The sequence below is a fragment of the Nocardia sp. NPDC059236 genome (genome assembly GCF_042754085.1).
Taxonomy (GTDB): Bacteria; Actinomycetota; Actinomycetes; order Mycobacteriales; family Mycobacteriaceae; genus Nocardia.
Map to the genome: position 1 here is coordinate 1 of NZ_JBHZAF010000022.1, position 54,174 is coordinate 54,174.

61 protein-coding genes and 1 pseudogene (1 of these 62 only partly in view) are annotated in these 54,174 nt (G+C 67.2%); 30 read left to right on the plus strand and 32 right to left on the minus strand.

Annotated elements, in window-relative coordinates; all coding sequences use genetic code 11:
* Positions 1–94 precede the first annotated feature (94 nt).
* The gene (locus ACFXIV_RS38700) at positions 95–1,498 is read right to left on the minus strand and encodes an amino acid permease (RefSeq protein WP_379401473.1); all 1,404 of its coding nucleotides are present in this window, start codon (positions 1,496–1,498) and stop codon (positions 95–97) included.
* A 164-nt stretch (positions 1,499–1,662) separates the two neighbouring features.
* Positions 1,663–2,076 carry a pyridoxamine 5'-phosphate oxidase family protein gene (locus ACFXIV_RS38705; protein WP_354849802.1) on the minus strand — a complete coding sequence of 138 codons (414 nt, stop codon included), beginning with the start codon at positions 2,074–2,076 and terminating at the stop codon, positions 1,663–1,665.
* A 398-nt stretch (positions 2,077–2,474) separates the two neighbouring features.
* Between ACFXIV_RS38705 and ACFXIV_RS38710 the strand changes: the two genes are divergently transcribed.
* Positions 2,475–3,242 carry a hypothetical protein gene (locus ACFXIV_RS38710; RefSeq protein ID WP_379401472.1) on the plus strand — a complete coding sequence of 256 codons (768 nt, stop codon included), beginning with the start codon at positions 2,475–2,477 and terminating at the stop codon, positions 3,240–3,242.
* Positions 3,243–3,244: 2 nt separating this feature from the next.
* Here the strand turns inward: ACFXIV_RS38710 and ACFXIV_RS38715 are convergent, their stop codons facing one another.
* The gene (locus ACFXIV_RS38715) at positions 3,245–4,594 is read right to left on the minus strand and encodes a hypothetical protein (RefSeq protein WP_379401471.1); all 1,350 of its coding nucleotides are present in this window, start codon (positions 4,592–4,594) and stop codon (positions 3,245–3,247) included.
* A gap of 141 nt (positions 4,595–4,735) precedes the next feature.
* Positions 4,736–5,320, minus strand: coding sequence for a helix-turn-helix domain-containing protein (locus ACFXIV_RS38720; RefSeq protein WP_379401470.1), 585 nt, complete (start codon positions 5,318–5,320; stop codon positions 4,736–4,738).
* Positions 5,321–5,444: 124 nt separating this feature from the next.
* Here ACFXIV_RS38720 and ACFXIV_RS38725 point away from each other — a divergent pair, with 124 nt between their 5' ends.
* From ACFXIV_RS38725 to ACFXIV_RS38745, 5 genes are all read left to right on the plus strand, one after another.
* The gene (locus ACFXIV_RS38725; protein WP_379401469.1) at positions 5,445–6,161 is read left to right on the plus strand and encodes a type 1 glutamine amidotransferase domain-containing protein; all 717 of its coding nucleotides are present in this window, start codon (positions 5,445–5,447) and stop codon (positions 6,159–6,161) included.
* Between the two features lie 217 nt (positions 6,162–6,378).
* Positions 6,379–7,296, plus strand: a complete 918-nt coding sequence (locus ACFXIV_RS38730; RefSeq protein ID WP_379401468.1) for an acetoacetate decarboxylase family protein — start codon at positions 6,379–6,381, stop codon at positions 7,294–7,296.
* 58 nt (positions 7,297–7,354) lie between these two features.
* Positions 7,355–8,308: an alpha/beta hydrolase gene (locus ACFXIV_RS38735; protein ID WP_379401467.1), complete on the plus strand. Its 954-nt coding sequence runs from the start codon at positions 7,355–7,357 to the stop codon at positions 8,306–8,308.
* 13 nt (positions 8,309–8,321) lie between these two features.
* The gene (locus ACFXIV_RS38740) at positions 8,322–9,920 is read left to right on the plus strand and encodes a succinic semialdehyde dehydrogenase (RefSeq protein WP_379401466.1); all 1,599 of its coding nucleotides are present in this window, start codon (positions 8,322–8,324) and stop codon (positions 9,918–9,920) included.
* A gap of 257 nt (positions 9,921–10,177) precedes the next feature.
* Positions 10,178–11,170: an NAD(P)H-quinone oxidoreductase gene (locus ACFXIV_RS38745; RefSeq protein WP_379401465.1), complete on the plus strand. Its 993-nt coding sequence runs from the start codon at positions 10,178–10,180 to the stop codon at positions 11,168–11,170.
* Positions 11,171–11,224: 54 nt separating this feature from the next.
* On the opposite strand, the gene ACFXIV_RS38750 is transcribed toward ACFXIV_RS38745, so the two are convergent.
* Both ACFXIV_RS38750 and ACFXIV_RS38755 read right to left on the minus strand, forming a co-directional pair.
* Positions 11,225–11,818, minus strand: coding sequence for a TetR/AcrR family transcriptional regulator (locus tag ACFXIV_RS38750; protein ID WP_379401464.1), 594 nt, complete (start codon positions 11,816–11,818; stop codon positions 11,225–11,227).
* A 305-nt stretch (positions 11,819–12,123) separates the two neighbouring features.
* Positions 12,124–13,041 carry an SDR family NAD(P)-dependent oxidoreductase gene (locus tag ACFXIV_RS38755; RefSeq protein WP_379401463.1) on the minus strand — a complete coding sequence of 306 codons (918 nt, stop codon included), beginning with the start codon at positions 13,039–13,041 and terminating at the stop codon, positions 12,124–12,126.
* A 159-nt stretch (positions 13,042–13,200) separates the two neighbouring features.
* Between ACFXIV_RS38755 and ACFXIV_RS38760 the strand changes: the two genes are divergently transcribed.
* Positions 13,201–13,860, plus strand: coding sequence for a TetR family transcriptional regulator (locus tag ACFXIV_RS38760; protein ID WP_379421415.1), 660 nt, complete (start codon positions 13,201–13,203; stop codon positions 13,858–13,860).
* Between the two features lie 12 nt (positions 13,861–13,872).
* Here the strand turns inward: ACFXIV_RS38760 and ACFXIV_RS38765 are convergent, their stop codons facing one another.
* Positions 13,873–15,060, minus strand: a complete 1,188-nt coding sequence (locus tag ACFXIV_RS38765) for a PucR family transcriptional regulator (protein ID WP_379401461.1) — start codon at positions 15,058–15,060, stop codon at positions 13,873–13,875.
* A gap of 127 nt (positions 15,061–15,187) precedes the next feature.
* Between ACFXIV_RS38765 and ACFXIV_RS38770 the strand changes: the two genes are divergently transcribed.
* Genes ACFXIV_RS38770 through ACFXIV_RS38785 form a run of 4 tightly spaced genes read left to right on the plus strand, consistent with a single transcriptional unit; the run spans position 15,188 to position 19,758 of the window.
* Positions 15,188–16,447: an acyl-CoA dehydrogenase family protein gene (locus tag ACFXIV_RS38770; protein WP_379401460.1), complete on the plus strand. Its 1,260-nt coding sequence runs from the start codon at positions 15,188–15,190 to the stop codon at positions 16,445–16,447.
* Between the two features lie 29 nt (positions 16,448–16,476).
* Entirely contained in the window at positions 16,477–17,226 is a 750-nt protein-coding gene (locus tag ACFXIV_RS38775; RefSeq protein ID WP_379401459.1) for an SDR family oxidoreductase, read from the plus strand.
* Positions 17,223–18,311, plus strand: a complete 1,089-nt coding sequence (locus ACFXIV_RS38780; protein WP_379401457.1) for a phosphotransferase family protein — start codon at positions 17,223–17,225, stop codon at positions 18,309–18,311. Before ACFXIV_RS38775 ends, ACFXIV_RS38780 begins: the two co-directional genes overlap by 4 nt.
* Position 18,312: 1 nt before the next feature.
* Positions 18,313–19,758, plus strand: coding sequence for a hypothetical protein (locus ACFXIV_RS38785; RefSeq protein ID WP_379401456.1), 1,446 nt, complete (start codon positions 18,313–18,315; stop codon positions 19,756–19,758).
* A 271-nt stretch (positions 19,759–20,029) separates the two neighbouring features.
* On the opposite strand, the gene ACFXIV_RS38790 is transcribed toward ACFXIV_RS38785, so the two are convergent.
* A complete protein-coding gene (locus ACFXIV_RS38790; RefSeq protein WP_379401455.1) occupies positions 20,030–20,581 on the minus strand; it encodes a PadR family transcriptional regulator in 552 nt (183 codons plus the stop codon).
* Between the two features lie 123 nt (positions 20,582–20,704).
* Between ACFXIV_RS38790 and ACFXIV_RS38795 the strand changes: the two genes are divergently transcribed.
* Positions 20,705–21,262 carry a hypothetical protein gene (locus tag ACFXIV_RS38795; RefSeq protein ID WP_379401454.1) on the plus strand — a complete coding sequence of 186 codons (558 nt, stop codon included), beginning with the start codon at positions 20,705–20,707 and terminating at the stop codon, positions 21,260–21,262.
* Positions 21,263–21,687: 425 nt separating this feature from the next.
* Here ACFXIV_RS38795 and ligD read toward each other — a convergent pair whose 3' ends face one another.
* Together ligD and ACFXIV_RS38805 are read right to left on the minus strand one after the other, a co-directional pair.
* Positions 21,688–22,632: a non-homologous end-joining DNA ligase gene (gene ligD / locus ACFXIV_RS38800; RefSeq protein WP_379401453.1), complete on the minus strand. Its 945-nt coding sequence runs from the start codon at positions 22,630–22,632 to the stop codon at positions 21,688–21,690.
* Between the two features lie 298 nt (positions 22,633–22,930).
* Entirely contained in the window at positions 22,931–23,734 is an 804-nt protein-coding gene (locus tag ACFXIV_RS38805) for an SDR family NAD(P)-dependent oxidoreductase (RefSeq protein ID WP_379401452.1), read from the minus strand.
* 98 nt (positions 23,735–23,832) lie between these two features.
* On the opposite strand from ACFXIV_RS38805, the gene ACFXIV_RS38810 reads away from it, so the two are divergent.
* Entirely contained in the window at positions 23,833–24,501 is a 669-nt protein-coding gene (locus ACFXIV_RS38810; protein ID WP_379401451.1) for a TetR/AcrR family transcriptional regulator, read from the plus strand.
* Between the two features lie 91 nt (positions 24,502–24,592).
* Complete coding sequence (locus tag ACFXIV_RS38815; RefSeq protein ID WP_379401450.1) at positions 24,593–25,258, plus strand: peroxiredoxin-like family protein; 666 nt, start codon at positions 24,593–24,595, stop codon at positions 25,256–25,258.
* Positions 25,259–25,347: 89 nt separating this feature from the next.
* On the opposite strand, the gene ACFXIV_RS38820 is transcribed toward ACFXIV_RS38815, so the two are convergent.
* Complete coding sequence (locus ACFXIV_RS38820; protein WP_379401449.1) at positions 25,348–26,046, minus strand: response regulator transcription factor; 699 nt, start codon at positions 26,044–26,046, stop codon at positions 25,348–25,350.
* Positions 26,047–26,263: 217 nt separating this feature from the next.
* Here ACFXIV_RS38820 and ACFXIV_RS38825 point away from each other — a divergent pair, with 217 nt between their 5' ends.
* From ACFXIV_RS38825 to ACFXIV_RS38840, 4 genes are all read left to right on the plus strand, one after another.
* Entirely contained in the window at positions 26,264–27,976 is a 1,713-nt protein-coding gene (locus tag ACFXIV_RS38825) for a cytochrome bc complex cytochrome b subunit (RefSeq protein WP_379401448.1), read from the plus strand.
* Positions 27,977–28,043: 67 nt separating this feature from the next.
* A complete protein-coding gene (locus ACFXIV_RS38830) occupies positions 28,044–28,475 on the plus strand; it encodes a hypothetical protein (RefSeq protein ID WP_379401447.1) in 432 nt (143 codons plus the stop codon).
* Between the two features lie 26 nt (positions 28,476–28,501).
* Positions 28,502–28,654 (plus strand): hypothetical protein, encoded by a 153-nt coding sequence (locus ACFXIV_RS38835; protein ID WP_354850676.1) that lies wholly within the window; start codon positions 28,502–28,504, stop codon positions 28,652–28,654.
* 52 nt (positions 28,655–28,706) lie between these two features.
* Positions 28,707–29,624, plus strand: a complete 918-nt coding sequence (locus ACFXIV_RS38840; RefSeq protein ID WP_379401446.1) for a 2-hydroxyacid dehydrogenase — start codon at positions 28,707–28,709, stop codon at positions 29,622–29,624.
* 24 nt (positions 29,625–29,648) lie between these two features.
* On the opposite strand, the gene ACFXIV_RS38845 is transcribed toward ACFXIV_RS38840, so the two are convergent.
* Both ACFXIV_RS38845 and ACFXIV_RS38850 read right to left on the minus strand, forming a co-directional pair.
* The gene (locus tag ACFXIV_RS38845; RefSeq protein WP_379401445.1) at positions 29,649–30,242 is read right to left on the minus strand and encodes a hypothetical protein; all 594 of its coding nucleotides are present in this window, start codon (positions 30,240–30,242) and stop codon (positions 29,649–29,651) included.
* Positions 30,243–30,356: 114 nt separating this feature from the next.
* Positions 30,357–30,722 (minus strand): hypothetical protein, encoded by a 366-nt coding sequence (locus ACFXIV_RS38850; RefSeq protein ID WP_379401444.1) that lies wholly within the window; start codon positions 30,720–30,722, stop codon positions 30,357–30,359.
* 316 nt (positions 30,723–31,038) lie between these two features.
* Between ACFXIV_RS38850 and ACFXIV_RS38855 the strand changes: the two genes are divergently transcribed.
* The gene (locus tag ACFXIV_RS38855; protein ID WP_379401443.1) at positions 31,039–31,572 is read left to right on the plus strand and encodes an alpha/beta hydrolase fold domain-containing protein; all 534 of its coding nucleotides are present in this window, start codon (positions 31,039–31,041) and stop codon (positions 31,570–31,572) included.
* Here ACFXIV_RS38855 and mug read toward each other — a convergent pair.
* On the minus strand, positions 31,499–32,062 hold the full coding sequence (gene mug, locus ACFXIV_RS38860; RefSeq protein ID WP_379384941.1) for a G/U mismatch-specific DNA glycosylase: 564 nt from the start codon (positions 32,060–32,062) through the stop codon (positions 31,499–31,501). The two genes, ACFXIV_RS38855 and mug, sit on opposite strands and share 74 nt — an antisense overlap.
* Positions 32,063–32,374: 312 nt before the next feature.
* Here mug and ACFXIV_RS38865 point away from each other — a divergent pair.
* Positions 32,375–32,866, plus strand: a pseudogene (locus ACFXIV_RS38865) (3-hydroxyacyl-CoA dehydrogenase family protein); the annotation flags it as partial.
* Here ACFXIV_RS38865 and ACFXIV_RS38870 read toward each other — a convergent pair.
* The 4 genes from ACFXIV_RS38870 to ACFXIV_RS38885 form a co-directional block, all read right to left on the minus strand.
* Positions 32,853–33,683: an alpha/beta fold hydrolase gene (locus ACFXIV_RS38870; protein WP_379401442.1), complete on the minus strand. Its 831-nt coding sequence runs from the start codon at positions 33,681–33,683 to the stop codon at positions 32,853–32,855. The pseudogene ACFXIV_RS38865 and the gene ACFXIV_RS38870 sit on opposite strands and share 14 nt — an antisense overlap.
* A gap of 46 nt (positions 33,684–33,729) precedes the next feature.
* Positions 33,730–34,359, minus strand: a complete 630-nt coding sequence (locus ACFXIV_RS38875) for a DUF2867 domain-containing protein (RefSeq protein ID WP_379401441.1) — start codon at positions 34,357–34,359, stop codon at positions 33,730–33,732.
* A gap of 102 nt (positions 34,360–34,461) precedes the next feature.
* Positions 34,462–35,169 (minus strand): ubiquinone/menaquinone biosynthesis methyltransferase, encoded by a 708-nt coding sequence (locus ACFXIV_RS38880; RefSeq protein ID WP_379401440.1) that lies wholly within the window; start codon positions 35,167–35,169, stop codon positions 34,462–34,464.
* Positions 35,166–35,753, minus strand: a complete 588-nt coding sequence (locus ACFXIV_RS38885) for a TetR/AcrR family transcriptional regulator (protein ID WP_379401439.1) — start codon at positions 35,751–35,753, stop codon at positions 35,166–35,168. Before ACFXIV_RS38885 ends, ACFXIV_RS38880 begins: the two co-directional genes overlap by 4 nt.
* Positions 35,754–35,851: 98 nt before the next feature.
* Here ACFXIV_RS38885 and ACFXIV_RS38890 point away from each other — a divergent pair, with 98 nt between their 5' ends.
* Complete coding sequence (locus ACFXIV_RS38890) at positions 35,852–36,202, plus strand: DUF2867 domain-containing protein (protein WP_379401438.1); 351 nt, start codon at positions 35,852–35,854, stop codon at positions 36,200–36,202.
* The gene (locus tag ACFXIV_RS38895) at positions 36,199–36,597 is read left to right on the plus strand and encodes a DUF6463 family protein (protein WP_379401437.1); all 399 of its coding nucleotides are present in this window, start codon (positions 36,199–36,201) and stop codon (positions 36,595–36,597) included. Before ACFXIV_RS38890 ends, ACFXIV_RS38895 begins: the two co-directional genes overlap by 4 nt.
* Positions 36,598–36,644: 47 nt before the next feature.
* On the opposite strand, the gene ACFXIV_RS38900 is transcribed toward ACFXIV_RS38895, so the two are convergent.
* Positions 36,645–37,094 carry a hypothetical protein gene (locus ACFXIV_RS38900; protein ID WP_379401479.1) on the minus strand — a complete coding sequence of 150 codons (450 nt, stop codon included), beginning with the start codon at positions 37,092–37,094 and terminating at the stop codon, positions 36,645–36,647.
* Here ACFXIV_RS38900 and ACFXIV_RS38905 point away from each other — a divergent pair.
* Genes ACFXIV_RS38905 through ACFXIV_RS38915 form a run of 3 tightly spaced genes read left to right on the plus strand, consistent with a single transcriptional unit; the run spans position 37,008 to position 39,324 of the window.
* Complete coding sequence (locus tag ACFXIV_RS38905) at positions 37,008–37,730, plus strand: GntR family transcriptional regulator (protein WP_379401478.1); 723 nt, start codon at positions 37,008–37,010, stop codon at positions 37,728–37,730. The two genes, ACFXIV_RS38900 and ACFXIV_RS38905, sit on opposite strands and share 87 nt — an antisense overlap.
* A gap of 11 nt (positions 37,731–37,741) precedes the next feature.
* Positions 37,742–39,151 carry an amidase gene (locus tag ACFXIV_RS38910; RefSeq protein ID WP_379401436.1) on the plus strand — a complete coding sequence of 470 codons (1,410 nt, stop codon included), beginning with the start codon at positions 37,742–37,744 and terminating at the stop codon, positions 39,149–39,151.
* Between the two features lie 20 nt (positions 39,152–39,171).
* Positions 39,172–39,324: a hypothetical protein gene (locus ACFXIV_RS38915; protein ID WP_379384959.1), complete on the plus strand. Its 153-nt coding sequence runs from the start codon at positions 39,172–39,174 to the stop codon at positions 39,322–39,324.
* An 18-nt stretch (positions 39,325–39,342) separates the two neighbouring features.
* Here the strand turns inward: ACFXIV_RS38915 and ACFXIV_RS38920 are convergent, their stop codons facing one another.
* Entirely contained in the window at positions 39,343–39,957 is a 615-nt protein-coding gene (locus tag ACFXIV_RS38920; protein WP_379384960.1) for a TetR/AcrR family transcriptional regulator, read from the minus strand.
* 61 nt (positions 39,958–40,018) lie between these two features.
* Here ACFXIV_RS38920 and ACFXIV_RS38925 point away from each other — a divergent pair, with 61 nt between their 5' ends.
* The gene (locus tag ACFXIV_RS38925) at positions 40,019–40,531 is read left to right on the plus strand and encodes an SRPBCC family protein (protein ID WP_379401435.1); all 513 of its coding nucleotides are present in this window, start codon (positions 40,019–40,021) and stop codon (positions 40,529–40,531) included.
* Between the two features lie 73 nt (positions 40,532–40,604).
* Positions 40,605–40,916 (plus strand): hypothetical protein, encoded by a 312-nt coding sequence (locus ACFXIV_RS38930; protein ID WP_379421412.1) that lies wholly within the window; start codon positions 40,605–40,607, stop codon positions 40,914–40,916.
* A gap of 157 nt (positions 40,917–41,073) precedes the next feature.
* On the opposite strand, the gene ACFXIV_RS38935 is transcribed toward ACFXIV_RS38930, so the two are convergent.
* The 12 genes from ACFXIV_RS38935 to ACFXIV_RS38990 form a co-directional block, all read right to left on the minus strand.
* A complete protein-coding gene (locus ACFXIV_RS38935) occupies positions 41,074–41,676 on the minus strand; it encodes a TetR/AcrR family transcriptional regulator (protein WP_379401433.1) in 603 nt (200 codons plus the stop codon).
* 98 nt (positions 41,677–41,774) lie between these two features.
* A complete protein-coding gene (locus tag ACFXIV_RS38940; RefSeq protein WP_379401432.1) occupies positions 41,775–43,325 on the minus strand; it encodes a class I adenylate-forming enzyme family protein in 1,551 nt (516 codons plus the stop codon).
* Between the two features lie 59 nt (positions 43,326–43,384).
* Positions 43,385–44,356: an NAD(P)H-dependent flavin oxidoreductase gene (locus tag ACFXIV_RS38945; RefSeq protein ID WP_379401431.1), complete on the minus strand. Its 972-nt coding sequence runs from the start codon at positions 44,354–44,356 to the stop codon at positions 43,385–43,387.
* Between the two features lie 17 nt (positions 44,357–44,373).
* Complete coding sequence (locus tag ACFXIV_RS38950) at positions 44,374–45,531, minus strand: NAD(P)/FAD-dependent oxidoreductase (RefSeq protein WP_379401430.1); 1,158 nt, start codon at positions 45,529–45,531, stop codon at positions 44,374–44,376.
* Positions 45,528–46,349 carry an SDR family NAD(P)-dependent oxidoreductase gene (locus ACFXIV_RS38955; RefSeq protein WP_379401429.1) on the minus strand — a complete coding sequence of 274 codons (822 nt, stop codon included), beginning with the start codon at positions 46,347–46,349 and terminating at the stop codon, positions 45,528–45,530. The genes ACFXIV_RS38950 and ACFXIV_RS38955 overlap by 4 nt, the downstream gene beginning before the upstream one ends.
* A gap of 13 nt (positions 46,350–46,362) precedes the next feature.
* Entirely contained in the window at positions 46,363–46,902 is a 540-nt protein-coding gene (locus ACFXIV_RS38960; protein WP_379401428.1) for a 3-phenylpropionate/cinnamic acid dioxygenase subunit beta, read from the minus strand.
* Positions 46,886–48,211 (minus strand): aromatic ring-hydroxylating dioxygenase subunit alpha, encoded by a 1,326-nt coding sequence (locus ACFXIV_RS38965; RefSeq protein ID WP_379384975.1) that lies wholly within the window; start codon positions 48,209–48,211, stop codon positions 46,886–46,888. Before ACFXIV_RS38965 ends, ACFXIV_RS38960 begins: the two co-directional genes overlap by 17 nt.
* A complete protein-coding gene (locus ACFXIV_RS38970) occupies positions 48,208–48,558 on the minus strand; it encodes a non-heme iron oxygenase ferredoxin subunit (protein ID WP_379401427.1) in 351 nt (116 codons plus the stop codon). Before ACFXIV_RS38970 ends, ACFXIV_RS38965 begins: the two co-directional genes overlap by 4 nt.
* Positions 48,555–49,403 carry a hypothetical protein gene (locus tag ACFXIV_RS38975; RefSeq protein WP_379401426.1) on the minus strand — a complete coding sequence of 283 codons (849 nt, stop codon included), beginning with the start codon at positions 49,401–49,403 and terminating at the stop codon, positions 48,555–48,557. Before ACFXIV_RS38975 ends, ACFXIV_RS38970 begins: the two co-directional genes overlap by 4 nt.
* The gene (locus ACFXIV_RS38980; protein WP_379401425.1) at positions 49,396–49,686 is read right to left on the minus strand and encodes a hypothetical protein; all 291 of its coding nucleotides are present in this window, start codon (positions 49,684–49,686) and stop codon (positions 49,396–49,398) included. Before ACFXIV_RS38980 ends, ACFXIV_RS38975 begins: the two co-directional genes overlap by 8 nt.
* On the minus strand, positions 49,683–50,525 hold the full coding sequence (locus tag ACFXIV_RS38985; RefSeq protein ID WP_379401424.1) for an alpha/beta fold hydrolase: 843 nt from the start codon (positions 50,523–50,525) through the stop codon (positions 49,683–49,685). Before ACFXIV_RS38985 ends, ACFXIV_RS38980 begins: the two co-directional genes overlap by 4 nt.
* A gap of 98 nt (positions 50,526–50,623) precedes the next feature.
* Positions 50,624–51,388: an IclR family transcriptional regulator gene (locus ACFXIV_RS38990; RefSeq protein WP_379401423.1), complete on the minus strand. Its 765-nt coding sequence runs from the start codon at positions 51,386–51,388 to the stop codon at positions 50,624–50,626.
* A gap of 116 nt (positions 51,389–51,504) precedes the next feature.
* On the opposite strand from ACFXIV_RS38990, the gene ACFXIV_RS38995 reads away from it, so the two are divergent.
* The 3 genes in view from ACFXIV_RS38995 to dmpG are tightly spaced (at most 23 nt apart) and all read left to right on the plus strand, a layout consistent with a single transcriptional unit that may run on beyond the window.
* Positions 51,505–52,299, plus strand: coding sequence for a 2-keto-4-pentenoate hydratase (locus ACFXIV_RS38995; protein WP_379401422.1), 795 nt, complete (start codon positions 51,505–51,507; stop codon positions 52,297–52,299).
* 23 nt (positions 52,300–52,322) lie between these two features.
* Positions 52,323–53,276 carry an acetaldehyde dehydrogenase (acetylating) gene (locus tag ACFXIV_RS39000; protein WP_379401477.1) on the plus strand — a complete coding sequence of 318 codons (954 nt, stop codon included), beginning with the start codon at positions 52,323–52,325 and terminating at the stop codon, positions 53,274–53,276.
* On the plus strand, positions 53,273–54,174 hold the 5' portion of the coding sequence (gene dmpG, locus ACFXIV_RS39005) for a 4-hydroxy-2-oxovalerate aldolase (RefSeq protein ID WP_379401421.1). Its footprint extends 121 nt past the window's final position; only the first 902 of its 1,023 coding nucleotides appear in the window; its start codon is at positions 53,273–53,275; its stop codon lies off the right edge, out of view. Before ACFXIV_RS39000 ends, dmpG begins: the two co-directional genes overlap by 4 nt.

A 54,174-nucleotide genomic window follows, 5' to 3' on the forward strand; every position in this document is an offset into this window, starting at 1 on the left:
CCCGCTCGACCGCACACGAAAGCGGTCCCGGCAACCGCCGTTACCGGGACCGCTTTCACCTGCCACTTGACAGAACCCGCCTACATATCAGCTGTTAAACAGCGCTCGCCGAGTGCTTGCGGGAAAGCAGGGGGTAGCCGGCGCAGACCAGGACGCCCCAGACCAGGCCGACCACGAGGGCGCTGCGGCCGTCCTCGGTGAAGAACAGCAGGACGACGACCAGGGCCAGGAAAGCCAGGGCGAGCACCGTGGTGACGGGTGCGCCCGGCAGGCGGTAGTCGCTGCCCGGCAGCACGCCCTGCTTGACGCGGAGGCGGTAGAGCAGGTGGCAGACCAGGATCACGCCCCACACGAAGATGATGCCCATCGTGGACACCGAGGTGATGTAGCCGAAGGCCTTGTCGGGCGAGAAGTAGTTCACCGCCACACCGATCACCATGACCGCCGCCGAGACCGCGATTCCGGCCGCGGGCACCGATCGGCCGCTCAGCGAGCCCAGGGCGGCCGGGGCCTCCGCGCGCTGTGACAGGCTGCGCAGCATGCGGCCGGTGGAGTAGATGCCGGAGTTGCAGGACGACAGCGCCGCGGTCAGCAGCACGAAATTGATGATGCCGGCCGCGCCCGGGATACCGATCTGCTCGAAGACCTCCACGAACGGGCTGCGGCCCGCGTGGAAGGTGCGCCAGCTCGACACCGACATGATGACCACGAGCGCGCCGACGTAGAACAGGCCGATGCGCAGCGGCAGGCTGTTGATCGCCTTGCGCAGCGTGCGCTTGGGGTCACGCGCCTCACCCGCGGTGACGCCCACCAGTTCCACACCGACGTAGGCGAATACCACGATCTGCAGGGCCAGCAGCGCCTGCCCGAAGCCGTTGGGGAACACGCCGCCGTCGTTCCACAGGTTGGTGACGGTCGGGTTGGTGGCGTGGCCGAAGTGGAAGATCAGCACGCCGACGCCGATCACGATCATGGCCACGATGGCGGTCACCTTGATGGCGGAGAACCAGAATTCGCCCTCGCCGAACAGCCGCACCGACACCAGGTTGGCGATGAACATGATGCCCAGCACCACCAGCGCGGTCACCCACTGCGGGATGTCGAACCAGTACTGCACGTACTTGCCGGCCACGGTGATCTCGGCCATGCAGGTGGCCACCCAGACCGCCCAGTAGGTCCAGCCGGTGGCGAAACCCGCGAAGCGGCCCAGGAACTCATTGGCGTATTCGGCGAAGCTGCCGGCGACGGGCCGGTAGGTGAGCAGTTCGCCCAGGGCCCGCATGATCACGAAGATGGCCAGGCCGGCGGCCAGATAACAGAGGATGAGCGCCGGGCCGGCCTTCTGGATCGCGCCGCCCGCGCCGTAGAACAGGCCGGTGCCGATCGCGCCGCCGATGGCGATCATCTGAATGGTGCGCGGCGACAGGCCGCGGGAATACCCCTCGTCGTCCGTGCGTGCGGTACCGATGTCCGGTAGCTGCCTTTCCGAGGCTGTCAAATGCGGTTCCTCTCGCGTGCGTGCGGCCGGAACCCGCCGTTCGTGATCGGGAGCCACCGGCCGCGCCGAGCCTGCCGGCGGTTTGCCGGGCTCGGTCCAACGGCGTGTCACGCTACCGGAGTGGTATGTGCGGGGTCACAGTCACCGTCGCACGTGGCGTGCGGTCAGCTGCCCTCGTCGATCAGCTCGAGGCCGGTGACGACCTCGGCCTCGATGCGGATGACATGGTCCATCGGCAGGTTGATCCAGGGGTCGAGCAGCGTCTCGTAGCGCTGCACCTGCTCGGGATCCATCACCACCCGCGCGACCCCGGTGACGATCACGCTCCAGCCCTGCCGGGTGTGCTCGTCGAACGAGTCGGCCTCGTACGCCACCACCTGGCCGTCACCCCGCAGCAGGCTGGCGCCCAGCTGCGCCCGCACCACCACCACATCCTCTTCGACGATGTGATTGACCGGCCGGATGATCGGAAGTCCACGGCGCGAGTACACAATTCGCCCGAATTGCGCGCCGGCCAGCCGTTTCAGTGACTCGGCAGCCGAGAGCTCGCGTAGCTTTCGTGCCCCAACGCCACCCATTCCTTCAATTGTGGTCGATCGCTTGCGATTACGCCAATTGCCTTGCCGCATCTCATAGTTCACTCCCAGCATCGCCACTGACCCGGCACCGCGCCAGCGAACCGGCGGCACCGTGCCGGCATCGCCCTCGCCGGTGCACATGTCGATGCGGACTCGCTGCTCGCAGAGCGGCAGCACGGACACCAGTTCTTGGTTTGATGGATCGGAGTCTCCGATCACCGGTCGAAAGTCGAGCTGAGGGAGGTATTCGTGACCTCGCCCGTGCGGCAGTCGCCCATCGACCCATCACGCGTTCCGTGAAATCCCGACCAGCGGCGGCTCGGCGAGCATCCGCGGCGCGCGCCCGGGCCGCTATCCGCTGGTTACGCGCCACACCTGTCGGCCGGACGGCATGGCTCGTGGCCGAAACCCTCGTCGAGATCGAGCTCGTCGATCGAGCACTGGCGTTGGCAGCGCAGATCTTCACCTCGGTGCTTCCGGTGATCATCGCCGCGTCGGCGTTCAGCGGCTGGCAACCGACCACCGACACCATTCGCGATCAGTTCGGCTTCGACCCCGCCGTCTTGCACGCCGGGGATGCGGCCACGTCATCGGATCGGTCACTGACCGCGTTCGGTGTGGTCGGGCTGCTGATGATCATCCTCAGTGGCACCTCGTTCGCTCGGGCGCTCGGCCGTGTCTACGGGGCGGTGTGGCGGGTGCCGTCGATGGGGCCGCGGGATGCCTGGCGGTGGTTGACCGCGCTGCTCGCGGTGGCGTTGTCGACCGCGCTCGTCGAGCAGACCCGTGATCTGACCCGGATTCGGGTCGCGGGGCAGCCGCTCGCGCTGCTCGGTGAGGTCGCGGTGTGGACCCTGGTGTGGGCGTTCGCGCCGTTCCTGCTCACCAAGGGCGCGCTGACCGGGCGGGTGCTCTGGACGACCGGCGTCCTGACGGCGATCGGGCTGACCGCGGTGCACGTGGTCGCTCGTATCGTGCTGCCACGGATAACGGCGCAAGCCCAGCAGCACTTCGGGCCGTGGGGGCTCGCTTTCACCTCTGTCAGTTGGCTTTTCGTGATGTCGGTGGTGATCGTGGGTGCGGCAGCGATCGTCAAGGCCGTCGCATCGGACGACACAGCTGTCGGGCATTATCTGCGGCACCGGGCCCCGGCGACCGGCGCGTGAGATCAGCGGTGAGCTCGGTCGCGTCGGACGGGCCGCGGTCCGGCCACCAGTTCCACGGCGAGCAGAGCGGCGATGGTGACGAGCACCGTCCCGATGACGACCAGCCCCGTCGGATATCGCCAGAAGACGAGGACGATCACCGCGACGGCGACGATGCCGCCCAGGAGCGGGCCGCGAAACCGGCCCACGGCGGATTCGATCGCCTGGGGATCTCGGCCGTCTCGCCGTGACCGCACCGCGGCGAGAGCCCGGTTGTAGCCTTCTCGCACCGCGACCGCGGATCTCGAGGGCCCGCTGAGGAACCCGGCGAGTGCGATCACCACGGCGGCCGTGAACACCGCGCGCACGGTGGTCCGCAATGGCACGAGAAAGGCATCGATCACCGTCGCGGCCGCTTGCGGGGTCATCACTTCGGCGGGCACGGCGTGCAGGTACGCCGATCGTGCGATGCCGATGGCTACCGCCAGTGCCGCCATGGCCAGCGCCAGCGCCACCCCCACCCAGGAAAACGCTTGCCGGCGGGCGCCTTTCGGCGCGACCCAGACGGCGCAGGCCGCCAGGAGCACGGTGAGCCACGGCGCCACCCGGTCGACCCGGTCCAGGAACGACACCCACCACTGCGCCTTGACCAGTTCCGGCGAACGGAACAGCACAAAGGACCGATCGATGCCCGGCACCTGCTCGACGAAGGTGAAACCTTCTTCGGTCAGCACGGTCCGCACCCTGTCGATGATCGGACCGAGCGACACGCTCACGGTGCCGTCCTCGCTCATCCCCACTGCCGCATGGGCGCGGCCGGTGAGAACTGCGGCAACGCCCGTGTGCGCCTGCCGGTTCGCCTGAATCCACAGGGTCTCGAACTCATCCGAGCCGAGGACGGACGTCACCGTGTCCCGCACGAAGTCTCGCGCTTGCTTGCCGACCAGCGGGGCGACCCCGACAAACGCGGCGGGCACCCGGGGGTTGCTCTCGGTGATCGCCGCCAGCGCCTGGGCTGTGATGGCCTCGACATCGACACGATCCATGATCGCGTCGGTGATCCGGTCGGCCAGCTCGCTCTGCAGTGCCGGATCGGCCCCCAGCGGCGTGACGATCCGGACGTAGCGGTCGGTGTCGAGCACTTCGCCGTGGGCGAATCGCGCGAGAACCGAGCCGATTGCCAGGACGGCGACGAGGGCCAGCAGCACGACCGTGGCCGTCCAGCGCAGTGCGCCGCGGTGTTCGCGCCCGGCCCGCGCACCGGCCGGATCGCCGGTGCCGGGCGCATCACGATGCGCCGCGAGTTCCCGCAACCGCGTGAGCTCCTCGCGCTCGCTCTCGCCCGGTGGGCGATCGGATTCAGCGGCCTCCATGAGAATTTCCGCCTCGGTCCTGCGCTGGTCGATCCCGCACTCGATGGCATCGGCGATGTCGTGCCCTCCCGCGATGGTAGCGATCGCCGCGGCATCACGTCAGCGCATACGGTCGATCAGATATCCGATCCATCTCCTGGTTCACGGAATTGATACAACTGGCATTCGCCGCATCTGCTGTGCGAATTTCCCGAGTTCGGGAAGTGACATGCGTACCCAGTCGCACGGGGCGATCACAGCGTCGATGGTTTCGTCGGAGCCGTCCCTGAGCAATGGTCCGTACAGTTTCCTGATCAACGTATGCCGACCGGATACATGGGCCACGGCCCGGAGGGAGCTTCGTACGTCCGATACCGCCCATCGCTGCCTATTCCACTCGGGCACAGAGACTTTCACGCAACCGGTCAGCCAGTTCGCTTCGGACAACCGCACTGCTTCGGGACGGCCCCGCTGCAGGATCACGAACGCCTCCGTGCCCGCGCACGCCTCTGCGAACACCTCACGCCAGGAAGCGCGGAGTATCGCGGTATACCACCGGCAGACACCGAGGGCGAACCGCAGATCGAAGGAGTCACCGGTCAGCGCTATGCCGTATCTGCCGGTGATCTGCTGCAGGCGGTACCGCACCGTGTTGCGATGGACCAGCAACCGCCGAACTGCCATGTAAGCGCTGCCAACACCATTGACGGCGCGCAACGTTGCCGCTAATGTTAGCGGTGAATACATTACGTGGCGGCACTCGTCGCCTCGGCGGTGCGTGTCGAGTTGATCGATGCTTTCCCGATCTCGTCCCAACCCGGCCGCCGGTGCCCTAATCCGTCTACAGAACAACGCATCAGGAGGAACGAGCGTGACGAAGGTTCTGTTCGTTATCACGGCCGCTGACCGGTGGACATTGAACGACGGAACGCCACATCCATCGGGGTACTGGGCGGAGGAGGTGGCAGTTCCGCACCGGACCTTCAGCGAGGCCGGATGGGACATCACCGTCGCGACGCCGGGCGGCAAGGCCCCGACGCTCGATCGGCTCAGCATCGGAATCGCCGGTGGGATGCCATGGAAGCGCCGCGAAGTGGAGCGCTACCTCGACAGCATCGCGGATGTCCTGGCCACGCCGGAACCCCTCGATGCCGTCGATGCGGACGACTTCGACCTGGTGTTCTACCCGGGCGGACACGGGCCGATGGAGGATCTCGCCTACGACAAGACCTCGGGTGCGCTGCTGAGCCATCGGCTGACATCCGGTCGCCCGCTCGCACTGCTGTGCCATGCCCCGGCGGCCATCCTGGCCGCGACCGCGCCGGACGGAACATCGCCCTTCGCCGGCCGCCGGATGACCGGGTTGTCCAACCGGGAGGAGTTGCTCAATCGGTTCGCCCGGAAGGCCCCGTGGCTGCTCGAGGACAAGCTCGAGGAGTTGGGCGTCGACTACTCCAAGGCGAGGCTGCCGCTGCGGCCGTATGTCGTGGTCGACGGGAATCTGTACACGGGCCAGAACCCGCAGTCTTCGGCCGATCTGGCACAGCGACTCGTCGCCGACATCGGTGCGACGCAGTCCTCGAGATGAGCTCATGACGGGACGATACCCGTTGCCCCCGAAGTGATTTCGGCCGTGGCATGCCGTTGAGGCGTGGCGCGTCCGAGAGTCGTCCCGTCATGGAACACGGGGCGGCGATCGGCCCCGCCGAGATCGGCCGGAATTCCCATACGCCAGTGTTGACACTGCTAACATTCGCGGTTAACGTCGGTCCGCCCACACACCAGCGAGCGAGAGAAGTACACCGATGTCACCGACTCAACTCAGCACCGTCGAGGTCGATCTGGGTGGCCACCTGGTCACCGTGCCCGGAGGCGGTCTCTACGACCGGTTCCGGATGGACACCGACCTGGACGAAGTGGCGCGCGATCCCCGGGTGAGCAGTGTGGATTTCTTCCGGCAGCTACCCAAGGTCAAGGTCGACTCGCGGATCGGTGAGACCTTCACCCCGAACTTCTACTACCGCATGTCGAGTGCGCGGTTGACCATGCTGGCCCGGTCGCGCACGATCCGTTCCCGCCTGCCGGAGGAGCTGGCGCCGCTGGAGGTCGCGCCCGGGATCGGCCTGGTCTCGGTCGTGTTCTTCCGATACGACGTGTGCGACATCGACTTCTACACCGAAGCCGCCGTCGGGGTCGCCGTCCGGCCGGCCCGGCACGGCCGGCTCGGATTCGTCGATCTGCTCGCCGGACTCGACAACGATCACCTCGATTCCTATGTGCTGTCGCTGCCGGTGAACACCGATATCGCCCAGGTCCGCGGGCACGACGGCTACGGATTTCCCAAGTGGGTCACCGACATCGACGTCGACATCGATGCCACCCGCACCACGGCACGCGTCGCCGACGACAGCGGCAACACCGACCTGTCGCTCTCGGTCGCCACGCCCGCGCAGACCGAATACCGCAGCGGAGAGCGTGTTTCGACGCTCACCTCGTACACATCGATCGCCGATGCCTGGCATTCGACGCTCAGCCAGACCAACGTGCTGTCGGCCGGCAGCGTGAGCATGCCCCGCAATGTCGACCTGACCTTGGGCCGCGGTCGGCTGTCCGAGGACCTGCGATCGCTCGCACCGATCAAGACCGTTCGACTCGATGTGATCACCGAAGGGCAACTCGCCCTGCACATGCCGGTCCCGACCTCGGTCCCGACCCGGCGCTGACTGTCCCGGAACGCGGTACATCCGGAACCCGAGAAGACCAGACCAGAAGGAGAGTGCGATGACGGAAATCAAGCCGGTGCTCGAAGCCGAGGCGGTCGAGTTCGCGAAGGCCACCGACACCCCGCCGTTTCTGTTCCAGCTGCCGCCGGCCGAAGGCCGCAAGGCGGTGGACGAGGTTCAGTCCGGGGAGATCGACATGCCTGCGATCGACGAGGAATGGATCACGGTCGAAGGCGGACCGACCGGGTCGGTGAAGGTCCGCATCGTCAAACCCGCGGGCGCGACCGGCACGCTGCCGGTCGTCTTCTACATCCACGGCGCCGGTTGGGTTTTCGGCAATGCGCACACCCACGATCGGCTGGTCCGCGAACTCGCGGTCGGCACCGGTGCCGCCGTGGTGTTTCCCGAGTACGACCTGTCGCCGGAAGCCAAGTATCCGACCGCGATCGAGCAGAACTACGCCGCCGCGCAGTGGGTGTTCGCCCATGGCGCCGAAAAGGGGCTCAACGCTTCGCGATTCGCGGCCGTCGGAGATTCGGTGGGCGGCAATATGACCGCCGTTCTCACACTGATGGCCAAGGAGCGCGGCGACGTGCGGATCCAGCAGCAGGTGCTGTTCTATCCGGTCACCGATGCGAACTTCGACACGGCGTCCTATCACCAGTTCGCCGAGCACTACTTCCTCGCCCGCGAGGGCATGAAGTGGTTCTGGGACCAGTACACCGAGAACGACGCCCAGCGTGACGAGATCCACGCGTCCCCGCTGCGCGCGTCGATCGAGCAGCTCCGCGGCCTCCCGCCCGCGTTGGTGATCACCGGCGAAGCCGATGTGCTGCGCGACGAGGGTGAGGCCTACGCGGCCAAACTCCGCGAGGCCGGGGTGCCGGTCACCCAGGTGCGGTTCGGCGGCATCATCCACGACTTCGTGATGCTGAACGCGCTGCGCTCGACCCAGGCGGCGAACGCCGCGATCAAGCTGGCGCAGGACACGCTGCGCGCGGCATTGCACTGAATCCGGAGCCGCTATGACCATCGACCACGCCACCAGATCCACCCCGGCCCGCGCCTCGGGCCTGCCCGCTGCCCTGACCCCGGCCCTGCTCGCGCGGCTCGCCGCACGCGTCGAGGCCGGACCGGACGCCGCGCACGTCACCACCACGGCCCCCTACACCGGTGACCCGCTCGCCACCCTGCCGGTCTCGACGCCCGCGGACATCGAGGCGGCGTTCGCCCGCGCTCGCGGCGTCCAGCCGGCCTGGGCCGCCACACCCGTGCACGAGCGGAAAGCGATCCTGCTGCGCTTCCACGACCTGCTGCTCGAGCGGCAGCACGAGGTCCTGGACCTGATGCAGGCCGAGAACGGCAAGACCCGCCGCGATGCCTTCCTCGAGGTCACCGATATCGCGATCGCGTCCCGCTACTACGCACGCAGCGCCGCGAAACTGCTTGCGCCCAAACGCCGCCGGGGCGCGATCCCGGTGCTGACCCACACCACGGAGCTGCGGCATCCCAAAGGTGTCGTCGCGGTCATCTCACCGTGGAACTACCCGCTGAGCATGGGCGCCGGCGACGCCATACCGGCGCTCATGGCCGGCAATGCCGTCGTGCAGAAGCCGGACACCCAGACCGCGCTGACCGCGCTGTGGGCGCTGGATCTGATGCACGAGGCCGGCCTGCCCCGTGGGGTGTGGCAGATGATGGTCGGCCGGGGCAGTTCCATCGGCACACCGCTGATGGACAACGCCGACTACATGATGTTCACCGGGTCCACCGCCAGTGGCCGGCAGATCGCCCGCGACGCCGGGGAACGGCTGATCGGCGCCTCGCTCGAACTGGGCGGTAAGAATCCGATGATCGTCCTCGACGACGCCGATATCGACCGCGCCGCCGAAGGCGCTGTCTCCGCGTGCTTTTCGTCGACGGGACAGCTGTGCGTCTCCATCGAACGCATGTATGTCGCCGAAGCCGTCCACGATGAATTCGTCGCCGCCTTCGTCGACCGGACCAAGCGGCTGAAGATCGGTGCCGCCTACGACTACAGCACCGATGTCGGGTGCCTGACCAACCGGTCCCAGCTCGACACGGTCACCGCCCATGTCGAGGACGCGGTCGCCAAGGGCGCGACCGTGCGTGCCGGCGGCCGGGCACGCCCCGATCTCGGGCCGCTCTTCTACGAACCGACCATCCTGACCGGTGTCACCCCGGACATGACGCTCTACGACCACGAGACCTTCGGCCCGGTCGTGTCGATCTACTCCTACCGGGACGTCGACGAGGCGATCGCGCTGGCCAATGCCACCGCCTACGGTCTCAATGCCAGTGTCTGGAGTGGTGACGGCGCGAAGGGCCGCGCGGTCGCGGCCCGCATCCACACCGGCACCGTCAATGTCAACGACGCCTACGCCGCCGCCTGGGGCAGTGTCGACGCGCCGATGGGCGGCATGGGCGATTCCGGACTCGGGCGCCGCCACGGCGCCGACGGCCTGCTGAAATACACGGAGCCGCAAACGGTTGCGCATCAGCGCCTCCTCGGTTTCACGGCGCCGGCCGGCGTCTCGGAGCGGGTCTGGGCAGCCACGCTGACCGTCGTGCTGAAGGTACTGAAAAGGGTTGGAGCCCACTGAATCCCCTGAAAAAGTGCTGGCCGAGGCGTCGATCGACGTCTCGGCCAGCACTTTTCGGACCTGAGGGCCGAACGTCTCGCCCGCGCGGGCAGCGGCCAGGCCCTGGAGATCGCCCACTGGCGGGGCGGGCCCGCGCAGTGAGGGACAGGCCACGGCGATGCACACAGGGATCGTGATCCACGGCTCGAATGTTGACGGCGCTAATTTCGAGAGTAATGTAAGCGGTGTACACATTACGGTGACCGAAAGGGGATGACATGTTCGCGGTGACACTCGACGGCTACGGCGGTCCGGAGGTCATGAAGTGGTCGCAGGTGGACGACCTACCGGCCCCCGGCCCGGGGGAAGTGGCGGTGGACGTGGTGGCCGCGGGAGTGAACCGCGCCGACCTCATGCAGCGCTACGGCGTCTACCCGCCGCCGCCGGGGGCCAGCGACATCCTCGGCCTGGAGGTGTCCGGCATCGTCGCCGAGGTCGGCGCCGACGTGCAGGACTGGAAGCCGGGCGACGCGGTCTGCGCGCTGCTGTCCGGCGGTGGCTATGCCGAACGGGTCAACGTCCCCGCCACGCAGTTGCTGCCCGTGCCCGACGGAGTGAGTCTCACCGCGGCCGCCGCGCTCCCCGAGGCGGCCGCCACCGTGTGGTCGAACGTGGTGATGGCCGCCGGTCTTCGCGCCGGCCAGACGCTGCTCGTCCACGGCGGCGGCAGCGGCATCGGCACGCACGCGATCCAGGTGGGCCGGGCGCTGGGCGCCCGCGTGGCGGTGACCGCCGGTTCGCGGTTCAAGCTGGATCGCTGCCGGGAACTCGGCGCGAACACCCTGATCAACTACCGCGATCAGGATTTCGTCACCGTCGTGACCGAGGAGTACGGCGGCGCCGACGTGATCCTCGACATCATGGGTGCCGGGTACCTGCAACGCAATATGGACGCCCTGGCCACCGACGGCGACCTCACGATCATCGGCCTCCAGGATGGGGCGGTCGCCGAGCTGAATCTCGGTGTGATGCTGGGCAAACGGGCCTCGGTGCACGTGACGAACCTGCGTCGCCGTCCCGAATACGGCCTCGGGTCCAAGGCCGAGATCATTTCCGACCTGCACCGGCGGCTGTGGCCGCTGATTTCCGCGGGCGCCGTCGCGCCGGTCGTGTCCGCCGTGGTGCCCATCCACGATGTCTCCGAAGCGCACCCGCTGCTGGATTCCGCCGAAACCGTGGGCAAGGTGTTGCTGCAGATTCGCAAGCCGTGAGGCGCCACTCCCCCACCCGCGAGCCCGGTCGCCTCGGCATACCGGCGGCCCGGATCAGGCGCCCGAGGGCTCGCTGGACGTGACCGTCGCGTCGAGCGCTGCGAAAACGGCACTCCGGACACGGCTTTCGACGGAATCGGCGTCGAACTTCCCGTGCAGGTACAGGAAGGCCAGGCCGTGGACCAACGCCCACAGCGCCGTCGCCAGGTCTTCCTCGCTGGCCGTGGGAAAGATCTGCCGCACAATCGATTTCACGTACTCGTGGATCGCGGTGGTCGCCGCCACCCGTTCCGGGCTGGTGGGATCGCACGGCTCGGAGAACATCACCCGGAAGAGCCCGGGCCGCGTCAGGGCGAACCGCACATAGGCGACCGCGATCTCGGCAAGGTCCGCGGCATTGGCCGGCGCGGCGGCCGCCGCGACCAGTTGCGCGGTCAGCTCGCGATAACCCACGGCGGCGACGGCGGACAACAGGGCATCGCGATCGGCGAAGTGACGGTACGGCGCGGCGGTCGACACGCCCGCCCGCCGCGCGGCGGCGCGGAGCGAAAGCTCACCCGCACCGCCTTCCTCGAGGAGTTCCACAGCCGCGCGCACCAGCGCGCTGGGCAGATCGCCGTGGTGATACGGCGCGTTCGACGTTGCCATGGAACCAATTTAACAAGTGTTGACAGCGCTTACATTTCATCCTGGCGTTAGCGTCCGCACACAAAGGTAAGCAGTGCATTCATCAGAGGCCGAAAGAGGTTTCTCGATGTCGGATGGTTCGGGATCGGGCGGGTTGTGCTCGCCCCTGCGGCTGCGGGCCGCCGGCTCGAACCCGGCGGTCCATGCCAGCCCGACGCCGGCTTTGGTCGCCGCTCAGGGTGAGCAGGCTCGTGCATTGCACCGCTACACCCGGTGGCTCGAAGCACGGCGCGAGAATCAGCCCACCGCACCCGCAACGTCGCCGGTCAGACCTCGAAGGTGACGCCGGTCAGCTGTTCGGAGACAGCCCACAGCCGCTGCTGTGCGGCCAGATCGTGAGATCGGTTGCTGGAGGCCACGACTCGCGGATATCCCCGGACCTCTGCGAAGCCATCCGGGCCGTAGTACTGACCCCCGAGCACACCCGGATCGGTCGCGGCACGCAGTGTGGGCAGCGCGCCCTTCGCCGGGCTCTGCGCGACCAGCGGGGCCACCGCCGGTGCGAGCCACCGAATGACGGCCGGGGAGTTGCGCATCAGTTCCGTGTTCGAACCGCCCGGATGTGCGGCGACCGCAATGGTGTTGGCGCCGTGCGCGGTCAGTCGGCGCTGCAGTTCGTAGGTGAACATCAGGTTCGCCAGCTTGGACTGGCCGTAGGCGGCGACCCGGTCGTAGGACCGCTCCCACTGCAGGTCGTCGAAATGGATCTTGCCGCGGAAGCGGTGCGCGAGGCTTGCCACCGTGACCACCCGGGAGTTCGGGGTGTTCAGCAACAGGTCGAGGACCAGTCCGGTCAGGGCGAAGTGCCCGAGATGGTTGGTGCCGAATTGCAGCTCGAATCCGTCCGCTGTGTTCTGCCGTGGCGGGTACATCAGGCCGGCATTGTTGATCAGGAGATCGATCCTCGGATGCGCGGCGCGCAGCTCGGCGGCGGCCGCGCGGACCGATTCGAGCGAGGCCAGGTCGAGGGCGAGCACGCTCAGGCGCGCGCCGGGCACGAGCTCGGTGATCCTGGCAACGGCCTGTTTGCCCTTCTCGACGTCACGGACCGCCAGCACCACCGACGCTCCGTGCGCCGCCAGCACGCGGGCGGTTTCGAAGCCCAGTCCGGTATTGGCTCCGGTGACGACCGCGAGCCGGTCCTGCTGTTCGGGGACATCGTTCTCGGTCCACCTGTGCGCCATGGTTCCTCCGCTGCGGGAATGAATCGAAATTAAGGACCACCGGTCTCTTAACCGGTTTGGACCCACAGTAAGAGACCGCCGGTCTCTAGTCAATGACCCGGTGGTCGGTACCATCGGTGCGTGGGATTCCAGAGAGCGCGCACCCAGGAGCAGCGGGAGGTGCGCCGCAGCACGATTCTGGAAGCCGCCGCGGCCATGCTCGATGACATGCCGGTCGCCGACCTGACCCTCAACGCGCTCAGCCGCCGGGTCGGGTTGGCGAAGTCAAATGTGTTGCGCTACTTCGAATCTCGCGAGGAGATTCTGCTCGAACTGCTCGATCGGGGATTCCGCCAGTGGCTTGCCGAGTTGGCGGATGAATTGCCGGACGCCATCGATCCTCACCTGCCGGTGGAGGAACGGATCGATCGGCTCGCGGCTGTCCTCAGTTGTTCGCTGCAGGACCACACCGCATTCTCCGATCTGGTGAGCGCGCAGGCGGGCGTGCTCGAGCACAATGTGTCGGTCGACGTGGTCGTTCGATACAAGCGCTCCACCCTCGAGAACCTCACCATCCTTGCCGACCGTGTCCGCCAGGTGGTGCCGGAACTCGGCGACAAGGCATTGACGATCTGTCTGATGGGCGTGGCCATGGTCGCAGGGCTGTACGCCCATGGCCGGCCGTCGGCGAGCACGGTGGCGGCCTACGATGCCGACCCCGGCCTGGCCGCACTTCGCATCGATGTGTGCGCCGCGCTCGAAGAATCCCTGGCGACACTGATGACCGGTGTTCTGCATCGTCCGAACGGCTCGAAATATCGTCCGCGCGAACCGAAATGAAGACTCCGGGCGTCATCCGTCGATGCCCGATTCGCTGTTCCGGCGGTACGTGAGCAGCCACCAGGCCACGATCAGATCGTCGGTGCGGTCGAGGTTCAGGCCGGTGATCTCGGCGAAGCGCAGCAACCGGTTTCGGACGGTATTGCGGTGGAGGTAGAGCTTGGCAGCGGTTTCGTCGATACGACGGTCGCAATCGAGGTACGCCTCCACCGTGGCAGCCACCTCGGCACCCGCGCTGTGACGCAACAGCGGCGCGAGGTGCTTCGCGGCGAGCACGTCGACCGCCTCGTCGGGATACGCGAGCAACGGTAGCGGGCCCAGCGTCGCCAGATCGACCAGCCCGGTCCGATCGTTGCGGGCGGCGAGGTCGAGGGCCTGGCGGGCGTGGCGATAGGACAGCGGAGCCTCGGTCAGCGGCACCGAGGGCCCCAGGGCCACGGTCCCCGCCGGGGGCGGGTCGTCCGGTGTGTGCGGGAGCATGGCGACCAGGTGGCGGTCGATGACCGTGTCGACGACCGGCAGTTTCGATGTCGATCCGCGTGCGCGCAGGTATCCGAGCAGTTCGGAGGCGGCTTTCGTCTCATCCCAGGCGACACAGGCGACGTGGTAGCGGTGATCCGGATCCACCCGGTGGTGCCCGGCCTCGGCGGCGATCGCCGCCGGGGACAGGCTGCCGTCGACCAGACGGCGCAGAAAGTCCGCGCGCCGGGTGGCGCCGTCGATGGCCCGGTCCTGCAGGACCATGTGCACCGCGGTAGCCGAGGCGGTTGCCCACTCCCACATGAGGTCCTGCATGGCGTCGATCTCGGCCGCCGGTATCTCGGCGGCGACCGCGCGCTCACGGACGATCGCGAATATCCGGCGCGCCCCGATCTGGATGCTGTGTGCGACGAGTTCGAGCGGGATCTGCTGGTCGGCCCACACGCGAGCGAGGGCGGCCAGCTCATCGAAGCTCGATTGCGCCAGGTCCGTGCGCAGGTGACGGACCGCGATCTCGAGCACGGCACGTGTGTTCTGCTCGATCGAGTCGGGGTCGACCTGGTCATAGACGGGAATGCTGTCGCGATACAGGCGGGTGAGGTCCGCCGAGATCTGGCGCAGTTCCGGGTCGGCCGCGGAGATCATCGTCGCTATCCGGGCGGCGGTTTCCCTCCGGCCCGGCCCGAGCGGAACCGCCGGCCGGTCTGTGTTCGTCACCATCGCGAGTTCCTCGTCAGCTCACCCATATGCATATGCACACCCAATGGGGTTCTCATGCCCATTCAATCGATGTTCGGACCCCACCAGAATGGCATATGCACATCTTGCCTCAGGAAATCGAGGAGTCATGGACTTTGCACCCAGCGCTCGCGCTGCCGATCTTGTCGAGCGCGTACGCCGTTTCGTGGACGACGAGATCCTGCCCGTCGAGCCCGGGTATCACCGGGAGCTTGCCGCGGTGCGCGACGCGGGAGGGGATCCGTGGCAGCCATTGCCGATGTTGGCCGAGTTGCGGGCCAAGGCCCGTTCGGAGGGCCTGTGGAATCTGTTCCTGCCGGCCGCGCACGCGGGTGGGTACGCCGCACGATTCGGCACCGACGGTGGGGCGGGCCTGACCAACACCGACTACGCGCCGATCGCCGAGGTCACCGGGCGGTCGTTCCTGGCCCCGCACGTATTCAATTGCAACGCACCCGATTCCGGAAACATGGAAGTCCTGTTGCAGTACGGGGATCAGGCTCAGCGCGATCGCTGGCTGGAGCCTCTGCTCGACGGCAGAATTCGCTCGGCGTTCGCCATGACCGAACCCGGCGTCGCGTCCTCGGACGCGACGAACATGGCGGCCACCGCGGTGCCCGACGGGGACGAGGTCGTGCTCAACGGCCGGAAGTGGTGGACCACCGGCATCGGTCATCCGGACTGCGAGGTCATTCTCTTCATGGGTTTGACCGATCCGGACGCCGGCAAGCACCGCCGGCACACCATGGTGATCGTCCCGCGCGACACCCCCGGCGTCCGCGTCGAGCGGATGCTGCCCACGATGGGCCGATACGACGAGCCCTTCGGGCACGGCGAAGTCTCGTTCACCGATGTTCGTGTGCCGTCGTCCAATATCCTGCTCGGCCCCGGCCGGGCCTTCGAGATCGCGCAGGGGCGGCTGGGTCCCGGCCGCGTGCACCACTGCATGCGCATGATCGGACTCGCCGAGTCCGCCCTCGAGGCCGCCTGCCGTCGCGCTCTGGATCGCACCGCATTCGGAAAGCCCTTGGCGAACCTCGGCGGCAACCGCGAGCGGATCGCCAAGGCACGCATCGCCATCGACTCCGCGCGGCTGCTGGTGCTCAATGCCGCATGGAAACTCGACACGGTCGGTGCGTTCGGTGCGCTCAGTGAAATCAGCCAGATCAAGGCGCATGTGCCGGCGGTGGCGCAGGAAGTCATCGACTTCGCCATGCAAATCCACGGCGGCGCAGGCATATCCGACGATTTCCCGCTCTCCGCGGCATGGACGGCCGCGCGGGCGATCCGGCTGGCCGACGGACCCGACGAGGTGCACCTGGACCTCGTCGGACGTGTCGAACTCGCCAAATATGCCGAGCGCCGGTGAGAGAACCCGAGAAAGCGAGACCGCATTCCATGAGCAAGGGCACGATCATCATCACCGGAGCCAGTTCCGGTCTGGGCGAGGAGATGGCGCGCCAGTTCGCCGCGCGCGGGTATGACCTCGGGCTGTGCGCACGGCGTGTCGATCGGCTCACCCTACTGAAGGATGAACTCGCCGAAGCCCATCCGGATGTTCGGGTCGAGATCGCGGCCCTCGATGTCACCGACGACGACGCCGTGCGCGCGACCTTCGGAGTCTTCCGCGCGGCCTTCGGGAGCATCGATCGGGTCATCGTCAATGCCGGCAGTGGTCTGGGCGCGGCGCTGGGCACCGGCGGCGCCGCAGCCAACCGCACCACGGCGATGACCAACTTCGTCGGCGCGCTGTCGCAGAGCGAACACGCGCTGGAGATCTTCCGTGCGCAGCAGCGCGGCCATCTGGTGCTGATCTCGTCGTTCTCGGCGGTGCGGGGGATGCGGCGCTCGATGACCGTCTACGCGGCCAGCAAGGCCGGGGTGGCCGCGCTGGCCGAGGGGCTGCGCTCCGAACGCATTCCCGGCGTGGACATTTCGCTGATCCTGCCGGGATACATCCGCTCCGAGATCAATGCCGCGGCCGCGGACCGCACCAAATTCATGGTCGACACGGCGCCCGGTGTCGCGTCCATGGTCGCCGCCATCGAGGCTCGCCGAGCCGTCGCGTATGTCCCGAGCTGGCCGTGGGTTCCGCTCGCGGTGGCCATGAAGGTGCTGCCCCTGTCGATCGTGAGGAAGCTGACATGACATCGACCCCCGGCCCGACGCGGACGGAGGCCCGGCAGGTGCGGTCCGAGGATGCCTTCGACGTGAACGCGCTGGCGGCCTGGCTACGTACTCAGGTCGCCGACGAAACGCTGAGCGGCATCCCCGCGGTGCGTCAGTTCTCCGGTGGCGCTTCGAATCTGACGTACCTGCTGGAGTACCCGGGCCGTGACCTCATTCTGCGGCGGCCCCCGGCCGGGCGGCACGGCGAAGGGGCGCACGATATGGCCCGGGAGTTCCGCGTGCAGACCGCGCTCGGGCCGGTGTTCGACTACGCGCCGTCGACGGTCGCGCTGTGCGAGGACCCTGAAATCCTCGGGGCCCCTTTCTATCTGATGGAACGACTCGACGGCATCATTCCGCGCAAGGAGTTCCCCCAGGACCTGGAGCTCACCACGCTGCAAGTCGGCAAGCTGTGTACGAACGTTCTCGACATACTGGTCGATCTGCACACGATCGATCCCGAGGCGGCGGGGCTGAGCTGGATGTCGAAGGGGCCCGGCTACGTCGCCCGTCAGGTGGCGGGCTGGTCGAAGCGCTACCGACGGGCCAGGACCTGGAATGTCGGCTCGTTCGAGTCGGTGATGGCGTGGCTGGCCGCCAATCAGCCGCCCGATCGCGGGGCCGTGCTCATCCACAACGACTTTCGTTTCGACAACATCGTCCTCGACCACTCCGATCCGACCCGGCCCATCGGGCTGCTCGACTGGGAGCTGGCCACCATCGGGGATCCGCTGATGGACCTCGGCAGCGCACTCGCGTACTGGGTCCAGCAGGACGACGGCCGCGCGTTCAAGTTCTTCCGCCGCCAGCCCACCCACACCCCCGGCATGCTGACGCGCCGTGAGGTCGTCGAATACTACTGCCGGCGAACAGGAATCGGTCTCACCGATCGCGAATGGGCCTTCTACGAGGTCTTCGGTCTGTTCCGGCTGGCGGTCATCTGCCAGCAGATCTATTTCCGGTACCACCACAGGCAGACGACCAATCCGGCATTCCGGTTCTTCGGGCTCGCCGTCGTCCTGCTGGAACGCCGCTGCCGCAAGATCATTCACAGGAACAGGTGACATGACCGTCGACTTTCCCGAGACGTCCGGTGCACGCCCCACCACCCCGACCCTGACCCGGATCCTGGCCGATGCCGCGCACCCCGCCGCACCTGAGCTGGTGCCGCGGATTCGTCGAAACCGGGCGTGGCGCACCGACTATGCCGCGCTGCTCGCCGAACTGACCAGCGCCTCGGCCGGAAGTACGGAGGTCGCGCATGCGGTCGCGGCACGCGGACTCACGTCGGCCCGGCGACACATGGTCTGGCGCAAGGGCACGGTCGACATTCCGCTGGCCGACCTCGATCTCGCGACCGGTGCAGTCTGGCAAGCCGATACGGCTACCGTCACCGGCCACAACCGCCCGGTGACACAGCTACAGATTCCCTACCGCGGCCGACGGCTGAGCGGGGCCGATCTGCTCGGGCAACTCGACAGCTGGGTTGCCGAGGGTGTCGCTGAACCCTCGTTCCGCGCGGCCATCGGCCGGGTGGTGGCCAATCCGCAGTGGCTGCCGGTGCCCGGCCGCAGCATCGTGCTGCTGGGTGCCGGGGCCGAGCTCAGCCCGCTGGCCACGCTATCCGCGTGGGGTGCCGACGTCCTCGCCGTCGATGTGGCGGGCCGTGACCTGTGGCAGCGGATCGGCGAAACCGCCCGCAGCGGCGCGGGCACGGTCCGGTGGCCGCTGCGCCCCGACGGCACACCGGGCTTGGACCTGGCCACCGAGCTGCCCGAGCTGAGCGCCTGGCTGACCACCGAAAGCCATGAGCTGCCACTGGTTCTCGGCATGTACGCCTACGCCGATCGCGGCGCGCACGTTCGTATCACGATGGCCGCCGACCTCCTGGCCACCCATCTGTCCGGGCTCGATGCGCGGACCGCGCTCGCCTACCTCGCCACCCCCACCGACGCCTTCGTCGTACCCCGCGAGGTCGTGGACGCCGGGGTGAGCGCATGGCGCGGACGCGGGTTGCAGAAATACCTGGACAGCGTGGCCCGCTCGGTATCGCGAGGAGCGCTCTTCCGGCCGCCGTACACCACGACGCACGAGGACGGGACCGGCCTCGCCGATGTTCTCGTGCCCCAGCAGGGACCCAGCTATGCGCTGGCCAAACGACTCCAGCGCTGGCGCGGGATCACCGCGGAAGGCGGCGGTCAGCTCGTCTCGTTCAATGTCGCGCCCGCGTCGTGGACCCGTTCGGTCACCAAGAATCGCGCACTGGCTGCCGCCTACGGGGGTGCGCACCACTTCCGGGTCGAGGTATTCGAACCCGACACCTGCCGCGTACTGATGGCCGCTCTGCTGATCCACGACCTGCACCGGCCGCCGACGCCGCGGCCGCACCCGGAAGCGCTGTTCAGCGACCAGGCACTGCACGGCGGATTGTGGCGCGCCGCCTACGAACCGAGGTCCGCACTCGGGTTCGCCGCCTTGCTGGGAGCCCTCCGCCCGGGCGCACAGCGCTGACCCTCCGCGCAGCTTCGGCATGTGAGATGCTCGCCCCGCCCAAAGGTCCAGCCCACGCTACGGGCACGATCGTCGACCTGGACGAACCCTGAGTCTCTGGCAAAGCGATGAGTTTTCACTCGTCAGCTAGGTGTGCTGTCTCGCGAGATCGGTGTCAGCGGCGACCACTGGACCTGTGGCGTTGTGGCGCTGACGGTTTCGTGGACGGCTGTGCGCGATGAGGGCGCGTGTCGGAACGGCCCGGGTCGACACACAACCTTCACACAAACGGTCATTGCGTGGGAGTTTCCTCGGACTCGTGTGATTGCCGTGCGGCGATCTGCTCCTGCGCCCACTGCGCCCATTCTCGGTTCATCGTCCAGAAGCGCTGCCCCCACTCCAAGGCCAGTCGCCCGTTGGCGGAGAAATCGTCGTCGGTCCATTCGGTCGAGCGCTCCATAGCCGCCAGTTCGTCTCGTCCTGCGCGGGATCGCTCCTCGATGCCGGCGAGATGGTCCAGGGCCTGGCGCCGGGAGAGGAAGCCCAGGAAGAAGACCCGCAGCAGCATCTCGTTCCGTGCGGGCGTCTTCGATTCGGATGCGACGAGCCAGTTCTCGAGTTCGGCGTCCCCGGCGGGGGTGAGCGCGTATTCCTTGCGCCGGCGTGGACCCTCTTCGGAGGCCGTGATCAAGCCTTCGCCGGCGAGCTTCGTCAGCTCCGTATACACCTGGGTCTGCGATGCGGACCACACACTGTCCAGCGATCCGGCGAACCGCTGCAGCAGGTCGTAGCCACTGGCCGGCCGGTCCGCCAGCAGGCCCAGCAGGGCGTGTCTGAGGCTCATGACGCCAGTCTATATTGCGGTCTTGACATGTCGGCACCGGAATATCACTATTGGCGGACATTCCGGTACCGGACTATCCGCATCCAACATGTCGAAGTGACATCTCCAAGGAGCTAGCCAGTCATGTCCTACCTGCGTACTTTCGCCCCCTGGATCGTCTATGCGGTCGTGCCGGCACACCATTGGCAGTGGGCCGCCCTGATCGCCGCGTGCCTTTCGCTGATCGAGATCGCCCGGCTGTTGCGGGCCGGGAGGGATGTCACCGCGATGGTCATCGACATCGGCTCAGCGGTGTTCTTCATCGCGTTCACGATCCTCGCGTTCACCGACCCCAACACTCCGCTGCACCCGTACTCACCTGCGATTTCCAGTGGTGTCCTGATGCTCGTCGCGGGTATTTCGATGCTCGTCGGCACGCCGTTCACCCTGCCGATCGCGAAGCAGTCGACGCCGCCGGAACTGTGGTCGAACCCAGGGTTCATCCGCGTCAATTACGTCATCACCACCGCATGGACCGTCAGTTTCACCATCGGGTGCATCGCCCTCGCAGTGCTGGCACACACCGATGGCCCGCGGACCGCAGTCCAGGTCGCGGCCTTCGCAATCCCAGCCGTGTTCACGGTCCGCTACACCGCGCATGCGCAGGCCGCGGCCCGGCGCACCGACCCGTCCGTCGCCTAGACCGCCGGCAATCCCTCCGCCTCATGCACCCGGGCGGCACACCACCCGGGTGCCGGCGCCACAGCCGCGCGGCCTCCGCAGTCTGCACGCTGACGCCGAACACCGTCATCCGCTCGGCATCGGCGACCAGAACCGACTCGACCCAGAGCGCGGCCCGCGCCACCCCGCTCGGCATCGGTCCAGTGATCGCCGGGTGCACGATCGCCAATTCATCGAGCGTGCGCCGCAGCACCCGACGGGCCAGATCGCTGAAAGCCGTTCCGACACAACCGATATAGACGAGCCGCCATCACCGTCGTGGCCCGCCGGGACCGACCATCCGACACTGTTGTCGCGCGCGCGGGAACCGGCGCCAATAGGCCGTACCCACCTCACATTCACGAAGCTCGAATGAGCCTTCTCAGAACCCGACAGCCCATGCGGCGTTACGGCTCTCGGCGGACTTCGCGTGGGTTCTTGTCGAACCGCAATCCACGCCACGATGGATGCCTGAGTCGGGCGTCGCTGGTCCAGCCGGTGAAGGTCACCTCGCCGACGAGTTCGGGTTCGACCCAAACGGCGTCGGGGACCGGAGCCTCGACGGAGGGCGTGTTGCGTTGCAGGGGTTGGAGTTTCGAACTCAGGTCGTCGAGCGTGGCCTGGGTGAAGCCGGTGCCGACGTTACCGATGTAGGTGAGTTCGCCCGTGTCGTCGTGAACTGCCATCAGTAGTGAGCCGATGTGACCGGCTCGCTGCCCGGCGCCCGGGCGCCAGCCGACGATGACGACTTCCTGATCACGGACGTTCTTGACCTTGATCCAGAGTGGGCTGCGCCGCCCGGGCAGATAGGGACCGTCGAGGCGTTTGCAGACGATGCCTTCCAGCCGTAGGCGTCGTGATTCGTCGAGCACCGCCTCACCGGGACCCTTCAGGCGGGGTGGTGTCTGCCAGTGCGGTCCGCGGAGGTCGAGTTGTTCGAGTAATTCCCGCCGCTGCTGGTAGGACAGGTCGATCAGCGAGCGATCACCGACGTGGAGCAGGTCGAAGATCATGTAGGTGGCCGGGGTCGTAGTGGCCAGGGATCGAATCAGGGCAGGGTTGCGCTGATGCATCCGCGGCTGAAGAGCTTCGAAGGAGGATCGTCCGTCCTCGGCGAGCGCAACGATTTCACCGTCCAGGACGAAGGCGGGGCTCGAGGGTCCGAGCGCGGCGAGTTCCGGCCAGGCCGCTGTGATGTCCTTGTCGTTGCGTGACATCAGCCGCAGACCATCGCTGACGTAGCAGATGGCGCGAATGCCATCGAATTTGACTTCGTAGTTCCATTTCGCGTCATCGTGGGGAACCACACCGGCCGTGGCCAGCATCGGCGCGTAGCGCGGCAGCCCGGTCACTTCCGTCTCACTGCCATCGCCGGTCCTCTCGCGAACTCGAACGGTGTGTCCTGACAGCTGCTCGAATAGTACCGACCGGTATGCCATGTCGAGGCCGCGGCGCTCATTCGAGTTCGCGTGGGTGGCAGCCCCGAGGCTGTCACCGATCAGCGATCCCAATTCAGCCGGGCAGGTGCCGCCCGGCCTGGGACGCACCGCGAGTGCCCCCGGCGAATCCGAGGGTGTTCTTCAGCCTGGAATACCCGAATTGCTATGCGACCGAATGCCTTCCGGTGTCCCGCGAGCCCAATGCGAGTTGTCAGTTGCTGGTGGTGGCGCGGCCGATCAGCTGTCCGAACATGATGGTCTGCATGCGGCGCGGGGTGAGGTATTTGCCCGTGAAGTCGCTGATCTTGTTCATGCGGCCGGGGATGAGCAGGGGTTTGCGGCCCAGGTCCCGCAGTGCCTTCGTGACGACCGCGCTGGCGGTGGCCATCGGTAGCGGCAGCTTGGTGAAGTCGATGCCTTCGGCGGTTTCCACGCCCTCGGTGCGGGTGGGGCCGGGGGCGAGGGTGAGGACGTCGACGCCGGTGCGGCGCAGTTCGTAGTGCAATGCTTGGCCGAAAGAGGCGATATAGGCCTTCGCAGCCGCGTAATTGGCCAGGTAGGGGGCGGGCGCGAACGCGATGGTCGAGGCGACCAGGATCAGCGCGCCGCCGCCTCGTGCACTGAACCGGCGGCCGTAGGCGTGGGCGAGTTGCATGGGGACGACCAGGTTGAGCTCTACCAGCGCGGTCTCGGCGGCGAGCGGGTTGTCCAGGAACCGGCCCGCGGTGATCACGCCTGCGGCGGCGACCACCAGGCCGATGTCGAGGGGCTGGGTGCGCCGGGTCAGCTCGTCGACGGCGCCGGGGCTGCCCAGGTCCAGCTCGATGATCTCCGCGACGGTGCCGTGCTCGGCGTGCAGGCGGTCGGCCAGCGCGGACAAGCGTTGCTTGCGGCGGGCTACCAGCACGAGATTGAACCCGGCGGCAGCGAGCTGGGCGGCGAATTCGGCGCCGATGCCCGCTGATGCTCCGGTCACCAGCGCATAGGGCCCGTACCGCGTCTGCAGGTTCTTCATGACGATCTCCCTCGATGGAAGAATTTGGCTCTATCAGGCCAATCGTGTGCCGACCAAAATGGAATGTCAATTCCAGAAATCGCGATATCGTGAAGGTTATGAGCAGCACGAAGCCACGGCGCCTGACACCGAAGGGCGAGCAGACGCGGCAACGGATCGTGGTGGCGGCAGCGCAGTTGATGTTCGAGCACGGTGTCGCCGCGACCACCGTCGAGGACGTACGCGATGCAGCCGGGGTGAGCAACTCGCAGGTCTACCACTACTTCACCGACAAGAACGCGCTGATCCGCGCGGTGATCGCCTATCAGAGCGACACCGTCGTCGGCGGGCAGGAACCCATGTTCGCCCGCCTGGACACCGTCGACGGTTTCCGGGCCTGGCGCGACTTTCTCGTCGCGCACCAGCGACGGATGCATTGCCGGGGCGGCTGCCCCCTCGGTTCGCTGGGAAGTGAACTGGCCGAGATCAATTCCACTGCCCGCGCCGATGTCGCCACCGCGTTCCGTCGCTGGGAATCCGGGGTTCGGTCCGGGCTGCGGTCCATGGCCGAGGCCGGTCGCCTCGACCCCGCCGCCGACCCGGACAAACTCGCCACCACCACCCTGGCCGCGCTGCAGGGGGCCCTGCTGCTGACCCAGCTGCAACGCGACACCGCGCCACTGGAAATCGCCCTGGACACGATGATCGACCACATCGCGTCCCGCACCCGGCCCGCCTCGGACAACGCCCAGAAAAGTGGCATTGATATTCCAATTTCGTCTCGGTAGGACTGGAGTAGCGAATCCATTTTCACCGAGCACCGGGCCGAATGGGCCGGGTGCTTGTCTCCTCGCTTCCTCCGCCTGGAAAGGGACGGATATGACCAGCACGAACACCACCATCGCCCAGCGCGTTGAGCTCATGCACCAGTCCATGGCCGACCAGATCCCCGAGAGCGCCTTGGCCGCCTTCGGCGCCGAGCAGGCCGGCCTCGCCGGTGACGGGATCCCCGAGGGCGTCGCGCAGGCGGGAACTGCGATGCCGGACGCCGACCTCCTCGACGTTCATGGCAACCCCACCAGCCTGTACGCGGCCCTTGCCGGGAAGCCGGCGGTCCTCGTCATCTACCGCGGTGCCTGGTGCCCCTACTGCAACCTGGCTCTACGGGCATACGAAGAGCAGCTGGCGCCGACCCTGACCGAGCGGGGCATCGGTTTGATCGCGCTCAGTCCGCAGAAGCCCGACGGCTCGCTGACCATGGCGGAGAAGAACGATCTGACCTTCACCGTGCTCTCCGATCCCGGGAACCAGATCGCCCGAGCACTCGGCGTCCTCACCGCACCCACCGACCAGGTCCGCGAAGCCCAGCGAAGCCTGGGCCTGGATCTGCCAACATTCAACGCCGACAACGGATACGGCCTGCCGATGCCGACCGTGCTGGTCATCGACGGCGCCAAAACAATTCGCTGGATCGACGTCCACCCCAACTACGCCACCCGCACCGAAACCACCGATATCCTCACCGCCCTCGACCTTCTCGACTGACCGCCCGCGGGACGCCGAACCGATCCTGCGCGGGGTTGGTCTGCACGCGTCAATCCAGTAGGCAGCAGACCGTAGCGGCCGCCGGCGAATCATGCTGTGGGACTTTCCATCCGGCCGCCGTCGCTACGCAGCCGATAGCCCGCGCCGCGCACGGTCTCCAGCGATATCACGCCGAACGGACGGTCGATCTTCTCCCGTAATCCGCGGATGTGGACGTCCACGACATTGGAGCGCGATTCGTACGCGAAATCCCAGCAGTGCTCGGTGAGCAGTTCCCGGGTCAGCACCGCGCCCGGCTGCCGCGCGAACATCTCCAACAGTGCGTATTCCTTTGCGGTGAGCACGATTTCATCGTCACCGCGCCAGCATCGCCGCGCCGCGCTATCGATGCGAAGGTCGCCGACCCGCAGCACGGTCGGCCGCGGGACCGGGCCGCGGCGGATCAGGGCACGCAACCGGGCAAACAGCTCGTCGAGATGAAACGGCTTGGTGAGGAAGTCGTCGGCACCGTCATCGAGGCCCGTGACCCGGTCGCGCACCGCGCCGCGCGCGGTCACCATCAGCACCGGCACCCAGACGCCCTCGTTCCGCAATCGCCGGCACACCTCGAGCCCGGAGAATCCGGGCAGCATCACATCCAGCACGACCGCGTCGTAGGCGCGGCTGGCGGCCGCACCGTAGCCATCGGGTCCGTCGGCCGCGACGTCGACGGCATACCCCTCCTGGGTCAGGCTCCGGCGCAGCAGCCGTGCCATTTTCGGTTCGTCCTCGACCACCAGCACGCGCATATGGATCAGCCTCCCGCCCACATTCTCGGCATCGGCAACGCCGGGCAACCCTGGCGCGAGTCCATCCCGTTCATGACTACACCCGAACCGCACCCTCGGAACGCAGCGAGTTGATCTTCATGGATGCTTCATCTTCGCGGCGTAGACCAGAAACGACAAGGTGTGATGTCACGCTCTGCCGGGCGGACGCGACCCGGCATGCCGAAGGAGACCGGTCATGGCACGGATCCGACGCCACACATCCGCCCTCGCCGTCCAGGCCAACGCGGCCGACGAGCGCTATCGCCTCGCGGCGTTCGTCAAACGGTCGATCAACAAGGTCTTCCCCACGCACTGGTCGTTCCTGCTCGGTGAGATCGCGCTCTACAGCTTCATCATCCTGATACTGACGGGCGTCTATCTGACGCTGTACTTCGATCCGTCGATGACCGACGTGGTCTACAACGGGCCGTATCAGCCGCTGCGCGGAGTGACGATGTCCCGGGCCTACGAATCCACCCTGAACATCTCCTTCGAAATCCGTGGCGGCCTGTTCATCCGTCAGGTCCACCATTGGGCCGCACTGCTATTCGTCGCCTCGATGATCGTGCACCTGTTCCGCGTCTTCTTCACCGGCGGGTTCCGCAAACCACGCGAGGCCAACTGGGTGATCGGCGCCATCCTGTTGATCCTGGCCATGTTCGAGGGCTTCTTCGGCTATTCGCTGCCCGACGATCTGCTCTCGGGCACCGGGCTGCGACTGGCCTTCGGCGGCATCACGATGGGCCTGCCCGTCATCGGCACCTGGCTGCACTGGATGCTCTTCGGCGGCGACTTCCCCGGCGACATCATCGTGCCCCGCATGTTCATCACCCACGTGCTGCTGATCCCCGGCATCATGCTCGCCCTGATCGCCGCTCACATCGCCCTGGTCTGGTACCAGAAGCACACGCAATACCCCGGTCCGGCGCGAACCGAACGCAACGTGATCGGCACTCGGATCGTGCCGGTCTTCTCCCTGGATCAGGGCGCGTTCTTCGCGTTCACGCTGGCCGCGCTGGCGCTCATGGGCGGCCTGCTGCAGATCAATCCGATCTGGAACCTCGGCCCCTACAACCCCTCCCAGGTGTCGGCGGGATCGCAACCGGACTTCTACATGATGTGGACCGAGGGCCTGGCCCGCACCATGCCGCCGTGGGAACTGTATCTGGGCCGGTACACCATCCCCGCCGCATTCTGGGTCGCCCTGATCATGGGCCTGATCTTCGCGGTGCTGATCGTCTATCCGTGGATCGAGAAGCGCCTCACCGGCGACACCGCCCGCCACAACCTGCTGCAACGTCCCCGGGACGTGCCGGTGCGCACCGGCATCGGCGCCATGTCCATCACCACCTATGTGATCCTGACCTTGATGGGCGCCAACGACATCATCGCGTACAAGTTCCACATCTCCCTCAACGCAACCACCTGGGCGGGCCGCATCGGCATCCTGCTGCTGCCGCCGCTGGCCTACTTCATCGCCTACCGGATCTGCGTCGGATTGCAGCGAGCCGACCGGACCGTACTCGAGCACGGCATCGAAACCGGCGTTATTCGTCGCCTCCCCCACGGCGAATACATCGAGCTGCACCAATCACTCGGCCCCGTCGACGACCACGGCCACCCAATCCCATTGGACTACCAGGGCGCACCGGTGCCGAAGAAGATGAACCGACTCGGGATCGCCGGCAGACCCGGCAGCGGCAGCTTCTTCCTCGCCGACCCACCCGACCAAGTCGCGGCCCTCCGCCAGGCCGACCACGCCGCCGAATCGGCCCAGCTGACAGTCCTACGGACCTACCAGCAGCGCACCACGGGACAGGAACAGTCCGCGGACGGGACACCGGATGGCCGTGAGCCGACAGACTCCGCGAGCGGGACTCGCCGGACAACCCACCGGTCCGGGGTTTGACCTGCGGATGAACGGGCATTGCCCCACTATGTTCACAATCATCGGGCTCATCGCTCTGCTGGGTGCTGTGACCGTGGGCGTGGCCGGGATCCAGGCCAACAGCGGTGGCACACATGCGCTTCCCACTGGCTTCACCGTTTTCGACCACACCTATCACGGATCCGCCGGGCTGCTGTTCGCCTACGGAATTCTGATCGGCGCGATCGGCACGGCGGGATTCATCCTCACGCTGGCCGGAATCTGGACCACGTCGCGACGCGGCACGGTCGCGCGGCGCGAGCTGCGCCGGTCGCGGCGCGAGATGGCAGCGGCGCGAAAGGAACTCGCGAAACCGGCGCCGGCGGCCACGGCGGCGCGTAACGTGGAGCAGCCCCGGCAGCCGCTGGTTCCCATGGCCAAGACGACGGCGAAACGTTTATTCGCGAAGCCGAATTGGTCGGTCAACCGCTTCCTCAACCGTCCGGGGACACCCGCGAAAACCGAATCCGCCGCCCAATAGGACTCCGGTCCGCAGAGGACAATCGAATGCTCGCCGTGCTCGGCCTCGCGTTGCTCGACGCGGGCTGGCTCATCGCCACCCCGGCCCTCACCGCCCTCGGCATCATCGTGCTGACCGTGGCCCTGATCCGCTGGCTGCTGGGCGCACCCGCCCGCTACCTCGCCCATCCCCGATACTGATCGGAACCGACCGCGCCGACCGGGATGCGCCCGGTCGGCTAGCGTCGCTGACATGACGGTGACGGTGCTGGTTCCCGACGACCATGGTTATGCGGCGATCTCCCGGCTCGAGGGGGCGCGGCCGGTGCGTTACACCCTCGGCGAGCCATTGCCCGCCGGGGCGGATGCGGCGGAGGTGCTGGTGCCCGCCTTCCTGGCCAGCCGGCCGGAGAGCATGGTGGTGGCGCGGTCGCTGCCGAAGCTGCGGCTGGTACAGCTGTTGACCGCGGGCGCCGAGGCCTGGGTGGGCGCGCTGCCGGATCAGGTGATGATCTCGACGGCCCGGGGTGCGCACGGGGCGAGCACCGCGGAGTGGACGATCACCGGATTGCTCACGGTCTACCGGGAATTCATCGAATTCGCCGTGGCCCAGCGTGAGCACCGCTGGATCCAGCACCGCACGGACACCTTGCACGGCAAGCGAATTCTGATCATCGGTGCGGGTGATCTGGCGACGGAATTGCAGCGCATGCTGCTGCCGTTCGACACCACAGTCGAACTGGTCGGTACGCAGGCCCGGGAGGGCGTGCACGGCGTCGGTGAAATCCCCGACCTGCTCCCGCATTTCGATGCGGTCGTGCTCATGGTTCCGGTCACCACGGCCACCATCGGCATGGTCGACGCGGCGTTCCTGGCCCGCATGCCCGACCGCGCGATTCTCGTCAATGCCGCCCGCGGCCCGGTGGTGCGCACCGACGACCTGCTGGCCGAACTGCAATCCGGCCGGCTGCTCGCCATCCTCGACGTCACCGATCCGGAACCACTGCCCGCCGGCCACCCGCTGTGGGACGCACCGGGCCTGCTGCTCACCCCGCACGTCGGCGGCAGCAGCAACGGAAACCTGCAGCGCGGCTGGGCCATCGCCACCGCGGAGATCGCACGCTACCTGGCGGGCGAGCCGCCACAGAACCTGATCAACGGCGAATACTGAACCGGCGCAGCCGATCCCACCCCGCTACAGGGTGTCCTTCCCGATCGGCCGATTGATGCCACGCCACTCACGCTCCCAGCGCGCATAGCGTCTGGCATCGAACACCGTGCCCGTGAACCATACGGTCGCGGCGGCCGCACACCACGTCTCGACCAGCACCGCGAGCCCGGTCCCGATCCCCTCGGCGGCCGCGGCTCCCGGCCGTGCGGGCGCCTGCGTCGGCTGCCCGTTCTTGATCCACACCGTCACCGTGGCCCCCGCGACCTGCGGACCGGGCACGTCCACCGTGGCGGTCTCGGTCTTGCCGTCGCCGTTCCACTGCACGGGCGCCTGATACCGCGCCTGGTTGCCCGCGTAATGATCGGAATCCGGCAACCGCACGGCATCCGCGGTCTCGGTGGCCGTCACCCTGACCTTCCCCGTATCCTGTGCCGCGATCCGATCCTGCGCGCCGGTATAGCTCACGCTCCCCACCGCCCCCGCCACCGGCACCGCCGCGACCACGACCACCACGGCCACCGCTCGCAGCACCACCTCGGCCCGATCCGAGACACGCAGCAGCGGATTCCGGTTCCACGGCCGCACCCGCCAGAGCCGAGTCGGCAACGAAGGACGCATCGACACCTGGACCGCCTCTCTCCACGCGTCGTCGTACCGCTTACATAGGTAGCTCTACCCCATTCGATACGCCACCAACCGGCCGAACGTCAAGGTCACAGCGTCGCTCCCGCTTCACGCGGCCTCCAGATTCACACTTTGCTCACGTTTTGAGGGTCGCAGCGACTCCATTGCCACCACGTTGTCCACCGCTGGACGGGTGTACCCCTCCGGGTCGATGTAGTGCACAGTCACGATCGTGGACGCCTCTCTGTGCCCCAGCTGAGCGCTGGCCCGCAGCGGATCGTTCGTCTTGCCTGTTACGTGTGTCGCGGCAGTGTCTCGCAGGTTGCCGTACTGCACCCATTCCAGGGCTGTGCCCCGAACCACCTTCTGCAGCAGTCGATCCGCGGCGGCCGTCGACACCAGGCACGCCCGCTTGCTGACCAGTACATGAGTGGTCTCATCGACATCGCCGGCCAGTCGACGCCACTCCCGCAACTCGACCGTCAGCCAGATTGGCAGCGTCAGGTAATAGAAGCGCCCATTGTTCTTGCGCTTCTCCTGGCGGAAGGAACCGTGCTCGCCCTTGATGACCCTGCCGCAGAGATGGATGACAGCGCACTCGTCACCAGCCCGCAGCGATACTTCGTACGGATCGGTTTGCGTCCGCTCCCACTCGAAGTAGTCCTCGCTGGGATACCGGACTCGTCACCTGCGAGCCGAATACACTTCGGCCCCTGGCCAATTGACGCCCAGTTTGCGAGCGTCTTCGGGGCCGGCCTCAACCGGTGCGCCACTTGCGCCCTGGTTAGATATGCATCGGTGGTGGACTCGAATCTCCTTGCCGAGGTCCGGGAGTTCAAGATCGCCAGAGTCCGCGGCCGGCAACCTCGCCGCCGCCCTTTGCCTGCACCGACGCGACGTGCCCCTCCCCCTCCCCCTCACCCAGATCCTCGCCTACCCAGCCGTCGACGACACCTTCACCACCCCATCATGGACGGAGTGCGCCGATGCTCCCCTGCTCAGCGCTGCCGACGCACGCTGGTGCTGGGAACAGTACGTCGGCCCGAACCACCCCGGCGACGATCAACTCGCCGCACCCCTGCGCGCCGCCTCGCTCCGCAACCTCCCACCCGCCCTGATCATCACCGCCGAGGTCGACCCCCTCCGCGACGACGCCGAGGCATATGCGGCACGCTTGTGGAGCGACCCAGGCCAAGCACGCGATCGACGAAATATGCCTGCACCTGCGCGAATTCGCGCACAGGTAGCGGTCAACCGGTTTCGACCGCCTCGCGCAGCGCGCGAAATTCCGAGGCGAGGGCGTCGAGTGTGTAGTGGGCGTTGAGCCCGCTGGGGTTGGGCAGAACCCAGACCGCGGTGTCACCGATCCGCTCGGGTTGGGGGCCGATCGTGGTGCGCGGACGACCGAAGGCCGTGCGGTAGGCGCCGATACCGAGTACGGCCAGTACCCGGGGTCGGTACTGCTCGACCCGATCGACCAGGGCGCGTCCGCCGGCGCGCAGTTCGTCGGCGGTCAGTTGCTCGGCTTTGGCGGTCGTGCGTGCAGCCACATTCGTGATCCCCAAGCCGAGCCCGAGCAGTTCTTGCTGCTCGTCGGGCCGCAGTTGGCGCGGCGTGAAGCCGGACCGATGCAATGCAGGCCAGAACCGATTTCCGGGACGAGCAAAGTGATTTCCGGTGGCCCCGGACCACAGGCCCGGATTGATTCCGCAGAACAGCACATGCAAGCCGAGCCCGATCACATCGGGAATGGTCTTGTCTTGCGCCGCGGCCAGATCCGCAGGCGACGGCCGAGCTGACGAACCAGAACCCATTCCCTCAGTCTGCCGGGTGCCCTGCCTCCCCACTGCGCACGGGTACCGACAGGTGCGCACCGATCCGGTCTACGACTCTGTTGACCTCGTATGCCGCCATACCGAGGTCGGCGCGGTCCGTTGCCTCGGTGGCGCGGGCTGGTGACGGACCGGTTCGACGGGACCGGAGCGGCGGATGTGCTGCGGCAGCGGTCGGCGATGGTCGGACGGCTGTGGCGAGCACCGGGGTTCGCCAACGCCGGCCCGGTCGCGCACCGCCGAGAATGATGAGGTTTTCGGCATTGCGTCGACTCACCGGTCGACAAGGTGCCGCTGGCCGAGGGCATCGAACCGGCGACCATCGAGCAAGCGGGTTCGCAAGCCGGCTACCCAGCCGCCCCACTGCAGCTCGCCGACGAGCTCAACGTGAAGCTCATGCAGAAGGTCGCGCTCGAGGCCCGCGAGGCCGCGGAACGCGGTGACGCGACCTTGCCGTCGGACCATCCCGCGCATCGCGTCACGGAATTCATGCTGGAGCAGGGGCGTCCCGACCGTCTCGAACAGGCGGGCTTCTACGAGTACGACGACAGCGGCAAGCGGCTGAGGTTGTGGCCGGGCCTGCGCACGCACTACAACACGACTGCGGGCGAGACCGTGCCGATCCGTGATCTCATCGACCGGATGCTGTTCGTCGAGGCCATCGAAACCCAGAAGTGTTTCGACAAGGGCGTGCTCACGGCGTCGGCCGACGCCAATATCGGCTCGATCTTCGGGATCGGCCATCCGGCGTGGACCGGTGGTGTGCACCAGTTCATCGTCGGCTATGCCAGCGAGGGCAGGTGGCGGTGAATGAGGCAACGTCCTCGGCGAATCGAGCGTGTCGGATCACTCCCATATGGGTCGCTCCGGGATAGATGATCAACCGCGCGCCGGGGATGCCCGCCGCAGTCCTGCGGAAGGTCTCGACGGGGTAGCCGGTGTCGCGGTCGCCGCCGATCACCAATGTCGGCGCGGTGATGTCACCGAGCCGGGCACCGATGTCGAATACGTCTTCCGCACGCAGGAAGGCCACGGCGTCGGCAGCGCAGGCCGGCCGCAGCAACGGGTCCGCGAGCCACATCACGACGCTCGCGAATCCGGCGAGGATTCGAGAGCCGGATACGGCGGGGGCGAGATGATGCAGTCCTCGGCGACCTGCCGCCAGCGCTGATGCGTAGTTCATCTGGGCTGTCCGGGCGGCTTCGGACAGCGTGTCGCCGGAGGACGCAACCGTCAGCGTCCGCACCGCATCCGGGTGATCCGCGGCCATCTGGAGGCCGATCGAGCCACCCGACGAGATTCCGAGAACGTCGACGGCCGTGCCGAACTCGGCGCTGATCGCGTCGGCGTGCTCGGCCGCGATCTCGGCCATGGTGGTGCCTGCCGCCATCCCCGGTGCCCTCGACACCGCATACACCCGGAAGCACCGGGCCAGCGGCTCGAGGATCGCGGTCTCCGAGATGCGTAACAGCCCTGTGGGATTGGCGTGATCTGGAGCAAACCATCGCAGCAGCAGCAACGGCCGCCCCGACCCGAATGCGCGATACGGCAGACCGTGCGTCAGCACGCCCTCGGTCACGTCCGGTCCGGAACGCCCGTTCACGATGCCTCCCCGACGACGGGCAGCGGATCAGCGTTGGGAGAGTGGATCATTCGAACTCTCCGTGGCTCGCGGCCCGTCCGGTGTTCGGGTGCGCCCGCTCACGCCAGGCGCGTTCCCATTGTCGCGTCAGTGCCGGATAGACCAGCAGATACCGAAACGGCGCGATCCCAGCCATGTACAGCCGCCCGAAGAGTCCGTTCGGTTTGACCAGGGCCGCCATGTGCAGCTCGTAATCACCCGAGTCGCCCTGGACCCACCCGAGGTGCAGGATCGTGTGCACGGTCTTGTTCGCTAGTTCGTCGGCGGATTCATCGTGCAGCTCGTACACGGTAGTGAACGGGGTGTCGCCTGCCGGTCCCCCGGATTCGGCCGACCGCAGGTCATCCGGCAGGCGGTCGCGCAGCGACCCGACCCGACCCGCCAGACCGGTCTCGGCCTTGTCCCAGCCGAAGGTCGCGCCGAGCTTCCATCGCACCGCGAACACCAACGCGACCAGCGGAGGATTCTGGGACAGACCGCCGCTCGCCCGCAGCGCGGCGCGCATCACGGGGAAATCGTCCGGCCCGGCCCCGGGGGTGCGAAACGCCCACACATCCTCGATCCGGAAGTCGGGGGCGATCTCGTGGATGCGCCACGGGCGGGCGGTGTGCTCTATTTCGGGGAGTTTCCTGGACATCGGGGCCTCCTGTCCTGTTATACGGTTGCGTATAACAGGACGTTAGACCCGTTATACGGGTGCGTACAACCAATAGAGAGGCGCGCCACAGGACGGTGACGTTCAGTGCGACTTGGTCGCCGACAGAATGAAGTTCGTGCCGAATAACATTGTGCCCCAACTGATGTCGCGAAACCCCAGGCGCCTCAACAGGTCCGCGACCTGCTGAGGCGACCCGAAAGCGCGCGTGCTGGATTCGAGATAGGCATAGGACGACCGGTCTCCGGACACGACCTGACCGAGCAGCGGGACGACCGTACGCATTCCCCATTCCACGATCGGCTTCACCAGGCCGCTGGGCGGGCAGGTTTCGAGGATGACGATGCGGCCGCCGGGCACGAGTACCCGGTGTTGTTCGCGGAGCACTCCCCCGAGGTCCTCGACATTGCGCAGCAAATAGCCCTCGGTGATCGCATCGAACGACTCGTTGCCGAACGGCAGGCGAGCAGCGTCAGCCTGCTGCCACCGGACCGCGTCCGCGCCCGGCTTGGCCTTGGCGTGTGCCAGCATCCGTTCGGAGAAGTCGACACCGATCACGGTGACCGTGGGATATCCGCGAGCCACCTCCAGTGCGATCACACCGGTGCCGGTAGCCAGATCCAACAGGCTCCCACCCGCGGGCGGTGCGGCCCGCTCGGCGACTTCACGGCACCATCGGCGGTGCCGACCGAGGGTCATGATGGCATTCATCCGATCGTAGTACCCGGCGACCTTCTGGAAGATCCCGTGCACCTCAACGCTTTTGCCGTGCGGCGTTCGTTCGATTGTCATTTCACGGACCCCTTCGATCGGTTCCCACCCGCCGTGCGGTTCAGGATCAGATCACCCGCGCGGGCGATCACCTCTTCGCGAGTGCGGCCAGGATGGTCGGCGGCGAGGAAGTGGCTACCGATGGCCGTGCAGAAGGCGAGCAGACTACGAGCCTCGATCTCGTCGGGATCCGAGCAGACCGTTGCGAGCGCGTCGCGGAGCAGGTCCATGCGCCGGTTGTCCACTCGACGTAGACATTCGGCGACGGCCCCGTCGCGCCGGGCCCAGTCGCGGATGGCCAGGTCGATGGGGAGCAACCGATCGTCGGAGAAGGTGAGCCGACCGGCCAGCTGAGCCTTGTCCAATGCGCTGCCGCCGGTCTGCTCGAGCTGCTCGAGCACATTGTCGACCGCCTCGCGTTCCCAGGTATCCAGCATTGCCGCCAGGAGCGCTTCGCGGTCGGCGAAGTAGCCGTAGAACCCGCCTTTGGTCACCCCTAGCGCCTTGGCCAGTACCTCGACGCGCACGGCATCGACGCCCTTCGCGGCCAGCACCCGCAGCCCTTCGTCGATCCATGTTTCGCGTCGTGTGCGCAGCGCGCCCATGCCGTGATCCACCTCACCCGTATCCAGCGTTGTACGGAACCGTATAACTGCCCTAGCCTCCAATTATACGCAACCGTATAACCAAAGAGGACGATGCCATGCCATTCGCAGCTGTGCTGCCCAATCGACTCCCCCACGCCGAGCACACCGACCGGCCATGGCGCATCCACGAGCTCGCGCCGGACTTCCGGGTGCAGGATGTGTGGACATTTCGCGCGCCGGGCGCCGGACCGGACGACTTTCCGGTCGTCCTCGCCGCGATCCGTGCGGGCGCTGGCCCGGCGGCCGCTTCCGCGCCGGTGCGATTCCTGTTCGCGGTGCGCCGGCGGCTCGGTGCCCTGCTGGGCTGGAACGAACCCGCGATGATGCGGCGGTGGGATCACGCGTGGCGCCAGCATGATTCGGTCAGGTCCGTCGGGGCCGTGCGCGAAACCGAGGAGGTCCGGTGATCACGTGGGCAGGCCGATTGATCGTGTTGTTCGGTGCCGCACATACGATCCTGGCCCTGACCTGGATGCGCGCCGCGCGCTATGCCGGCGATTGGTTCAGTGGGGCGCTGTGGCATGACGACTTGGCCGCGATGAGCCCGGCCAACAGCGCACTGTGGCTGTCGCTGGACAGTTTCGGAATTCCGCTGGTCCTGGTCGGGCTGACCGTGCTGTGGCTGGACCGTCGCGGCATCACGCCACCGCTTTTCATCGTGTGGGTGCTGGGACTGTGGACCGTGTTCGGCGCGGTGGTCCTGGTACTCACACCGTGGCCGATCATGGCGGTGGCGACCGGCCTGCTGGCGGTCGGCATCCGGCGCGCCATCCAGGCATCGGAGATGGCCGAAGCGGTGTAATAACTGTTGTAAGAGGGGGTTTCGACGAAAGCCCGTCGAATCCCCTCCTACAGCGACTCACTCGGTCGATCGGGGAGGTTTCGTCGGTATCGGTTCGCATCGACCGTCGACACATTCACGGATGACCAGCGGCGCCCGGGCCGACAGCCGTGCGTGACCCCGCGAAACATTGCTGTCGGCGAGACGTTTTCGCAGGTAGCGGTGGCGCGCGCAATGCCGATTCCGGCGTAACTCAGCATTAACTCGATTCTCCGCCGCGTAACGGCGTGAGCACGCAACCTGGCGTCATGCACGATCATCGACAGCACCGGGTTCCAGGTGCGAACGTCGGCGACCGATCTGGCCGCCTGACGCTCCGCCGTCGGTTCGATCAGTTGTTGCCCGGCTCCATCCAATTGGCGGCACGGCGGGTGCGCGACCTGTTGCGGGCCGAGATTCGCCGAGGCGCTTTCGTCGATGGCCGGCTTCCGGCCGAATCCGAGCTCATGGCGCAGCATCAGGCGTCACGGGAGACGGTGCGTGAAGCGCTCGACCTGCTGCGCCGCGACGGACTCGTCGAACGACGACGGGGAGTCGGCACCATGACGATCCGCGAGGAGTACGTGGTGCCGGGTGTCCTTCCGCCACAAGGCAACTTGTTCGAGACGTATCTGGCCGACGGCCACATCACGCCGCGTCTACTGCGCTGGAACTGGATACCCGCGCCGAGCGCGGTAGCTGCTCAGCTCGACGGTGTCGCGGTCGACGACGACTGCCTGTGCATCGACTACGTGTTGCTCATCGACGACCGGCCGATGGCGGTTTTCACCAACTACCTCCGTTCCACGGAGGCGTCGCGAGTCGACCAGCAGGAGTTTCGGACCGACTTCTACTCGCTGCTGCACTCCAGCGATGTCACTGTCGCGGGCTTCGATCTGGCCGTACAGGCCGCCGCTGCCGACGATTGCTCCGCCACACTGCTCCACATCGCGCAGGGTGATCCGATCCTGCTGTGGGAACAGACGATTCGCAATCCAGACGGTGAGGCGGTCGACTACGCACTCGGTGCTCTTCGCGGTGATGTCGTCATGAAGTTCGGTGACATCCCCCGCATCGATTTGACCCGCTCCCTGCCCCCGCGACAACCCCGCTGATGAGGACACCCATGACCACGACCACCCGGATCACCACCGTCACCGATGCCACGGCAGCACTGCGCCATGGCGAGATCACCGCGAGTGAACTACTCGAACAATGCCTGGCCACCGCCGACGCCCTCGACGACCGCGTCGGCGTGTACCTGACCCGGTTCGACGATATCGCCCGCGAGCGGGCCGCCCGGGTCGATGCAAAGATCGCGGCCGGGCGTCCCCTGGCGCCGTTGGACGGAATCCCGTTGGGCATCAAAGATATTCTCGTCAGCCGGCACGGACCGACCACCGCACAGAGCCTGGTGCTCGACCCCGCCTGGGCCCTGGCCACCGGTGATGCCGCGGTGGTGAAACGGCTCGAGCAGGCCGGTGCGATCATCACGGGCAAGACCACCACCATGGAATTCGCTGTCGGCGTGCCGGATCCGGACAAGCCCTTCCCGATTCCGCGCAACGCCTGGGACACCGACCGCTGGGCCGGCGGGTCGAGCTCCGGATCCGCCAGTGGCGTCGCGACCGGCATGTGCTTGGCGGCGATCGGCACCGACACTGCCGGAAGCATCCGAATCCCCGCCGCGTTCAACGGAATCACCGGACTCAAACCCACTTTCGGCCGCGTGCCCAAGTCCGGCGTGGTGCCACTGGGCTACACCCTCGATCACGTGGGGCCGGTGGCCCGCAGCGCCGCCGATTGCGCACTGCTGCTGTCGATCATCGCCGGGCACGAGCCGGCCGATTCCTACAGCGCGACAACACCTGTCGACGATTACCCGGGCGTGCTCACCGGTGATCTCGAGGGCCTCACCATCGGAGTCGACAACCTCGACCGCTACGCCGACGCGGGCATCGACCCGGCCCAGCCCGAGCGGTTCACCGCGGCACTAGATGTCCTCGCCGCGGCCGGGGCCCGCATCGTCCCCGTCGAAGTGCCGATGTATCCCGAGGTGGTGGCCATCGATGTCGTTGTCATGCTGGCCGAGGCGCATTCGTACCACCGTCCGGCATTGCGCAATCGCTGGGAGGATTACGGACAGGCCACCCGCATCATCCTGGCGTCCGGGTCGGCTGTCTCTGCATCGGATTACGTGCAGGCACAACGTGTCCGGCGGATCGCCGCGGCCCGCATGGCCGAACTGCTCACCGCCGTCGATCTGGTCGTCACTCCGACCGGGCACCTCGGCGCACCCCGGCTGGACGCCATCGATCAGTTGCAGCCACTGAATGTGCTGGCTTCCCTGCACACCCCGTACTGGAATCCGCTCGGCAACCCCACTCTCGCCCTCCCGATCGGGCTGTCGGCGGACGGCATGCCGCTGTCGATGTCGATCAGCGGCAAGCACTTCGACGAGGCCACCGTGCTGCGCGCCGGCGACGCCTACCAGCGCCGCACCATTCACCATCTGGCCACCCCCACCATCCGGTGACACACGATTCGGAGCCGACGATGACCGAGCCGACCACCTGGTCCACCGACCCCGCCGAGAACACCGCGATCGAAGCCCTCGGCGGTGCCCTGCACGCGATGACGGAACTTCTGCACAGCGTCGCCGACGCTCAATACCTCGACCCTGCGGGGAGTTTCGACAGTCTTCGCTGATAGCCGCGGTGACGCGTACTAGCTGCTCGCGGAGCCATCGGGCAGCGTGACATTTCCACCGACCGCGCCGCGGACGATCCGGTCGACAGCCTCGGCGGCGTCGGCCAGGTCGGCGTCGGCATTGCGCGCGCAGCGGCGTACGGCCGCATGAGGCAACTCGATGATCAGCAAGGCCAACCGCTGTCGGTCGGCCGGGCTGCGATAGCCCAGCCGGTCGCCGAGTTCGCGCATGGCGTCGTCCAGCCGGGCCTGCTGCGCCGCTGCCATGTCTCGGGATTCCGCGCTCCACTGTGCGAACCCGAAGGATTCGCGGCCCCAGAGCAAGACCGCCGCGTCCGTCGGATGCTGTCGCGACCAGTTGGTCACGTGATGCGCGGCCCGCATGGCGGCCTGCTGCGGCGGATCGACCCGCAGTGCCGCGAAAAACCCGCTCTGGAATCGATCAATGGTGCGCAACCACAGGGCTGCCAGCAGCGCGGCTCGATCGGGAAAGCGGTAGTAGACCGAGCCGCTCGGGGCGCCCGTGGCTGCGGCGACCGCGCTCATGGTGACCGCGGCCGCGCCGTCGGCCGCGGCGAGGTCGGCGGCCGCGTCCAGTAGCGAGTCCGGGGTGTGGGCGGGCATTCTTGACATGCATTAGAGAGTAGCCTCTAATTGAAATTAGAGATTATTCGCTAAATGAAAGGTCCAGCTCATGGTGCGCAATGTCCACAGCCGGGTGATCGCAGCCGATGCCCGGGCGGTCGGCCGACTGCTCGATACGCTGTCCACCGACGACGACCGACTGTGGCCGGTCGGACAGTGGCCCGCGATGCGGTTCGATCGGCCGCTGGGCGTCGATGCCACGGGCGGCCACGGACCGATCCGCTACACCTGCGTGAAATACGTTCCGGGACGGGAGGTCCTGTTCCGTTTCCATCGCCCGCTCGGCTTCGACGGGACACACGGATTCATCGTGGAGGAACTGGACGCCACCCATACCCGCCTGACCCACGAGCTGGTCATGCGCACACACGGCAAGGACCGCTTCACCTGGGCACTCCTGTGGCGATGGCTACACGACGCCGCACTGGAGGACTCACTCGATCTCGCCGAGACAGCCCTGGTTCCGGGGACGGCCCCCAGGAGCCGCCACAGCCGATACGTGCGCTTTCTGCGCGGGCGGATTCACCGCGATCAGGTCCACAAGAACAAGGTCCACCAGTAGCGCCGCCGGTTGATTCGGCACGACTTCATGTTGCAGCAGGCACCGCGCCCGCTGTGGAGACGAAAGGCTCGATGTGAATTTCACGATGACTCGGCTGGGCAGATCGTTGACCCGCCTCGCGATCGCGGGTGCAGTAGCCGCGGTCCCGCTCGCGGCCTCGACGGTCTCGGCCGTTGCAGAACCACCGACACAGGTGGCGCCTTCCGATCCGCGGACCTACGACGTGGCCGACTGCGATCGACCAGAACTCGAAGCCGACAGAGCTTTCCAGGACTGGTGCGTCAACGTTTGCTGGGCGAACGACCCTGGCAACCCGGCCAATCCGAACAGCCCGCTCAACCCGAATAATCCGGCCAACCCGAACAGCCCGTTGAATCAGCACTGACGCCGAAACGCGATCGGCATGAACGTGGATGCCATTCGAATCCGAGCAGAGGAGCCCCTGTCCCCGCGAGCCAGGGCAGGGGCTCCGATCTTGCGGCAACCGACAAGGCGGCAGCACAACGACATCGCGTCTAGACCTCGATACCGTTGTGCTGCCGTCAATCCTGCGGCGGCAGCCCGATGAGTTTGCAGTAGGCATCGGCGATCGACGCGGGATCGAGCGAGCCGTCATGCTGATACCAGCGATGGCTTTCGCTGACCATATTCAGAATCGCGAAGGTCAGCACCGACGACGGCGCGTCCGGTAGCTGTCTCAGTGCCTGCACCTTCTCGACGACACCGCGGACAGTGGCGACGAATTCGCGTTCGTGGAGTTGCACCTCCTCGGCCACCGCCGGCTCCAGCCAGCGCTGCTCGCTGCGATAAACAGCGAAGGTGAGGTGGTTCGCGATCACCGCGTGGGTGAATCGGGTGACGATGGCGCGCAGTTGGGTGACCGGGTCGCTGCCCGCCGCCAAGCCGTCGTGCAGCGCGGTCGTCATGTCCCGATCGACCTGTAATGCGATCTCGCGCAACAGATCTGCCTTCGACCCGACGTAGTGGTAGATGGACGGCTGGCTGAGGTCGAGCTGGGCCGCGATCTCCCTGGTAGTGCCCTTGCTGTACCCGCGGGACGAGAAGACGGCCGCGGCACCGTCGAGAATGCGCCGCCGCTTGTCCTCCCAGGCCGATTCCCCCTCGACCGCCGTGTGCGCAGCCACGCGTGGGCCTCCCAAGTAGTATCGCCGAAGTAGAAAATGTCAGCTTAGCCCGCGGAAGGATCCGGGAAACCCGCTGGACCAGGTGCCCGAGGGCCGGCTCAGGTGTCTGCCGCCATCTTGCGCAGCGCGAGCCGATCTATCTTGTTCGCGGCGGTTTTCGGCAAGTGCCCCACCACCCGGATGTCCCGGGGTTGTTTGTAGTGCGCCAGATTCGTCGCGCAGTAGTCGGCCAGCGCCGTCCAATCCAGAATCGCGTCGCGGTCGATGACGATGAACGACACCGGACGCTCGCCGCGCCGTTCGTCGGGCACGCCCACGGTGGCGGCATCGACGATTCCCGGAAAGTGGCACAGCGTCTCGTCGATCTCGCGCGGATAGACATTGAATCCGCCGACGATGAGCATGTCCTTCTTGCGATCGACGATGAACAGGTAGCCGTCGTCGTCGAGATAGCCGATATCCCCGGTATTGAGCCAGCCGTCGACGAAGGCCCCGTCGCCGTGCGCCGGGTCGTGGTACCCGACAGTCATGTGCGGCGCTCGAACCCGGATCTCCCCCGCCTCCCGGCTGGGAGCCGATCGGCTCGGATCCTCGAGATCGACCACCCGGACCTCGACCGATACCGCGGGCAGACCGACCGAACCCGGCCGTGGGTCGGTATCCCACCGATTGCAGGTGATCGGCGCGAGCTCGGTCATCCCGTAGGCCTCGCGAATTTCCACGCCGGTCCGGCGCATCCAGCGCTCGTGCAGTACGGCGGAGAACCTCGATCCGCCGCCCGGACAGACGCGAAGGGTGGACAGATTCGCGCGATTGGTGTGCTCACTCGCCAGCAGACCGGCGTAGATCTCGGCCGGACCTCCGCTGAACACGGTGACCCCGTGCTCGCGAATGGCCAAGGCGACCGCATCGGGCTTGAATCCCTGACAGATCACCACGGTGGCGTGGCCGTAGAGCGGGTTGAGGATGCCCATCAGCAATCCCCAAATATGAAACGACGGCGCCACATTCAGCCATACCTCGACGCCGAGCCGAGTCGGCCAGCACGACTCCATGCCGCCGACGGTCAGCATCAGGGTGTGGTGGGTGTGATCGACCCCTTTGGGCACACCGGTGGTACCACCGGTGAACATCATGGTGGCCAACTGATCCGGCGCGGGTAGCTGGTCGTCGGCAATAGTGAGTGTCTCGTCGCGGCACCAGGATTCGAGAGGCAGGTCGGCCCCGCCGACCACGAGGACCTCGAGACCGAACGACTCGGCCGCGGTGGCGACCGGCCCGGCGACGCCCGCCGCGGCGAGAACCACACTCGCCCCGGATCGTTCGAGCAGCAGGCGCAGCTCACGACCGGTGAAGCCGGGGTTCATCAGGGCCACCTGCGCACCCGCCAGCCAGGCGGCGAAGATCGCGGCCGACAGCTCGAGGCCATTCGGCATGACGACCGCGACCGGGCGCCCAGCCACCACCGCCCCGGATAGTCGGCGGGCCAAACCCACGGCCGCCCGGCCCAGTTCGGCGTAGGACAGTGTCCGGTCGCCGCACACGATCGCGGTCCGATCGGGCGCCTCGGCCATTGCCCGGCGCAGGCATTCGACCATGCTGGCGGACGGCTCGCGTTCCGGGCGGGCCGTCATTTCCTCGGTAGTCACAGCGGCCACCACAACCTCCAGTAGAGCGAATTCAATCTTGTCGAGTTCTTGCGGGGCGATCAATCGGCACGGTGCGCGGCGAACCGCGTGAACTCGGGAATCGAGTCCGCTCGCACGCGCGCCAGCGCCGCGTCGTATTCGGCGCTGAGTGCGGACACCACCTCGGCGATCGATTCCCGCCCGCGCACCGCGCCGACGCCTTCCCCGGCCGACCACACGTCGCGCCAGGCTTTGGAATCGGCGATGGCGCCGGAGAAGTCGATGCCGGTCGGGCCGCCGGTTCTCGACCCGTGCCGGTCCAGGCTCGCGGTGAGCCAGTTCGCGGGTACGCCGGTCACACTGTCGGAGGTGATGATGTCCGCGATCGTCGCGTCGATCACCATTCGGCGATGCCCCTCGGCCGCACGGCTCTCCGCGGTCGCGAGCAACCGCGTGCCGACGGTGACGAGGTCGGCCCCGAGGACGCGCATGGCGAGGACGCCCGCGCCCGAGGACACCGCGCCGCCGGCGATCAGCGGTCCGTCCCAGAACTCCCGGATCGCGGCGATCAGCGCGAATGGACTGTACCTGCCGGTGTGTCCCCCGGCTCCCGAGCAGACGGCGGAGAGACCATCGGCGCCTGCGGCAATGGCCCGGCGGGCCTGGTCGGGTGCGCTGATATCGGCGAAAACCAATCCGCCCCAGCGATGTACGGCATCGAGCGCACGCTGGGGAGTCCCCAGCGCGGTGATCACCAGCGCGGGTGCGGCCTCGCTCAGGAGGGCGAGTTCGGCGTCGAGCCGGTCATAGGTGCGGTGCACGATGAGATTGACTCCCCACGCGCCCCCGTCGGCTCCGGCGGTGATGCCCTCGAGCATGACGCTCAGGTCGTCGATGGTGCGCGCGTTGGCGGCAGGAAAGGTGCCGATGATCCCGGATCGCGCTGCGGCAGTGACCATGTCGGTCCCCGACACCAGAAACATCGGAGCCGCCAGCACCGGAATCCGCAGCGATTCGGCGAGCTCGCCGAATCGTCGATTCGTGGATTTCATCTTCGCATCCCAATTCGTCATTGCGCCACACCGATTTCCGGTCGGCCCGCCGACTGGAGCGCGGTGCGGGCACGACGGACGAGATGTGGTGCGTCCAGGGCCAGTACGGCCGTCGGCTGTCCGCCGCGGGTCCAGGTCACCGCCCGCCCGGAGCGGGCATCCGGGCGGATCTCGCAGGTATCCGCCCGGCCGTGGCGGCCGAGGTAGTGCAGGCTGTGGCCGAGCTGGTGCGACCAGAAGTACGGCAGCGGATCGTAGGATTCGGCTGCGTCGAGGATGTTCCGGGCCGCGGTCTGGGCCGAGTCGGCCGCGTGATGCCAGTGCTCGAGATGCATGTCGCAGCCGTATCGGGCCGAGCGCCAGGCGATCGCGTCGCCCGCGGCGTAGACGCCGGGCAGATCGGTGCACAGATATTCATCCGTGCTGATGAACCCCGCCGGAGTCCGGGCTATCGGGGTGCCGTCCAGCCACGATGTCGCGGGTAACCCGCCGATCGCGGCGACCACCAGGTCGGCGGCGCGACGGCTGGAATCGCTGAGCAGCACTCCGGCGGGCGTGGTTTCGAGGACCTGAACCCCGATCGTGAGACGAATGCCGCACTCGTCGTACCACCCCCGGATCTCGTCGAGGACCGAATCGGGCACCGCGGCCAGGGCCGGGCCGAAGTCCGGTCCGACCACCGAGACCCGGCAACCGGCCGCAGCGGCGGCGGTCGCGACCTCCGCCCCGATCAGGCCCGCGCCGACGATCAGCACCCTTTGCCCCGCAGCCATTTCAGCGCGCAGCCCGACGGCGTCCTCGAGAGTTCGCAGCACCCGGGCTGGTTGCGCGCCGGTGCCGCTCCGCAGCGGCCGTGACCGCAGCCCAGGGGCCAAAACGGCGGCGTCGAACGGGAATGCCGCTGCGGTGGTGAGGATTTCACCGGGCTTGACCCCGACCGCGATGGTTTCGGTCCGCAGTTCGACCTCGAGATCGGCGAGGCCGGGGCTCAGTTGGGGCTGAATCGCGGTTCCCGCCAACAGTTCCTTCGACAGTGGTGGACGATCGTAGGGCTCGGTCGACTCCTGCGTGATCAGAGTGAGTCGCCCCTGGAAGCCGTACGAGCGCAGTGTCACCGCCGCCGTGTGCCCGGCCAGACCGCCGCCCACGACGACCACCCGTTCCGGCCGCGTCATGATTGTTCCTCGGCTCGGCCCGCGCGCGCGGCCCGCCGCCCGCGCACCTCGAGTCCCCCGTCACTGGGAAAGACCGCGCCGGTGACGAATCCGGTGTCCTCGGGGCAGGCCAGCGACACGTAAAGACCGGTGTGCTGTTCCGGCTCGCTGACGAATCCCAGCGGGATCGTCCTGGCGATGTTCTCGAGCAGTCGAGTCTCCTCGCGCAGGTGGCGGTCGCCGCCGAGTCCGCCCACGCCGGTCAGGCCGCTGCGGGTGGCCCCTGGCGCTATGCCGTTGACTCGCACGTCCGGTGCGAATTCGTAGGCGAGCTGCCGTATCAGCCCCACGACAGCGTGTTTCGAGGCCACATACAGTGCGCCGCCGCCACCCGCGTAGGACCCACTCGACGAGCTGGTGAGAATGATCGAGCCCCGGCTCTTGCGCAGTGCCGCGCTCGCGGCCCGGACGCCGAGCAGGTATCCCAGCACATTGGTGGCGAACAACTCGTGGAAATTGCCGGGCAGTTCCGCGAGTTCCGCGTCGTCGAGCTTCGCGCCGTAGTCGTACACGCCGACATTACCGACGTAGATATCCACTCGGCCGAACACATCGAGACTGCACGCGGTGGCCGCGAGGTGCGCGGCGGGATCGCGGACATCACCGACGACGGCGGCGACCCGGTCGGCATGCGCCTCCTCGAGCGCGTCGGCCAGCTGCTTGTCCCGTTCCAGCACAACGACGTTCGCGCCTTCGTGCACATATCGTTCGACCACGGCGCGCCCGATGCCGTCACCGCCGCCGGTGACGAGGGCTACCCGCCCTTCCAGTCGACCCATCAGATCCGTCCCATCAGAAGAAGGTGTTGATGTTCTTGGCGGGCAGCGTCGCGTGGCTCAGCAGGACCTTTCGCGCCGCGATGCGCAGTCGCCCGTCCACGCGTCGCAAGCGGTCGACCCGCCTGCCGTACAGGACCGCGGAGTCGTTGCCGCCCTGGCCCCGGTAGTTCACGAAGACCGAGCGCACGGTCAATTCCCCGGGTATATCGCACAATTCGACTTCGATATTGGAGATGACATGCAGATGCCGAGTCGCCGGATCCTCGGCCCACGCCGTCGGCGCGGTGAATCGGTCCACCCGATGCCGGAGATCGGCGACGGTGTCGTCGAAGTACGCCATGCGGTGCGGCGCGTGGGTGCCGGAGCGGTCGTGGCGGCCACGGTTCTCGATGCCGGGCACCCAGTAGGTCGCGTCCTCGGTGAACAGCGCCAGCCATTCCGGATAGCGTTCCTCGTCGAGTAGTCGCGCTTCCCGCGCGGCGAACGCCGCGACCTCGACATAGAGGTTGGTATCGATGTTTTCGATCGTTTTCGGGTCAGCGGTCGGTGTCATCGCGAGGCCCCTTGTCCAGGAGTTCGTCCCAGTCGCTCGAGGTCATCATCTTCGACCACTGGCGGTAGAACGCTCGTTGATTGGCGTCGTTGATCTGCCCGCGGTACACGTTGCCGGGCAGTTCGGGGTGGTCGACGCGACTCTCCAGGCCGAGTCCGTAGTGCAGCGGCTGTTGGCGGGTCACGAATCCACGATTGCTGTGCGTCGAACCCTCCCAGTTCTCGCCGTCGTCCATTTCGAAGACGCCGGATGGCGAGAAGGTCAGCATCGCGCCCTTCTTCCAGGCGTCCTTGACCTCTTGCGGCGCATCACGATTGACCAGTACCCAGGTGCGCAGCTCGGTCTTGTGGGGGCCGAGCGGCTGCCAGGTGCGGAAGGTGTTCTGGCCGGGCAGGAACGAGAAGTTGGGGAAAACATTCGCCGAGCTGACCGAGCCGACCATCTTGGCCCGGGTCGATCCGAGTCGGGCCTCGAACACGTCGCGTTGCTCGCGCAGATAGTCCAGGATGCGTTTGTCCCCGAGCGTGGCCGCATTACCGACCCCGTCGAGGTTGAATTCCCAGCAGTGGCCGTTGGCATTGACGTGGTAGCTCTCGTTGGCCTCGTCGCCGAGTGTGGCCACCGGCCCGCCGAGCATCGCCTCGGCTCCGGAGGCGTGTGTCCATCCGGCGTGCAGCGCGTCGCCGGCGAAGTTCTCGGCGGCGATCTTCCAATTGCAGCCGAGAATCGAGGAGATGCAGCCGCCGGCGAATTCGGTTCCGCCCGGATCGTTGTCGAGCATGACGTCGAGATAGAACGTGAAATCGCCGAGGAATTCGGTGAGCGGCGGCGCGCTCGGGTCGAAGGTCGCGAACAGCAGGCCCTTGTAGCCCTCGACCTGGGCCACCGGGGTCAGGCCCACCCGGGAGCGGTCGAAGCCGGGTTCACGGTCGTAGGAACCGGATTCGTGCATGCCGCGCAGCGACCCGTCCAGACCGAACGACCAGCCGTGGTAGTTGCAGACGAAGCCGCGCGCGACCCCGACCTCCGCCGAACAGACACGGTTGCCCCGGTGCGGGCAGCTGTTCAGGAACGCCCCCACCCGGCCGTCGCGGTTGCGGACGACGATCACCTCGTCCTCTCCGATCCGGGTGGTGAGGAACGAACCGGCCTGCGGCAGTTGGCTTTCGTGTGCGATGAACACCCAGGCGCGGGCGAAGATCCGCTCGAGTTCGCGCTGGTAGATCGCCTCCGACCAGAAGATGTCGCGCGGCAGCAGGCCCTCGTTCAACAGCTGGAGGTCCAAGGCCGCCGATAGCGGTTTACTCATTGTTCGTCACTTCCCTTGCTCCTACTAGTGCGCACATAGATCTGGCCGTCGTCGACCGACGCCTCATAGGTGGCCAGAGCCTGGGTGGCCGGGAAACACAGCGCACGACCGGTGCGGATATCGAATTCGGCCCAGTGCACCGGGCAGACGATGGTGTGGCCCTCCAGCTCGCCCTCCGACAGCGACGCGGTGGCGTGGGTGCAGGTATCGGCGGTCACGTAGATCTCACCGTCGACGCGGTAGACGAGCAGCGGCGGCCATCCGTCCGGAGTCACACGCACCATCTCCCGGCCGTCGAGCAGACCGACCGGCCCGAGATGGCACGCGGCCGAGGTACCGGTGGTCATGACACGATCGCTTCCGCGACCCGATTCGGGACGAGTTCAGCGAACCCGAGACCGGTAATCCATTCCGGCACAGCCTCATAGGCGATAACAGTGCCCGTGCACGGGCCGAGCGCGGCCATGGCGGCCACGAAGTTCCTGATCTCCAGACCGCCGTTGCCGCCGTGGTCGAGGATGTACTCATCGCGCAGCGAGGCGAGGGTCTCCACATCGCCGGCGGCGACGAGATCCAGGACCATGCGATCGAAGGTCTCGTTCACCCGGCCCATGTCGCCGGTGCCGACCCAGTGGCTGATGCCACCGCTTCCGATAACGACCACCCGCTCGTTCCCGTCCCAACTCTCCACGGCCTCCTTCAGATTCGCCCCGATCTGGGCGGCCCGCCGCAGCGGCAGCAGCGGCTCGACCCCGCAGGCCAGATAGATCGGAATCACCGGCAACTCCGCATCGGCGCCGATGCGGAAGTATGGGATCGCGACGGAATGGTCGACGGTCAGGGAATCGGCTACGGCCCAATCGATTCCGGTGTGGTGCCCGTGACTCACCAGATGGCGCGCCAGCGCCTGGTTGTCCGGAAACTGCCGCTTGCGCATGCCCGGAAGACGTTCCAGCGGCCCGTCGACATCCCCGATGCCGATCAGCGCCTGCGGCAAGCAGCCCGGGCCGAACAGTAGATAGTGGTCAGTGCCGATAATGATCAGGGTCGTGGCGGCGAGATCCGCTACCCGCCTTGCCACCTCGGCGTACGCGTCGACGATTCGCTCCCGGATCGCCTCGGGCGGCGCCTGCGGATCGGTGAGGACCATCGGATCGTGCGGCACAAGGAAACCGCCCACCAGCTCAGCCATTCTTACGGTCCTTCCAGATCGAGAGGGTTTGTCCGCCTTGAAGTTCGGCCAGATAGCCGGGCAGGCTACGGTCGCCGAAGGTCATCCACAGCCCCCACAGCAACATGGGATTCGCGCCCCGGTCCTGCAGCGCGGGGAGGTCGATGCCACCCACGGCCGCGCGCTCGTCCGGGTCGAGCCGGTACCTGTCGAGGAATCCACCGGTGTCCGAGACGAAGCTGTCGCGCGCCTGTTTGCCCGCGACGATGTCGTAGAGCGCCTTGTCCAACCCCGATCGACTCATGACAGCCCGCCCAGGAAATCGCGGACCTCACAGAGGAATTCGTCGCGTCGCTCCAACTGCACCCAGTGGCCGCACCGCGAGAACACTTTCAGGTCGGCGTTCGGGATGTGATGCGCTGCGCGCCAGGCAAGTTCGACCGGAATGACGAGATCCTCCCGGCCATGCAGGACGAGTGTCGGCTGCGCGATGGTGCGCAGCGACTCCTCCGGCACGCCCTTGACCGGCGTTCCCTCCGGGCCGGGTTCGGGAATGAGACGGCGGTAGGCGTCCTGTGCGCCGGGACGGGCACTGGCCTCGTACCGCTCGCGAACCATCTCGTCGGTCACGAGGGCAGGATCGTGCGGGAATATCCGTAGAATCCGGCGCATTTCGGCTTCGCTCGGTTCGTAATGCCAGCCGGAGCGCAGCCCTTCGGTCATCTCGAAGGTTCCGACCGGCGTACCGAGCAGGACGAGCCCGTCGACCCGCTCCGGATGTTTCAGCGCCGCGGCGAGGGACAGGCCGCCACCGAAACTATTGCCCAGCACGGTCGCTGAGGGCAGTTCGAGCGCGTCGAGCAACTCGACGAGTTGGTGCACCCAGAGCTTGATCCCGTACGTGGTGCCCGCGGACCCGATCGAGGCGCCGAACCCGGCGATATCGGGTGCGATCACCTGGAAGTCCCGGGCGAGCTCCGGGATCAGGCCGGACCAGTTCGCCGCCGCCGAGACCCCCGGACCGGAACCGTGCAGTAGCACGAGCGGGCGGCCCGATCCCGCGGTCAGGACCTTGGTCGGAATTCCCCCGGCCTCGACGACATGTGTTCGCGTGACGTCACGGTCGGCAACGGTTTGCGCCATCTACACAACCTCTTCCGGTCGTTCGATTGATCAATTGATTGATTGATTGATTGAACGATAAGACCGGCTGCGGCAAGGCGTCAAGAGGCGGGGGTGAGTCAGCGGGGATTCGGCCGCGACCGCCGGGCCAGGATGGCTTCCACGCCGACCGCGGCCGCGCGCACCGGACCGATATGTTCGCCGGGGCGAAAACGCGAGGTGGGACCGGTGACCGAGATCGCGGCAAGCTGGCCGCCGACGCCGCGGATGGGGGCCGCGATGCAGGCGATCCCGACCGAGGATTCTTCGTACTCGAAGGCGACGCCGTCTGCGTGCACGCGGTCGAGCTGGGCGCGCAGCAGGCCCGCTCCGACGATCGTGCGCGGGGTGCGGCGGATCAGACGGCCGGACAGGATCCGCTCGACGGTGGACGAATCACAGTGGGCCAGCAGGACCCGGCCGATCGCCGTGCAGTACAGGGGCATTCGACCGCCGACCCGCGATGGCGCGGGCGCCTGGCGGTGGCCGCCGATCTTGCTGAGGTAGACGACCTCGTCGCCGTCGAGTACGCCGAGGTGAACGGTCTCACGGGTGTGGGCGTACAAGTCCTGCATGAACGGGATCGCCACCTCGAGCAGCGCGCTCTCGACGGAGGCGCGCAGGCCGAGTTCGAACAATCCGCGCCCCAGGCCGTAGCCGTCCGAGGACGGGGTGAGCAGGCGCGCCGCGACCAGGTCCTGGCACATCCGGTGCACGGTGGCCTTCGGCAGGCCGGTTCGCCGGGCCAGCTCGGACAGGCCGATCGCGTTGTCCCCGACCTCGAAAGCGTCCAGGATCAACACGATCCGCCCCAGTACCGAGCGCGGATCCAGGCTCGAAGTCATGGGAATGCCTCAATTCCTGCGACCGGTCCACTCACCGGACCGGATTTACTGCGCGGGCCCCGAGGGCCGAGGTGGACTGATCGCCGCCCTCACAGTACGACACCAAGGAGGTTGTCATGTCATCGGTTGTCGACGAGGCGATCGTCGCCCGCGCGGCACGACGTCTCACGGAGGCCACCGCGACCCGCCGCCCCTGCGCGCCATTGCGCGACCTGATCGGCCCGGACGACGTGCGCACCGCCTACCGAATCCAGGAGCGCTGCAACGCCATTCGGGTCGGCGCGGGAGCCGAGGTGGTCGGGCGCAAGATCGGCGCGACCTCGGCGGCGGTCCAGCGGCAGTTGGGTGTGGACCAGCCCGATTTCGGAGTCCTGTTCTCCGACATGGCCTTCGCGCATGGCGACGAAATTCCGCTCGCGCGGCTGTTGCAACCGCGGGTGGAGGCGGAGATCGCGTTCGTCCTCGCCGCGGATCTCGCCGACGGGCCGCTCGACGATGCCCAGTGCCGCCGGGCGGTCGGCGCGGCGCTCGCGGCGCTCGAGATCGTCGACAGTCGAATCATCGACTGGGACATCTCGTTCGCCGACACCGTCGCCGACAACGCCTCCAGCGGTGTCTATGTGCTCGGCGCGGAGCAGAAGACCCTCGACGAACTGGAACCGGCCACGGTGACCATGCGCATGGAGATCGACGGCGAGGTGGTGTCGACCGGCACCGGGGCCGCCTGCCTGGGCGATCCACTGCACGCGCTGTCGTGGCTCGCGCGGCAGGCACGGACCTTCGGGAATCCGCTCAGGGCCGGGCAAGTGATCTTGTCCGGCGCCCTGGGGCCGATGCGCCCCGTCCCTGCGGGCGCGGTCGTCGACGTGCACATCCACGGACTCGGCCAGGTGTCGGCGTCCTTCTCGTGAAAGGTAATCCCTTGAGTGACAGCATTGTTCGCACCAAGGTCGCGATCATCGGATCCGGGAACATCGGCACCGACCTGATGGTCAAGATCCTGCGGCGCTCCCCGGTCCTCGAGACGGCCGCCATGGTCGGCATCGACCCGGCCTCCGACGGGCTCGCGCGGGCGGCGGCCATGAACGTTGCGACGACATCCGACGGCGTGGACGGGCTGCTCTACATGCCCGGCTTCGACGACATCGACATCGTCTTCGACGCGACATCGGCGAAGGCCCACGAGCACAACCACACTCGGCTCGCACCGCTGGGTAAACGCATGATCGATCTGACTCCGGCCGCGATCGGACCGTTCGTCGTGCCCGCGGTCAATCTCGGCGATCACCTCGACTCCCCCAACGTGAACATGGTGACCTGCGGCGGGCAGGCCACCATTCCGATCGTGGCCGCCGTCTCGCGCGTGACGCGCGTCGCCTACGCCGAGATCGTCGCCTCCATCTCGTCGCGGTCCGCGGGGCCGGGCACCCGGGCCAATATCGACGAGTTCACCGAAACCACCTCGCACGCAATCGAAAAGGTCGGCGGCGCCGAGCGCGGCAAGGCGGTCATCATTCTCAATCCGGCCGAGCCACCGCTGATCATGCGCGACACGGTCTACTGCCTGGTCGACGCCGCCGATACCGGTAGCCACGAGCGAATCCGGGCCTCGATCGAGCAGATGGTCGGCGAGGTCGCGGCCTACGTGCCCGGCTATCGCCTCAAACAACAGGTCCAGATCGACCCGATTCCGTCCGGCGAGCCGGTGCACACACTGCTGACCGACGGCGCGCGCGGCATGCCGACCCACCGTGTCTCGGTGTTCCTGGAGGTCGAGGGCGCCGCGGATTATCTGCCCGCCTACGCCGGGAACCTCGACATCATGACCTCGGCGGCCGTCCGGGTCGCGGAGCGAATCGCGCAGTCGCAGAAGGAGAACGCTCGATGAGCCCGACCAGCCTCTTCATCCAGGACGTCACCCTTCGCGACGGCATGCACGCGGTTCGCCACCGAATCACACCGGAGGACGTCGGCACGATCGTGGCCGCCCTCGACGCCGCGGGGGTGGACGCCATCGAGGTCGCCCACGGCGATGGCCTCGCGGGCGGATCGGTCAACTACGGTCCCGGTTCACACAGTGACTGGGCGTGGCTCGAGGCAGCCGCCGCCAATATCGGCCGGGCCCGCCTGACCACGCTGCTGCTGCCCGGCGTGGGCACGGTCGCGGAGCTGCGCCGCGCCTACGAGCTGGGTGTCCGGTCGGTGCGCATTGCCACCCACTGCACCGAGGCCGATGTTGCCGCCCAGCATATTTCGACGGCACGTGAGATGGGCATGGACGTCGCCGGCTTCCTGATGATGAGCCATATGGCGTCGGCCCCGGATCTGGCCGCGCAGGCGAAGCTGATGGAGAGCTATGGCGCGCATTGTGTCTATGTCACGGACTCTGGCGGCCGACTCACCATGGACGATGTGCGCGAACGCATTCGGGTATACCGCGACACTCTCGACCACGGAACCGAAATAGGCATTCACGCCCACGAGAACCTCTCGTTGTCGGTGGCAAACTCCGTCACCGCCGTCGAACATGGCGCCATCCGCGTCGACGCCTCGCTGGCCGGTCACGGCGCCGGTGCCGGAAACACCCCGATCGAAGCGTTCATCGCGGTCGCGAACTTGCTGGAGTGGCGACACGGCTGCGACGTCTTCGCCCTGCAAGACGCGGCCGACGATCTCGTCCGCCCGCTGCAGGACCGGCCGGTCCGTGTCGACCGCGAAACCCTGACCCTCGGCTACTCCGGGGTGTACTCCAGCTTCCTGCGCCACGCCGAAACCGCCGGCGCGCG

Coding starts and splice junctions, on each gene's coding strand:
- ACFXIV_RS38705 (WP_354849802.1), bottom strand. CDS start 2,076: ATGGGTGGCGTTGGGGCACGAAAGCTACGCGAGCTCTCGGCTGCCGAG.
- ACFXIV_RS38715 (WP_379401471.1), bottom strand. CDS start 4,594: ATGGAGGCCGCTGAATCCGATCGCCCACCGGGCGAGAGCGAGCGCGAG.
- ACFXIV_RS38720 (WP_379401470.1), bottom strand. CDS start 5,320: ATGTATTCACCGCTAACATTAGCGGCAACGTTGCGCGCCGTCAATGGT.
- ACFXIV_RS38730 (WP_379401468.1), top strand. CDS start 6,379: ATGTCACCGACTCAACTCAGCACCGTCGAGGTCGATCTGGGTGGCCAC.
- ACFXIV_RS38735 (WP_379401467.1), top strand. CDS start 7,355: ATGACGGAAATCAAGCCGGTGCTCGAAGCCGAGGCGGTCGAGTTCGCG.
- ACFXIV_RS38740 (WP_379401466.1), top strand. CDS start 8,322: ATGACCATCGACCACGCCACCAGATCCACCCCGGCCCGCGCCTCGGGC.
- ACFXIV_RS38745 (WP_379401465.1), top strand. CDS start 10,178: ATGTTCGCGGTGACACTCGACGGCTACGGCGGTCCGGAGGTCATGAAG.
- ACFXIV_RS38750 (WP_379401464.1), bottom strand. CDS start 11,818: ATGGCAACGTCGAACGCGCCGTATCACCACGGCGATCTGCCCAGCGCG.
- ACFXIV_RS38755 (WP_379401463.1), bottom strand. CDS start 13,041: ATGGCGCACAGGTGGACCGAGAACGATGTCCCCGAACAGCAGGACCGG.
- ACFXIV_RS38765 (WP_379401461.1), bottom strand. CDS start 15,060: ATGGTGACGAACACAGACCGGCCGGCGGTTCCGCTCGGGCCGGGCCGG.
- ACFXIV_RS38770 (WP_379401460.1), top strand. CDS start 15,188: ATGGACTTTGCACCCAGCGCTCGCGCTGCCGATCTTGTCGAGCGCGTA.
- ACFXIV_RS38775 (WP_379401459.1), top strand. CDS start 16,477: ATGAGCAAGGGCACGATCATCATCACCGGAGCCAGTTCCGGTCTGGGC.
- ACFXIV_RS38780 (WP_379401457.1), top strand. CDS start 17,223: ATGACATCGACCCCCGGCCCGACGCGGACGGAGGCCCGGCAGGTGCGG.
- ACFXIV_RS38785 (WP_379401456.1), top strand. CDS start 18,313: ATGACCGTCGACTTTCCCGAGACGTCCGGTGCACGCCCCACCACCCCG.
- ACFXIV_RS38790 (WP_379401455.1), bottom strand. CDS start 20,581: ATGAGCCTCAGACACGCCCTGCTGGGCCTGCTGGCGGACCGGCCGGCC.
- ACFXIV_RS38795 (WP_379401454.1), top strand. CDS start 20,705: ATGTCCTACCTGCGTACTTTCGCCCCCTGGATCGTCTATGCGGTCGTG.
- ACFXIV_RS38805 (WP_379401452.1), bottom strand. CDS start 23,734: ATGAAGAACCTGCAGACGCGGTACGGGCCCTATGCGCTGGTGACCGGA.
- ACFXIV_RS38810 (WP_379401451.1), top strand. CDS start 23,833: ATGAGCAGCACGAAGCCACGGCGCCTGACACCGAAGGGCGAGCAGACG.
- ACFXIV_RS38815 (WP_379401450.1), top strand. CDS start 24,593: ATGACCAGCACGAACACCACCATCGCCCAGCGCGTTGAGCTCATGCAC.
- ACFXIV_RS38820 (WP_379401449.1), bottom strand. CDS start 26,046: ATGCGCGTGCTGGTGGTCGAGGACGAACCGAAAATGGCACGGCTGCTG.
- ACFXIV_RS38825 (WP_379401448.1), top strand. CDS start 26,264: ATGGCACGGATCCGACGCCACACATCCGCCCTCGCCGTCCAGGCCAAC.
- ACFXIV_RS38835 (WP_354850676.1), top strand. CDS start 28,502: ATGCTCGCCGTGCTCGGCCTCGCGTTGCTCGACGCGGGCTGGCTCATC.
- ACFXIV_RS38840 (WP_379401446.1), top strand. CDS start 28,707: ATGACGGTGACGGTGCTGGTTCCCGACGACCATGGTTATGCGGCGATC.
- ACFXIV_RS38845 (WP_379401445.1), bottom strand. CDS start 30,242: ATGCGTCCTTCGTTGCCGACTCGGCTCTGGCGGGTGCGGCCGTGGAAC.
- ACFXIV_RS38855 (WP_379401443.1), top strand. CDS start 31,039: ATGCATCGGTGGTGGACTCGAATCTCCTTGCCGAGGTCCGGGAGTTCA.
- mug (WP_379384941.1), bottom strand. CDS start 32,062: ATGGGTTCTGGTTCGTCAGCTCGGCCGTCGCCTGCGGATCTGGCCGCG.
- ACFXIV_RS38875 (WP_379401441.1), bottom strand. CDS start 34,359: ATGTCCAGGAAACTCCCCGAAATAGAGCACACCGCCCGCCCGTGGCGC.
- ACFXIV_RS38880 (WP_379401440.1), bottom strand. CDS start 35,169: ATGACAATCGAACGAACGCCGCACGGCAAAAGCGTTGAGGTGCACGGG.
- ACFXIV_RS38885 (WP_379401439.1), bottom strand. CDS start 35,753: ATGGGCGCGCTGCGCACACGACGCGAAACATGGATCGACGAAGGGCTG.
- ACFXIV_RS38890 (WP_379401438.1), top strand. CDS start 35,852: ATGCCATTCGCAGCTGTGCTGCCCAATCGACTCCCCCACGCCGAGCAC.
- ACFXIV_RS38900 (WP_379401479.1), bottom strand. CDS start 37,094: ATGCTGCGCCATGAGCTCGGATTCGGCCGGAAGCCGGCCATCGACGAA.
- ACFXIV_RS38910 (WP_379401436.1), top strand. CDS start 37,742: ATGACCACGACCACCCGGATCACCACCGTCACCGATGCCACGGCAGCA.
- ACFXIV_RS38915 (WP_379384959.1), top strand. CDS start 39,172: ATGACCGAGCCGACCACCTGGTCCACCGACCCCGCCGAGAACACCGCG.
- ACFXIV_RS38920 (WP_379384960.1), bottom strand. CDS start 39,957: ATGTCAAGAATGCCCGCCCACACCCCGGACTCGCTACTGGACGCGGCC.
- ACFXIV_RS38925 (WP_379401435.1), top strand. CDS start 40,019: ATGGTGCGCAATGTCCACAGCCGGGTGATCGCAGCCGATGCCCGGGCG.
- ACFXIV_RS38945 (WP_379401431.1), bottom strand. CDS start 44,356: ATGAAATCCACGAATCGACGATTCGGCGAGCTCGCCGAATCGCTGCGG.
- ACFXIV_RS38950 (WP_379401430.1), bottom strand. CDS start 45,531: ATGACGCGGCCGGAACGGGTGGTCGTCGTGGGCGGCGGTCTGGCCGGG.
- ACFXIV_RS38955 (WP_379401429.1), bottom strand. CDS start 46,349: ATGGGTCGACTGGAAGGGCGGGTAGCCCTCGTCACCGGCGGCGGTGAC.
- ACFXIV_RS38960 (WP_379401428.1), bottom strand. CDS start 46,902: ATGACACCGACCGCTGACCCGAAAACGATCGAAAACATCGATACCAAC.
- ACFXIV_RS38965 (WP_379384975.1), bottom strand. CDS start 48,211: ATGAGTAAACCGCTATCGGCGGCCTTGGACCTCCAGCTGTTGAACGAG.
- ACFXIV_RS38970 (WP_379401427.1), bottom strand. CDS start 48,558: ATGACCACCGGTACCTCGGCCGCGTGCCATCTCGGGCCGGTCGGTCTG.
- ACFXIV_RS38975 (WP_379401426.1), bottom strand. CDS start 49,403: ATGGCTGAGCTGGTGGGCGGTTTCCTTGTGCCGCACGATCCGATGGTC.
- ACFXIV_RS38980 (WP_379401425.1), bottom strand. CDS start 49,686: ATGAGTCGATCGGGGTTGGACAAGGCGCTCTACGACATCGTCGCGGGC.
- ACFXIV_RS38985 (WP_379401424.1), bottom strand. CDS start 50,525: ATGGCGCAAACCGTTGCCGACCGTGACGTCACGCGAACACATGTCGTC.
- ACFXIV_RS38990 (WP_379401423.1), bottom strand. CDS start 51,388: ATGACTTCGAGCCTGGATCCGCGCTCGGTACTGGGGCGGATCGTGTTG.
- ACFXIV_RS38995 (WP_379401422.1), top strand. CDS start 51,505: ATGTCATCGGTTGTCGACGAGGCGATCGTCGCCCGCGCGGCACGACGT.